Source organism: Exiguobacterium sp. s95, from assembly GCF_018618655.1.
Lineage (GTDB): Bacteria > Bacillota > Bacilli > Exiguobacteriales > Exiguobacteriaceae > Exiguobacterium_A > Exiguobacterium_A oxidotolerans.
In genome coordinates this window covers 1-56,352 of record NZ_JACSMM010000005.1, presented here as the reverse complement: position 1 = coordinate 56,352, position 56,352 = coordinate 1, and the positions used below count along the sequence as shown (strand labels likewise).

The window sequence follows — 56,352 nt, the reverse complement described above, 5'->3', positions numbered from 1 at the left end:
ACTGATTGCGCTCGTTGAAGATGAACAATTAAAACAGGTCGCAAAAGAAGTCGAAGATCAATTGCTTCACGTCATCGACGCAAGCAAGTAAGCAAAAAAACGAGCCGGTTTCGTCTTTTGACGATACCGACTCGTTTTTTGTCTGTTTATAAAATATCAAGCCAAATCTTGATTGCTGTCGCGAGAATCAAGACAGCAAGGGTCACTTGTAGGATTTTAGTATTCATCTTTTTCCCGGCGATTGCTCCGAGTGGCGCCGCAATCAGACTGGCAACAACCATGATCGCTGCAGGACCCCAATCGACTTGCCCCGTCGTGATTTTACCGACGGTCGCGCCAATCGAAGAAATGAACGTAATCGCGAGGGACGAAGCGATCGTCATCCGTGTTGGAATTTTTAAGATGACAAGCATGATTGGAACAAGTAAGAAAGCTCCGGCAGCACCGACGATTCCAGCACCAATCCCGACGATGAAGGCAGCACTTGCTGCGATACCTTTATTGAACTTCACTTGATCGAGCGGAATGTCATCGAGCCCTTTTTTCGGAACGAACATCATGACAGCAGCTGTTAACGCTAATATGCCGTAGACGAGGTTGATTGTATCTTCCGCTAAGACGTTCGAGCCATATGCGCCGATGAAGCTCCCAATCAAAATCGCTCCACCCATGTTGATGATCAACGATTTGTTCAGGTAACCACCTTTACGATACGCCCAGACGCCGCCAATCGTCGCAAAAAATACTTGAATGGCACTGATTCCTGCGACCTCATGAGCAGAGAACGCCGCAAATCCGAGCAACGGTGGAATATAAAGTAACATCGGATACTTGATGATCGATCCGCCAATTCCTAACATCCCGGAGATGTACGAACCGACGAAACCGATTAAGAAGATGGTAATAATAAAACCGATTTCCATGTGGATCACTCCTTTAAAAAAAGGGGACTGTCAGCAGCCCCCTTCAACTTGAATTACCCTTTTTGAATCCAGAATTTCAATACACTTGCTTCTTCTTCGTGTTTAACGAGCTCATGACCGCCTGAGTTTGCCCAAGCTTGTAAATCATTTTTAGCACCTTTATCCGTTGCATGTACTTCTAAAATTTGTCCTGATTCAAGTCCTGCGATTGCTTTTTTTGTTTTGACGATCGGCATTGGACATGCAAGTCCTTTTGCGTCGAGTACGAGTTCTGATTTCATTGATGAATTCCTCCTAATGGTTGCTTGCTTTAGTTTAGTTTTCGAGCTGCTTAACGAACGGCACACCGGTTCGGACCGACTTCCATCTCACGTTGTGTTTCGAGATCTGGTGTCTTCTTACCCATGTTCGTTTCGCGGATTTCTTGATACGCATTCGGTTGCGGCGGCAAGTTCTCTGTCACCATCTTACGGAAGACACTTTCGTCTTCGATGTTCAAACCGTGATTGTTCGCAAGGAGAACATTCAGTTTCTCCGCGACACTGCCATCTGCGTTCAACTCTTCAATCAACATGAAGTGTGCCGGAAGCACGATCAAGTCGTTCGAAAGTTCACGGTACGTCGTGTAGAGGGAGTTTCGTAAGTCACCGACCCAGTCGTCCGCAAGACCTGCGAGGTCAGGGCGACCAATCGAATCGATGAACAGGATATCACCCGTTAAGAGATACCGGTTATCGACGACGAATGATGTCGAACCAATCGTATGTCCCGGGGAATAAAGGGCAAGGACGTCGATTTGTGTATCCCCGACTTGCACATGGCTGCCATCTTCAAGTGCCGCATATTCGAATGTCACATCTGTCGCATCTTTTGGTGGTAACCAATAGGTCGCACCCGTTTTTTCAGCAATTTCACGACCACCTGAAATATGATCGGCATGTAAGTGTGTATCAAACACATGTGTGATTTTGACATTACGTGCTGCTGCATAATCAAGATAGACATCTGTCATCCGTGTTGCATCTACGAGGACCGCTTCGCCCTCCGAGATGATCATGTAAGACAAACATCCTTTTCCGATTCGGACGAACTGAACGACTTCACCACGATCTTGACCCGTCTCATTCAATGTTCCGAGTGAAATCGGTTCGAGGTGCTCGCTCCACGCCTTCATGCCACCTGCTAAATAAGAAACAGTCCGTCCTGCTTCCTCTAACAAATCAGCGACGAAGATGGAAGAACCTTCTTTTGCACAGACGACGAGAACGTCTTGATCCGTCGGCAGTTGATCGAGAATGTCTTCGACACCATCGAGTAAATCAAAGTATGGAACGTTCAAATAATTGAAGTTTTCACCTTCAATTTTCCAGTCCGCGAATGCATCTTCGTTGCGGACGTCTAAGATAAAGAATGGTTGACGGTTAATAACTTTTTGTGTGACTTCTTGAGTCGTCATTGCATGTGCCATCTGTTGTTGTTCCTCCTAAGCGGTTTAGTAATTAAACAGTCGTTGCCGTATCAAACGTCCACTGGCTCATGCCCGGTACGACATTTTGAACCGTGAATCCTTTTGCATCCAGTTGTTGTGATGCGAGATCACTCCGGCTGCCTGTCCGGCAAACGACGTAAATCGTTTTGGTTTTATCGAGTTCATCACTGCGTGTGTCGAGCTCACCGAGCGGAATGTTGATCGCGTTCGGGATATGTGAAAAGGCATATTCTGCTGTTTCACGTACATCGAGAACGAGCACGTCGTCGTTTGAGCGCACTGCTTCAAGTGTCTCGTTATTCACTACTTGTGTGAAAGCAGGAGCTTCCTGATCGTTTCCGGAAGACTTCCGGACGTAATGACGTAACACGTCCCCTTCTTCAATCGTTCCAAGGTACTGATTGCCGGTACTGTTCGCCCAAGCACGTAAATCAGCGGTTGACCCTTTATCGGTTGCCTGCACTTCGATGACTTGACCCGGTTCGAGTGTCTTGATTGATTTTTTCGTACGGACGATCGGCATCGGACAAGCGAGTCCACGTGCGTCAAGTACAACGTCTGTTTTAATTGTCTGCAAAAGTATTCGCTCCTTTTACCTCTAGGGGTATATTTAAGATTAAAATTTTTACTCTGTTTTTCCTTCGTAGGACATCATGCCGCCATCCATGTTGATGACATTGTAGCCTTGTCCTTCGAGATATGTTGTCGCGCGACCGCTGCGTGCACCAGAGCGACAAACCATGACGTACTCTTTTTTCTTATCGAGTTCATTCATTTTAAATTCAACGAGACCAAGCGGAATATGATTCGCTCCAGGAATCTTGCCTTCTTTCACTTCGTCGACTTCACGTACGTCGATGATGTTTAAGTGTTCCCCGTTTTCAAGCTTTTCCTGTACTTCTTTAGCGGTTAGTCGTTTCATTTACTTCATCCTCCTTTAGTTTACGTTCAGCGCCACGCATTCATGCCGCCTGATACTTCCGTTACGTTCGGATAACCTGCTTTTTTGAGTTGCTTGACAGCCTGTTTACTTCGCATCCCGCTTTGACAGATCACGATAACTTCCTTGTCTTTCGGAATTTTGTCGAGTTGTGCCGGTAACGTTTGGAGCGGAATGTTTTTGAACCCTTTAATGTGGTTTCCTTTAAATTCGCCCGGTGTCCGGACGTCCAAGTAAAACCGATTACGCTCATTTAATTTACTTTTTAGTTCAGTTGTTGAGATTTTCGCGACACCTTTCGTCGGTGCAAACATGCGGTAAGCAAGAAACGCGACGATCAGTAGAAAAACAACGGTTAAGATATCCACTTTGTGATGCCTCCATTCTCTAAGTTAGATGAAGAGATTGACGTTTCCGTTTTCTGCGTCTGCGAGGTATGCTGCAACACCTGCGTATTCAATCCCATCATGCAATTCTTCTTGTTTCAGACCAAGCAAGTCCATTGTCATCGTACAAGCGACAAGCTTCACGTCTTGTTCTTTTGCAAGTTCAATCAAATCCGGAAGTGGCATTGCGTTGTGTTTTTTCATGACGTTTTTGATCATTTTTTGACCGGCACCACCGAAGTTCATTTTCGAAAGTGGCATTTTATCTGCACCGCGTGGCATGAATTTACCAAACATTTTTTCGAGGAACGTTTTATCCGGTTGAATCGGTTCATCTTTACGCATCGCGTTTAATCCCCAGAACGTATGGAAAATCGTGACTTCGTGATCATACGCTGCTGCTCCATTTGCGATGATATATGCCGCCATCACCTTATCGTAATCTCCACTGAACAATACAATCGTTGTTTTTTTAACATCTGACATTTAACTAATTCCTCCGTCTGCTTTTACCCATAGGGGTATAAATTATTCTAAAAAATTTTACCGGCTTTTTAAAAGCAATTGAACGGCTTCTGCAACAGCCTGTTCATGATTTTCTTCTGTCTCATCATTTTTGACACAACCGATGAGGTTTTCACTCACAACCAGTCCGATGACACGATCAATCGCGCTACGTGTCGCACTGAGCTGTGTGACGACATCCTTACAAGAAGCATCCTCTTTCATCATACGGACGATGCCATGTAGTTGTCCCTCAATCCGGTTCATTCGATGAATGATTCGATCTTCATATAATTTTTCCATTTGAAGACCACTCTCCTTTTTCGTGTGACGTTCGTCATACCTCGTTGGTACATTTCATACTTTAATACCTATGGGGGTATAAGTCAACGGAAAAGTTTTCTTTTTTTAATTCTGTTTGAATTCTTCCACTACCATCGCCATCCACTTCTCGGAAAGCCGCGTCGGTTGTCCCTTTAACGTCACGAATTGAAAAGTCCGATTGTGAACCGGATCTTCGTTGTGAAGCCGGTAGTTTGCTGAATCGAGCATCTCTCCCGCCAACCGCTCGGAAATCATCGAAATACCCGTTCCATTTTCAATCAACTGTTTGACGAGACGATTCGAATGGACCGTAATGATACGTTGCGGAACGATATCATTCGTTGCTAACCAGGATTCGAGTGCTGCTCGCCCGGCGGACCCCTCCTCACGGTAAATGAATGTCGCCTCACTGAGGTCGAGTTCTCGTCGACCAATCACCCGGAGGCGATCGAATGTAAACGGCGTTACCTCAATTTGTGGTGCTTCGACAACTCCTTCGACTAGACCTAAATCAATTTCGTAATGAAGCACAGCTTGTTCGACTTGTTCCTGATTCATCAATTTCGCATCAATCACGACTTCCGGATACAGATTTACAAAACGATGGATCATTTTTTCGAGCATCGTTTCATAAATCGTATGTGTCGCAGCAATCTTCAAATGACCGCGGACAAGCCCCTCGAGTTCATCCATCTCTTGATCGAGTCGCTCCACTTGATGCAGGATTTCTTTCGCATGGCGATAAACCAATTGTCCGGCTTCTGATATTTCAATCGTCTTATTAAAGGAATGCCGGTGAATCAACGCTTGTCCAAAATGCGTTTCTAACCGTTTTAAATGCAGACTGACCGTTGGTTGTGAAATATAGAGTTGTTCTGCTGTCTTCGTAAAGTGTTTCGTTTCAACTAATGAAATAAACGTTCTTAGTTCGTGGAGACGCATTCTTTTCCCTCCTCATTAACCTTTATAATCATTTACATCAGTATAATCTATTTTCGTAATGAATTAACACGCTGTACAGTAAAGATAGATTAAGTACAAAAGAAAGAAGGGTTTACTGCATGGAATTCATCCTGTTTATACTTTTAGGGTCAACAATTGGTATCTTATCCGGTTTTTTCGGAATCGGCGGAGGGATTATTTTAACTCCTCTCTTATTAATCCTCGGTTATCCACCCAGTACCGCGATCGTCCTCAGTCTGTTATTGACACTCGGTTCGACCGTGACCGGGACGGTATCCCATATGCGTCTGAAAAATTTTCATGTCCGTGATGCGTTAGCCGTCGGATTATCCGGGATCGTCGGTTCTGCCGTCATCACGCCGGTCGTCTTTTGGCTCGAACAACGGACTGGAGCCGATGCCATGATTTCTGCCCTCTACATCGTCTTGTTGACGTGGTTTGCGATTCAGTTCTTAAAACCATCGAAACGAAAACCAGTCGAAGGACATATCACACAAGCGAATCTTTATAAATTGATCGTCATCGGATTTGCTGCCGGGATTCTCTCCTCCCTCATGGGGGTCAGTGGTGGCTTCCTGCTTACGCCACTCTTGATGGGATGGGTCCGTTTCCCACTCAAACAAGCCATCGGCACGAGCATCGCCTCGGCGACACTGATCGTCCTCGGCGGTGTCACCAGTTATCTTGCTTCCGGTACCGAAGCTCCGCTTTATCTCGGCATTGCTTTAATCGTCGGTGCGTTTATCGGCTCTCCGATTGGTGCTTCTTTACTCCATCTGTTCGAAGATCGTTTCGTCCGAAAGAGTCTTGGCATCTTTTACGCCGTCGTCGCCGTCAGTGTCGTCTTGAAAGTCTTAGAGCAGGAAACAGGATCGCTCATCTTGCTCGGCATCTTTACGATTGGGCTATTGCTTCTATTTTTCTATCAAAAAGTAAGAAGTAGACATTCCTAGGACATAAGTCTTTTTGAATCGCGTCCACAGCGAAAACAATCTTCATAACCCTTTACGTGCAAACTAAAGAAACTGCCCTCAGCGGACAGTTTCTTTTTTGATTTTTTCAGGCTTCATGATCTTCGCCTCTTTTTTCTGCCGCATCCGTTCTGCGTTCATCAATCCACCGAGCATCAAAACAACGGAGGATAAATAAAACCAGGTCATCAAGACGATAATTCCTGCGAGCTGACCGTAGAGACGATTGTAACTCCCAAACTCCGCATAGTATGAGAAGACTTCCGATACGACCTGCCAGGCAATCGTCGTAAATAATGCCCCCGGGAGTACTTGACGAATCGTCAAACGGACACTCGGTAAAATGCGATACAACAATACAAAGAACACAAATAGAAACAAGGAACCGAGCCCCCAGCGGAATACAAACCAAATGGACGAATAGTCCGCTGCAACATCCGCGATGAGTGCAAAATGATTGATGAAGCGTCGGGCCAATTTCTCGGCGACCGGAACAAGCAGCGAAAACGGCAAGATGAACATCATCCCAATCGTAAATCCGAAGTCTTGTAATAAGCCCCGCCAAAACGGCACTTTCCTTGTCACCTCGAGGGCATCATTGAGGGACCGGACGAGCGACTGGACAGACATCGAGGCGAGCCAAAAGGCTGCGACGAAGCTAATCGAAGCAAGTTTTAATCCCCCTTCGTCAAAAATCCCTACGACATTTCGGCGAATTAAATCATAGGTTTCTGCTGGTGCGAAAGGACGAATCAAATCAAGGACTTCACCGGAAGTGAATGGTAAAAAAGATACTAATCCGACAACGAATAATAAGAATGGAAATAAGGACAACATCAAATAATAGGCCAGCTGTGCCGACTTATCGAAAAAAGCTTCGCCAAAAAAGCGAATAAAAACCGGTTTGACTAAAGACATGCCAAGTTCCTCACTTTCGATTGATTCTCTTATCTATCCCCCTTCCCTCTCCCACTTAATCTGTGAACGTCTTTTGAACGTATCAAAAAACGGGCAATTGCTATGAGTTGGCGCTTCCTCCATTCACCTTGTACACTAGAATAAGAAACTCTGTCGCTTTGGATGAAGAAAGGACTCAAACGCCGTGCAACATTTACTAGACGAAGCAGAACGCTTCTTGACGACTTATATAGAAGAGACACCACACACAAAAAATCGTTTGAACGACGTGCGCGATGAAATTTTACGAACGGGAAGCTATACACAAACAACGGACGAAGTGACGTTCGGAGCGAAACTTGCTTGGCGTAACAGCAACCGGTGCATCGGACGGCTCTTTTGGGATCAACTGCACGTCATCGATGCCCGTGCGGCGACAACGATCGAAGCGATTCGAGACGCGTTGTTCCACCACATTCGCCACGCCACCAATGAGGGACGGATCCGCTCGACAATCACGATTTTCCATCCGCAACGTGTCCGCGTCCTCAATCATCAACTGATTCGTTACGCCGGCTACGAAACGGCCGACGGCGTACTTGGTGATCCCGCATCCACCGCTTTCACGAAACAATGTCAGGCACTTGGGTGGACGGGACACGGGACCGCCTTTGATATTTTACCGCTGTTGGTTGAACTCGATGGTCAAGTAACACTCCATGAGATTCCACAAGAACTGATTCTTGAAGTTACAATCATCCATCCCGACTATGATTTGTTCGCAGGACGCGACATCAAGTGGTACGCCGTCCCGATGATTTCCGATATGCGTCTTGAAATCGGCGGCATTTCGTACCCGTGTGCTCCGTTCAATGGCTGGTATATGGGAACTGAAATTGGAGCCCGTAACCTTGCTGACGCGGACCGTTATAATCTCTTACCGCTTGTCGCTGAACAACTTGGTCTGAACACGTCCCGTGAGCGCGCCTTATGGAAAGACCGGGCCCTCGTCGAACTCAATGTCGCCGTCCTCGAATCCTTCGAGCGGTCCGGAGTGACGATCGTCGATCATCATACGGCGGCCAAACAATTCGCCCGGTTCGAAAAAAATGAAGCCACTTGCGGTCGCGACGTCACTGGGGAATGGTCGTGGCTCGTTCCGCCGATGAGCGGAGCAGCGACACATGTCTTCCATAAAAATTATGACAATGCGTTACAGCGACCGAACTTTTTCCCGAAACAGACGCAAGCCACGGGATGCCCGTTCCACCAGGAGGTGCCGTGGTGAATTACGTCAAATCCATCCGTGATTTAGTCGGACCCACTCCACTGATTTTAGTCGGTGCCGTCGTCCTCGTCATTAAGGAAGGTCAGATTTTACTCGAACAACGAAATGAAGAACAAGCACGTTTCGGTCTTCCGGGTGGTCTCATGGAATGGGAAGAATCGACGGAAGAGACGGCCCGACGCGAATTATTCGAAGAAACCGGACTCGTCGCAAAGACGCTCAAGCTGCTCGGTGTCTACTCCGGTAAAAATTACGTCACGACACTCGCGAACGGGGATGTCTTTCAAAGTGTCACCCTCGCATACGTTGCGTCCGATACTTCCGGCACACTCCGTGTCAGTGATGAAAGTGTTGCATTGACGTATGTGTCCCTGACGGACTTACCGGATAACATCGTCGGTTCGCATCTTCTGATGATTCAAGATTATATAGCAAGTATTTCTTCATAAATTCATTCTTAGAGACGAGGCATTTTCCAATGATGAACAAAATTATGCTTATCATGCTGGGTGGCACTGGAATCTTATTCGTAATTTTCGCCATCCTCGTCATGATCAGCTTATGGACATGACAAATAGCCATTCGTTCTAAAGTAGTGCTTGCTACTTCCGAACGATGGCTATTTTTTTCGTTAACGAATGGCTTTACTCATGACGAATTGTTTTAAATCACGTTGCGCCCATCCTTCTGCACGCAATGTTTCCCAGACGAGTGGATTCGTCGACTGCAATTGATACGTCATTCCACTCAAACGTCGGGTCGCTTCCGTTGCGATGCGCGCGACCTCCGATTCTTCCGTCACAATGGCAAAAATCGAGTCGTTTGAAGCAGCGATGAATGCTCCATCCAGTTCATAATAGGTGGCCTTTCTATATTTCATCACGCCCGGATCTTGTTGCCAAATGTATTCGCCTTGTTGGGCGTATCTCCGTTCAAATGCCACTTCATCAATCTCAACGAGTGGATTCACCTGGTTCGGTTCATCGCGCTGAAAATAACCGAGTTCATGGTCTTGGCGGTAGCCAAGCTGGTGATACAAATCAATTGCAGGTGTATTACCTTGGATGACTTCAAGCATTAATCGATCGACTTCCAGCTCTTTCGCATAACTTAGTTGAGCCTCGTATAATGCTTTTGCGATGCCGAGACGGCGATATTGCGGATCTACTCCAAGCCCGCCACACCGCATGACTTGCTCTTTTTTAATTTTCTTGAGGCCGTTCAGCCATAATCCGACAGGTCGTTCTCCATGAAAGGCGACAAACGAGTGTTCCAATTGATTGGCATCTCGCGTCAAAATCCGTTCCTGAAACACTTCAAATGACAAACCGAGCGGAATCATGTAATCACTGAACCCTTCTTGCATCGCGTTGTAGGCAGATTCTAAATCAGGATTTCTTTTAATATGAATCATATGTAGTCCCTCCTCTTCTCTCTTCAATCGTTCGACTTTTTACAAGATGTTTCCTGCACTTGTTTCCAACAAAAAAATCACCCCCGATGAAATCGAGAGTGATCATGTACTTAATTTAATTTCGAACGGCTTCTTCCGTAACCGAAGTAGACAAGCAAACCAATCGCTGTCCAGATGAAGAACGCAATCCACGTAAAGGTTTGGAGATTCAACATTAACATGATACACGCGAGGACCGATAAAATCGGGAGAACCGGGACGAACGGGACTTTGAACGCCCGTTTTAAGTCCGGACGCGTCCGACGCAAGATGATGACGGCGATTAACGCGAACGCAGCGAGTGTCCCGATGTTAATCAATTCCGCCAACGTACCGAGCGGGACGAATCCAGCAATCAAACCAGAAGCGGTACCGAGAATCCAAGTCGCCTTGACCGGTGTATGCGATTTTTCATTGACGTCCGAGAAAACTTTCGGTAATAATCCATCACGACTCATCGCAAACAACAGACGGACGAGACCAAATGTCATGACAAGAATAACTGTCGTCATCCCGACGATGGCTCCAATCCGGCAACCCAGTTTTGACCTGCGACTTTTAACGCAAGCGAAACCGGACTATCGACACCTTCAAATTGTTTGAACGGGACGATTCCGACCATAATTGCAGAGACGACGATGAACAAGATGACGACGGCGACTTTAACGAGTACCATCACGTTATTGACACGTTTTGTTTCCTTGATTCCAAGTGACAACAAGAACGTAATGACCATCAAAATTAAGAATGCCGGTAAGTTAAAGAACGTTTCACTGCCAGGTACGGCGCCCGGTGCCGCACGGAGCGCCGTCGGAAGTTCAATGCCGAATTCCGATAACAACGACTGGAAGTAACCTGACCACCCTGTCGCGACGGCACTCGAAGCCAGACCGTATTCTAAAATTAAACACCACCTGATGATCCAGGCAACGAGTTCGCCAATCGTAGCGTAGGTGTATGTATATACACTACCCGAGACAGGAATCATCGAGGAAAATTCGGCATAACAGAGGGCGGCTAACGCACAAACGATGGCTGAAATAATGAATGAGACCGGTAATGCTGGACCTGCGTATAAGGCGCCTGTTCCTATTAAAACGAAAATACCTGTACCAATGATGGCACCGATTCCGAGTAAAAAACTCCTTCGCATACTAGCGAAGGAGTTACACGTTACTTACGGACGATCGTTTGGATGATCAAGATTTGGTCCACGATTTCCATCTGGGTCAATCGGATAATCATCCTGTTGTGCCAAATCATTTTCAGGAAGCGCACCTTTTGGCTTACCGTGCGTCGGTTTCTCATCAGTCGATTCCGTCGAACGGGAAGCACGTGGGGCACGGTCTGGCGTGACATCATCTGCTGCTTTCGAAGCTGCACCTTTAGCCGCTTCTTTCAGGCTTGGCTTAGGAGCTGATGGAGTTCGGTCCGAAGCAAGACTCGACGTATCAAGCTCTGTCTCTTCTGCTTTCTTCTCGAGACGATCAAGGTAGCGCGAAGCATTATCGCGACCACCTAAACCAAAGGCGAGGCCGAAGGCAAGGGCGGCTGCTCCGAGAATCAAGATGAAGGCCGAGTTGACGATCGTCGCTGCGACCCCAAGTTGATCGAGTGCCATGAAGATCGCGAGGGCTAAAATCGCATAACGTGCAACATTCGATAGGACTTTAAGATCAGAACTGCCGAACAAACTATCCATCGCGCGTTTGACCAAGTTACTGACGATAATCCCGATTGCGAGAATGACAATCGCCGTCAAGACACTCGGAAGGAAGGCAAGGACAGCTCGTCCAAGATCGACCATGAAGTTCAGACCAATCAGGTTAAAGGCTTCGACGACGAACAGGACGACGATGATAATCTCAACGAGAGCACCGACGAGTGAAGAAGGTGACATCGACGTATTGTTAGCATCCCAGTTTCCAATTTTCAAGTGACGTGTCAAATTGTTAAAACCGAGTCGGACGAGAAGGTCGGTGACGAATTTTTTTACAAATCGTCCAACATAGACACCGACGAGAATCAAGACGACGCCGATTACAATGTTCGGAATCATTCCGAGGACATCGTTTAGCATGTTGATTGCTGGTGCACTGATTCCTTCGATGTTCAGTTGATCAAGTGCTGAAATCGTGATCGGAATCAAAATCAAGATGAAGACGACTGTCCCGAGAATTGACGAGACCGATTTTGAATCTTTTTGATTGTCTGTCCCGATGTTAAAACGGGAAGCAAATTTATCCGTCCCAATCGCATGAAGGAAGTTCGTCACGATATCGCGGACAATTTTTGCGACCAGGAACCCAACTAGCAAAATAGCTGCTGCTGCGATTAGTCGTGGGATGAAGCTTAAGAACGAGGATAACAGTTGACTGAACGGTTCCGAAACACTGTCAATGTTGAGGGCATCAAGTACACCTGGTAGGAAAATCAATAAAACCAAGTAGAAGACGATATCCCCGGCAATTTTCGGATAGTTCGATAGATCGGCTTGTCCTTGTAACATCTTGTTTGAACGAACCTTTTCGTTCGCCATCAACTTTGTTCCACCTTTGACGATGACCATCCGTAAGACGACGGCAATAATATAGGCGAACAGTAGAACGAGTGCAGCTTTTAAGATGTTCGGAATTGCCGCAAGCAGCGTGCTCATTGTGTCTGCGAGTGGTGCTGCAATGATGCCAAGATTAAGAATGTTGAACACTAAAATTAGTACAAAAACCATTAAGACCCAAAAAATAACTGTTCCAACGACTTTTTCTGGTGTCCATTTCTTTTTCTTCGTTGTCGCTTCAGCTGACTTTTCTGGCATCAACTTCTTGACGACACCTGACTTTTCTAGTGCCTTTTGAATGCCGTTCGCAATTAATTTTGCGATCAGCCAACCAATTAGGAACACAAGTAGTGCACCTAATATGTTACCAAGAACACCGAACATTCCGTTCAGGTTTAGCGAAGTATCGTTCCACATATTGTTCATCCTGTCACACTCCTTTTTTAAAAAATGAATTATCGGCATACCTTTACATCTATCATTTCCCCCTGTTGTGAATGAAGTAAACACGCTTTCAGTCAAATTGACAGACAATTCAAGAAACACTAAAAAACGGATGACCCTCGCGAGAATCATCCGTTTCGACATTGTTTATTTGATTAACGTGACGTTGCCTTTCCGGCGACGGTCTGATCGTGTAAGACGTCTTCAATCGCTGCATACCCGCCATCGATGTTAATGACATTCTTCACACCGAGTGATTGCAGGACGCTGACTGCCATCCGTGACCGGACACCTGATGCACAGTGGACGGCGATCGGTTGGTAACTCGGAAGCTCTTCATGACGTGACGCAAGTTTTCCGAGTAAAATCCGGTGAGCCTGTTCATAATGGCTCTCCTCCCACTCTGTTTTATTTCGGACGTCAAGGACGTAGACGTCACCGGCTTCAGCTGCCGCGATGGCTTTGTCTGCTGTCCAGTCCGGATAACTTTCTGTTAACTGACTCGCTGTCAGTTCTTCGACATCAATCAATGTCACGAAACGATCCAGTCCGATCGATTGTAAATCCGTTTGAATCGTTTCCAGTTGATCCGTTGCTGCGAGAATGGCGATATCCTGATTGAAATCGACTAACCAGCCTGCCCAGGCGACGAATTTCGAATTGTAGGGAATGTTGATTGTCCCCGGTACATGTCCGACACCAAATGTTTTTCCGTCTCGTGTATCGACGACTTGCATCGTCTTGACGAGTTCTTCCACCGTGTTCGCTTCAGCAAGGCGTGGACGATCAACTTCTGTCGTCACGACAATGCCTTCTTTGTTGACTTTTTTCATCATCGCAAAGTAGTTCGGTGGTTCTGGTTGATCCGTTGTTAATTCTTTAACAAATGCCGCTTCATCCTCCATCCGGAGTGCCCAGTTCGTCACTTTTTCGTAGCCGACCGTCGATGTCGGAACAGCACCGAGGGCTTTCCCGCACGCGCTTCCTGCACCGTGTCCCGGCCAGACTTGTGTGAAGTCAGGCAGTTGTTTGAAGCGTTTCAAGGACTGGAACATTTGCTTCGCACCGAGGGCTGTCGTTCCTTGAATACCGGCTGCTTCTTCCAGTAAATCCGGACGTCCGATATCGCCGACGAAAACGAAGTCACCTGTGAAAATCCCCATCGGAACTGTCTGATCACGATCGTATAAGACAAACGAGATGTGTTCCGGCGTATGACCTGGTGTATGCATGACTTCAAACGTCACATTCCCGACTTTGAACGTCTCCCCGTCTTTGACGAGACGGGCATCAATCTCTGAAGCAAAACCATACTTCCAAGAAGCATCGCCTTCGTTTGATAGATAAGCTGTCGTTCCGAGACGCTTCGCGAATTCGCGTGTCCCAGAGACGAAATCGGCATGAATGTGTGTTTCCGCCGTCGCCGAAATTCGAAGCCCTTCTTTTTCCGCTTCTTTGAGATACGGTTCGATGTTTCGTGCCGGATCGATGACGATCGCTTCCCCCGTCTTCTGGCACCCTACCATATATGAAGCTTGTGCTAATTTTTCATCATAGAAATAGCGTAATAACATAACGATTCCTCCTTTAGTTGAATGGTCGTACCCGATTGATCGTTGCTTAGCGTGTGACGTTTCCTTCCCAGCTCATCATTCCGCCGTCGACGTTCGTGACGTCGAAGCCTGCTTGTTCCAAATACATCGAAGCATTCATACTCCGTCCACCCGATAAGCAAATGACGTGGAGCGGTTGAGAGGCATCCAGTTCAGCCGTGCGTTCCGTCAATTCAGATAATGGAACATTTTTAGCCTGTTCGATATGACCGCCTGCGTATTCATCCGTTTCGCGGACATCAATCAACTGGATTGATGCATCCGTTTGAAGTGTTTGTTCAAGTTCAGTCGTCGACATGTTTTTCATGAAGTTTCTCTCCTTTTGTTGCCCGTTCGGCAAAATGATTTCTGCTCATAATATACCCCCTGCGGTATTAAAAATCAAGGGAAAGGATTATTCCGACAAAAAAAGCAGCCCCTCTCCTCGAGGAACTGCTTCATTTCTTACGATCCTGTCATACGACTTCTTTTTCGGAAAACTGGCTGTTGTAGAGGTCCGCATAGAAACCATCTGCTTTTAGCAACGCTTCATGCGTTCCTTGTTCAATGACACGCCCTTGATCCATGACGAGGATTAAGTCCGCATCTTTAATCGTCGACAGGCGGTGGGCGATGACGAAACTCGTCCGTCCGTCCATCAAGCGTTGCATCGCCTGCTGGATGAAGATTTCCGTCCGCGTATCGACGCTCGACGTCGCTTCATCCAAAATCATGATCGGTGGATCGGCGAGAACCGCACGGGCAATCGTCAACAATTGTTTTTGCCCTTGTGAGATGTTCGAGGCCTCTTCGTTCAAGACCGTCTCATACCCGTCCGGTAACGTCCGGATGAAGTGATCGGCATGGGCTGCTTTCGCCGCATCGATGATGTCTTCTTCCGATGCTCCGACTTTCCCGTACGCGAGATTATCGCGGATCGTCCCGTTAAAGAGCCACGTATCCTGTAAGACCATCCCGAAGGTCGTCCGTAGGTCTTCCCGGGAGATGTCACGGGTATCGATTCCGTCAATCCGGATCGCACCACCGTTTAATTCATAGAAACGCATCAACAGGTTGATTAAGGTCGTTTTCCCAGCACCGGTCGGACCGACGATCGCGACGGTTTGTCCCGGCCGGACATCGATGTTCATGTCTTCAATCAAGAGGTCTTTTCCGTAACCGAAGTCAACGTGTTCAAACGCGACGGCACCTTTCGCACGCGCGAGATGATGCGTTGTCACTTCTTTGATTTCCTCTTCTTCATCTAACAATTCAAAAACACGTTCTGCTGCTGCGACCGTCGACTGGACGATATTTGCGATGTTCGCCGTCTGCGTGATCGGTTGTGTGAATTGTCGGGTATACGTGATGAAGGCTTGAATGTCCCCAATCGAGATACTGCGTTGCGTCACTAAAATCCCGCCGACGACACTGATCAAGACATAACTGATGTTCCCGATGAACATCATCATCGGCATGATGATGCCGGAAATGAACTGCGCTTTTCGTCCGGCATCATAAAGCTGTTCATTGACGTCGTCAAACTCTGCGACGGCTTTCCGTTCGTGACCGAACGCCTTGACGACCGGATGTCCCGTATACATCTCTTCGACGTGGCCATTCAGCTGACCAAGCGTCCGTTGTTGATCAGCAAAATACTTTTGCGACCGTTTTAAAATCGGACGGATCGCAAAAATCGATAACGGTAACGTCACGAGTGAAATCAGCGTCAAGAGCGGACTGATCGTCAGCATCATGATTAAGATCCCGACGATCGTGACGATTGACGTAATGAATGACGTGACACTTTGTTGGAGCGTACTCCCAATCGTATCGATATCGTTCGTCACCCGGCTGAGCGTTTCCCCGTTCGGTCGTCCGTCATAATACTTCAGCGGTAATCGCTCAAGTTTCTGATTGACGTCCTCTCGTAAGTCATACACCGTTTTTTGGGCGACGCTCGACATGATGTATTGCTGAATGTAACTAAATATACTACTGATGACGTAAAGTCCTGCGAGCAGTAACAAAATCTGACCAATCTTCGTAAAGTCGATTTCAGCGCCCGGCACCCCTTGGAACTTCGCATACGCCCCTTCGAACAGTTCTGTAATCGCTGTCCCCATGATTTTTGGTCCTGCGATCATAAAGACCGTACTGAGAATCGCGGCGACAAACACAGCAATCAGTGCCGTCCGCCGTGGTTTTAAATAGGCGAGTAACCGACGGAACGTCGCTTTGAAGTCTTTCGGTTTCTCCCCCATCATCATCATGTTTCCACCGCCGGGACCGCCACCCGGTCCACCCGGAGGTCCGCCGGCAGGTCGTTTCGTTGTCTGACTCATGCGATTTCCTCCTCTGACAGTTGGGATTTGACGATTTCTTGATAGACATCGTTTGTTGCGTACAGTTCGTCGTGCGTGCCGATTCCTGCGACGCGCCCTTCTTCAAGAACGATGATTTGATCCGCATCCATGACCGTACTGACACGTTGGGCGACAATCAGAACGGTCGCTTGACGCGTTTCTTCTTTTAATGCTTTTCGGAGTGTTGCGTCCGTCTTGAAGTCGAGGGCGGAGAAGCTGTCATCGAACACATAAAGGTCGGGTTTCCGGACGAGCGCCCGGGCAATCGAAAGCCGTTGTTTTTGGCCACCGGAAACGTTTGATCCGCCTTGTTCAATCACGGAATCGTACCGGTCCGGCATCCGTTCGATGAAGTCGGTCGCTTGGGCGACACGCGCTGCATGTTCGATTTCTTCTAATGATGCATCCTGTTTCCCGAAACGGATGTTGTCCGCAATCGATCCCGTGAACAATAGGGCTTTTTGTGGCACGAAGCCGATTTTCGAACGTAATTCCTCTTGCGGGACGTCACGACTGTCGACGCCGTTGACTTGGATGCTGCCACTCGTTACGTCGTAAAAACGGGGAATCAAATTGACGAGCGTCGATTTCCCGGCACCGGTCCCGCCGATGACAGCGGTGATTTCACCAGGACGTGCTTTGAAGCTGATATCCGACAGCACCGGCGCTTCTGCTCCCGGATAGCTGAACGTCACGTGATCGAAGACGAGCGTGCCCGGCTCACGGTCTGCTGAAGCGCTTCCTTCATCGACCATCGTCGGTGTCATCTCGAGGACTTCATTAATCCGTTTCGCCGAGACCGCAGCACGGGGAATCATGACGAACATGACGGATGCCATGACGAGGGCGAACATGATTTGCATGACGTATTGGATGAACGCCATCAGGTCACCGATTTGCATGCCGCCGTTATTAATCCGGATTCCACCGAACCAAATGACGCCGACGACCGTCAAGTTCATCACGAGCATCATTGTCGGCATCAAAAATGCCATGATCTTATTGACCTTAATCGAGACGTCCGTCAGATCCGCATTGGCTTGCGTCAAACGGACTTTTTCTTCTTTCTCCCGGTTGAAGGCACGAATGACACGGATGCCTGTCAAATTCTCACGTAAGACGAGATTTAACCGGTCGAGTCGTTTTTGGACCTGTCCGAACAGCGGCACCCCTTTCCATAAAATCAACAAAATCGAGACAACGAGGACGGGCATCGCGGCAACGATGACGAGTGATAGTTTGGCATCCTTCGAGACCGCCATGATCAGACCACCAATGAACATGATCGGTGCACTGACGACCATCCGCAACATCATGATGACGACTTGTTGGACTTGTGTGATGTCGTTCGTCGTCCGTGTGATCAGCGACGCTGTTCCGACTTGGTCGAACTCTTGCAGTGAAAAACGTTCGACGTGGTTAAAGACTTTCCGGCGAATGTCGCGCCCAAGCCCCATCGCCGCTTTTGATGAATAATAACTTGCGGCAATTGCAGCTGTCGCACCGAGTGCCGTGATGCCCAGCATGACCGCACCAATTTTCCAAATGTAGCCTGTATCCCCGACGACAACGCCTTTATCGATGATGTCTGCCATCAAAGTCGGTAAATACAAATCGGACATCGACTGGGCGAAGACGAGGACCAATACGGCGAGGACCGCCCATTTATAGACTTTTAGGTTTTTGAGTAACTTAATCACGTGTACAACCTCCGTTTCCTGGCGGGAGAATCTCTTTCATGCCACGGGCAATGATGTCATGAGTCGCAAGCATCTGCTCGAAGGCTTCCGGATCAATCGTTTCCAAAATTTTCTCGAGGCGTTGTTGCATCCCGGTTTCTTGTTGTTTCATCTCTTGAACGAAACGTTCTCCTTGTTCACTGAGCGACAAAATCACTTCGCGCCGATTTTGTTCGTTCGTCTCGCGGACAATCCAGCCGGACTGCACCAGTCCTTCGATCGATTGACTGAGCGTACTTTTCGGTAAGTGGGTCTGTGCTGCCAAATCTTTTTGGGTAATCGGTCCGCGCGGTGCAATCGTCATTAAACTATGAAATTGCGGCATACTGAGTCCATTTTCCTGTGCCGTCTGATGGGCAAAACGCATCAAGTGGCGCTGGATGTTCCAAAACGATTTCATCATCGTTGCCGATCGTAAATTTTCCTGCTGTTCTGTTTCCATGGATTCAACTCCTTTGTTCAATTTCGAATCGTTCCATTTGGAATGATTATCTATGTAAACTAAACTACGCCGATTCATTCGTAAAGTCAACTAAATAACAATGTGAAAATGCACATAATATTTTTAGCAAATTCAAAGAGTGACCACAGATTATGAATACACAAAAAAACGACCATTTCCCTACCTAGAAATGGTCGTTCTCTATAGTTCACTCCGGCTCCACATGGACATGAATGTCGTAGACGCCATATTCGTCCGTCAACGTATCTTCGACTCGTGTTGCGATATCATGGGCTTGGTGGATGTTGAGTGTCGAGTTGACGAGAATTACGACATCGACGACTTCATTATTGCCATAGTTCCGTCCTTTGATTGACTTGATTCCTTTGACACCTTCGAGGTCAAAAATCACATCCTCATACATCTTCAGCTTTTGTTCATCAAAGCCGTCCGTCAGTTCGTGGGAAGCTTCCGAGAAAATGTCCCATGCCGTTTTACAGATTAAGAAACCGACGATGATCGCCGTCACGATATCAAGCCACGGCATCCCGAACTGGGAACCGATGATTCCGATTGACGCTCCGATACTGACCCAGGCATCCGACCGATTGTCTTTCGCCGCTGCCATGACAGCCTTGCTGTCAATTTCTTCAGACAGTTTGCGGTTATACCGATAGACAAAATACATGACGACTGCCGAACCGATTCCGACATAGGCAGCTACGATATCTGGAGATTCTTGTTTTCCTTCAAATAAGCTTGAAATCGTATCAATCAACACTTGGAGACCGACTGCCATCATAATGAAAGAAGCGACCATCGACGCAATCGTCTCACTTTTCCAGTGACCGTATTTATGATTGTCATCTGCCGGACGACGGGAAATTCGTAATCCGATTAACACAGCAATCGATGCGATGATATCCGTCGTATTGTTCAAACCATCTGCCCGTAAAGCGGCAGAATCCGCTGAATAGCCGACAAGCAATTTAATTACGGATAATAGGATATAGGCTGCAATGCTAATCATCGCACCGCGTTCGCCCCGTTTTAGATTATCGAATTTTTGTTCGTCCATCATTCCGCCCGCCCCCACTTACTCGCTTAATTCCGAAAACTTATCGTAGCAGTTCAATACAAGTGGGTCTAGAGAAATCATTTTGTTTATAACTAGATAATTAATAAATGACCAACTTTGTTTTCTATAGGCAAAATAGATCAAGCCCTAGTAATCCAACATTCTTGAACAGAAAAACCGCTTACATCTCTTGAACAACCAACTTTTTTGCGGAAATTTATTGAACAAAAAAAGCATAATCCGTGCATCTTCTTACCAGAGTCAGTAGACTAAAGACAAACAATCATACTATAGGGGGATTTACACATGAGTAACTACATCAAGAGTGAAGACACGTTTAAAGAACTAATCGCAAGCGAAACACCGGTCATCATCAAGTTCGAAGCCGACTGGTGCCCGGACTGCAAACGGATGGACTACTTCATGCCGGACGTCGAGTCACAATTTAAAGAACTTCCAATCTATACGATCGATAAAGATGAGTTCCCGGAAATCGCATCCGATAATGTCGTCATGGGAATTCCAAGTTTACTCGTTTTCCAAAACAGCGAGAAGCTTGGTCACTTGCATAGCGCCAACGCAAAAACACCAGGAGAAGTGACAGACTTCCTCAAAAAGAACTTCAACTAAACGCATGAAGCCCCACTTTCCATTTAGGAGAGCGGGGCTTTTTTTAGCGTTCGCAGGCGATGCCGTCTTTGTCACGGTCTTTTGACTTATTGAGATTATACGTCGCTAAGCTTACATGTTGGGCGTACTTTGTTTTCTTATAAATGGCTTTCCCATTTTTATCGTAACCCGTTCGGTTTTTCAAACCCTTTTTCTTCGAGACGCCACCTTTATACGTTTTTTGCATCTCCGTACAGTTTTTAAATGCCTTCGCCTTAGTCGCTGCGTCACTTTGACCAGATGTAGCGCTAAGTAATGAAATACTAAGTACACCTGTCATGACAATCTTTAATGCTTTTTTCATCAGGTTACCTCCGTTTCTAAAAAACCAAATCTTAGTGATAATTTGATTATAATAGATTTCTTTAGAAATAGTTTCCTATTTTTAAAATTTAGAGATATGACTTATCTGACAGTTTAAAAGACAAAAAAAGACCCGCTTCATTATGAAGCGGGCCCTAGCGTGTAGACAAACGCTTATTAAGTGTGAACATGCCGATTTGAGACAGATTGCGCTCAACTGTCTGCATGCCCGGCTTTCCGTCACGGTATTACCTAAAAAGCGTCACGTCTCGTTGACTCCTACGGGAAAAAGTGCGTTTTTAACGCGACTTGCCAGAGGCAGGCAAGACCCTGCTCGTTGTCCGTGAGGATCAAGGAGCAACGGCTTGCGCCTCGCCCGAGGAAAGCAACGAAAAAAGAGACGCTTTCTCTCCCGATAGCACATCGTACGTTGTCTACAGTCTGAGACCCGTTTCATAATGAAGCAGGCCCTACTTGTAATTACCATTCAGTAACGCAACCGTTCAATCTTGATTTTCTTATACCGTAGGCTTAGACCAAAGGCGATCAAAAGATAGAGGAAACCAATTAAAAATGAAAAATCACCATACGGAATTGCAGCAAAGGCATTCCAACCAAACATCGGCACGACAAACAGAACATACAGTGGATATTGGATTCCTGACATCATGTCAAACCACGTCTGATCCCAAAGGTGATTCTCAAACAATGTAATCAAATAGACGACCATCCCGCCGATGAAACCAAAACGAAGGTAGTTAAACAGAAAACGGATGAGTGATGTGTTTTTAAGGATGAGGATTGATCCCATTAAGAAAGCAAACCAGCCAATCGACGTAAGAATTTGTACTATACCAATCGAGCCATCCGGATAAATTCCAGCTGGCCAGCCGTTCAACGCAATCGAAACGAGTAATAGCGTACAAAAAAGTACGAGATAAGACTTTGTTCCCTTCGGCATTTTCAAATTCCTCCATTACTTTTGATATGAACTAGTATTCGCTATTCCCACCGCTAAACCTTCCATAAAAAGTAAAAATATTTAATTTCACAACAAACGAGCCCTAACAGGTCAGGGCTCGTCCGGTTTATTTTACTTCCAGCTTCACATCATCAATCGTCACATCATGCGCCGCAAACGGAGAGCCTGCCGCTTTTCCCATCAAGAACTTCAGACCAGCTGTATCGTCTTGTCCGAGCGTAAAGTCAAACTGATACGTTTTTGCTTCCGTCCCGAGTTCGACGACCTGACTGAAGTAACGCGTATACGCCGCATTTTCGACCGTCACTTCGAGCGGCCGTGCAACCGTCGACGATGCCTTAAACGTCAACTGGTACGTCTGTCCTTTGACGAGCGCTAAGTTCCCTTGCTCGAGCAGGACGCTCCATGGCTCCTGTCCTTCTGAAGCAATCGCGATTTTTGCAGCTTCATTTACCGTCGAGACGACCGCTTGTGCATCATAATGAACGTATGAACTCCAGAAGTTCAGCCCTTCCGTGAACGAGCCGTTTTTTAACGGCGACTTGTCGATCTCGATCGGCGTCGTGTCAAAGAGTTCAACATCATCGATGGTCACTTCCCCTTTCTCTGATCCAAGAATGAACTGGAGACGACTTTTTAGATCCGTCGCTTCTGTCATCGTAAACGGTACTTCAAACGTCTCCATCTTACCGCTCAGCGCAATCCGTTGTTCCGGCAGGTAAGCCGTCGTTCCTGTCACATCCGTCAACTGAACGTCCATCTTGTTCACCCGTTTTGCTGCTGCTTTGAAACGCAGCACATATTGATGGTCTTTTACGAGTTGTACGCCTTGTTGGGCTAACGTCGCCGGTTGACCTTTTGACGGATTTGTCTTAAACGTGAAGTCACGTGTTACCGGGTCGACCGATCCCGTCCCCTTCGTTTTCCCGGCATCAAACTGCCAATACGTCAAACGATCCATCGCCCCTTGGTCAAACGTCCCGTTGTAGATTTGATTGCCGTCCGGTAAAGCCGGTTTTGTTGCCGCTTCATCGATTTCACCGCGTGGAATCTGTTCGACACGGACGTTGCCGATTTTGACGCCCGCTTGCGCGAGACCTAAATTGAATTCAAGTCGTGCCGCAAGATCCGTTTCACCCGTCATGTCGAACGTAAACGTGTAAGGCTTGATGGTCGTCGTTAAATCGATTGATTCTTCATTCGAGTATTTCGTATAACCGCGTTCAGCACCACCACCGACTTTGACCACCATCTTCCGCGCCTGGTCGCTACTCGCGTCGAAGCTGACTTGATAACGGCCACCTTGTGCGAGCGAAACGTTTTGAATCAATTGGTGCGAGTACGTCTGTGCCCCAGGCTTTGTGATCATCACGTCAGCGAAACGAGTCCCGTCCTGCTCCGTCACTTGAACGGATCCTTCCCCACCAAAGTCAGGCAACGTCACATAGTTCCAGTAGGTCGGATCAAGTGTCTGCGCGCCGTCCGTAATCGCCTTAATCGCTTTTTCGTACGCTTGGTCATAGACGAGGTTGCCGTCTTCAAGCGGTTGCTTCGCCTCGTCCGGCAACGTCACGTCTTCATAGACCGGTTCGACCGGTTCGCGGTAGTCACGGTTCTTCAGGTCATAGACCCGGACATAATCGACTTCCATCTCAGCCGGGAACTTCGTCGTCGCGTCGACTTCCCCGTCGAACCAGCCGCCGACAGCGAGGTTCATCACGAGATAGAAATTTTGGTCGAACGGTGCCGGATAACTGTAGTTCGTCGCCGTATTTTTTCCTTTGCTGTACCAATCGTTTTGTGTCTGATAGAGGTTTCCGTCGACGTACCAACGGAGTTCACCCGGCTCCCACTCAACGGCATATGTATGCCACTGGTCAATCCGCTCACCGTCCGGGAAATGATAATCTTTTCCGGTATATTTATTGTTCGGCCAGTTTTCGCCGTAATGAATTGTCCCCGCGACCTTTTCAGGCTGACTGCCCCAGGATTCCATCACATCGATTTCACCGGACGATGCCCAGGCACCATACTTGTCCTGCTCCGGCAACATCCAAAACGCTGGCCACAGTCCTTTACCGGTCGGCAGTTTCGCTTTGATTTCATAACGGCCGTACGTCTTGCTGAACAGTCCTTTTGTCTTCAATTTTGCCGAAGTGTAGTCATAACTTCCGAAGGCGTCCGTCGTCTTTTCCTGTTTTGCGCGGATGACGAGTTTTCCGTCACGGATGAAGGCATTGTCTTTTTTGTCGGTATAATATTGTTTTTCGTTATTTCCCCACCCGGATGAAACGCCGTTGCCGTCCGCATCGACGATCCAGTTTCCCGTGTCGTAGTTCCATTTCGTCCGGTCAAGTTGTTGTTTCGTAAACTCGTCCGACCAGACCATTTTCCATTTCGTTTTGTCCTGTTTGTCTGCTTTTTCAGCATGCCCTGTCCCGGCATAAGTTAAGACTAAGCCTGTCCCAAGGGCGACTGCGAGCCATTTCTTCATCTGTAATCCTCCTTTGACAAAAAACAGGCAAGACCGATGTAATTCGACCTTGCCTGCGACTGAGTTACGCTTCCTGTGAGAGTGTTGCTTTATGTGTCTGGATGACATCGGCATACCAATGCGCGCTGTCCTTCCATGTCCGTTCCTGTGTTTCGAAATCGACATAGATGATGCCGAATCGTTTGTCGTATCCGAAGCTCCACTCGAAGTTATCGAGCAGCGACCAAAGGTAGTAGCCTTCGATGTTCATTCCCTCGTCGTTCAAGTCGGAGACCGCTTGCAAGTGTTGCGCAACATAGTCAATCCGGTTTTGGTCATGGACACGACCATCGACGAGTTGATCGTCGAACGCTGCCCCGTTCTCCGTGATGAAGATCGGGAGTGACGTATATTCCGCGCGAAGGCGACGAATCAAGTCCTTGAACTCGTTTGGTGCGATGTCCCAGCCCATGCCCGTCTTATCGTAGTCCGAGTACGCATCTTTGTGCAAGAAGTCATTCGCGGCACTGAATTCAACTAAGTTGCGGCTGTAGAAGTTGATCCCGAAGAAGTCACAGCCGACCGAAATCGTTGCCATGTCGCCTTCTTGGATGAAGTCGTACGTATGGACGTATTTCGAGAACAGGTTCATCATGTCGACCGGATACTGTCCCTTGAAGATTGGGTCGAGGAACCAGCGATTCGCGTACCCGTCGGCGTTGTTCATCGCCAACTGATCATTGACGGAATCCGTCTTCGCGTACTTCGGTGCGAGATTCAATGTGATGCCGATCGGTGTCGCCGAGTTGAACTCCCCTTTGAGCAGTTCGACCGCTTTTCCGTGTGACAACAGCATGTGGTGAACGGCACGGACGGCTTCGTTCATGTCCGTGTGACCGGGTGCATGGTGTCCGAGGTGGTAGCTGAGGAAACCGGCACACCACGGTTCATTGTGCGTGATCCACGAATCGACGATGTCGTCGAGTTCTTCGAAGCAGACACGGGCGAAGTCGAGGAACCAGTCGACCGAGTCACGGTTGACCCAGCCCCCTTCGTCGTATGCCCACATCGGTAAATCCCAGTGGTAGAGCGTGACGGCCGGTTTGATCCCTTCTTCGCGTAAGCGTGTCGCGAGTGTCCGATAAAACGCCATGCCTTCCGGGTTGTAGTGACCTTTCGCCGGGAAGATCCGTGGCCAGGCAATCGAGAAGCGGTACGTATCGACGCCTAACTGTTTGATGTGCTGGATGTCTTCTTCAAACCGGTGGTAATGGTCGCAGGCGACATCGCCATTGTGTTTTTCAAAAACTTTTCCGTCCGTATCGCAGAACGTATCCCAAATTGATGGTGTCCGTCCCCCCTCGTCGTGTGCGCCCTCGATTTGATACGAAGACGTAGCCGTTCCGAAGACGAAGTTTGATGCAAATTTCATACGCGTACTCCCCTTTAACTAACAGATTATTCTTTGACGGCACCAGCTGAGATGCTGCTGACGATGTATTTTGATAGGAACAAGAAAGCGATCATGATTGGGACGACAGAAATCGCGATCCCGAGATAAAGTGCCCCTAAGTTTTCTGCGACTTGTGAACCTTTCAAGAAGCCCATCAAGACCGGTAACGTGTATTTTTCTGGTGAGAACAATAGGACGAGCGGCATGATGTAGTTGTTCCACGAACCGATGAACGTAAAGATCGACATCGTCGCGATCGCCGGCATCATCATTGGCAAGGCGATCGTATGGAAGATACGCCATTCGCTTGCACCATCCATTCGCGCCGCCTCAATCAAACTTGGGTGCATGACGGTCTGTAAATACTGACGGACGAAGAAGACCGTGAATGGACTGGCAATCGCCGGAACGATCAGCGGGATGAAGCTGTCGAGAATACCTAAATTCTTACTGAGTTCGTAGAACCCGATCAATCCGAGTTGTCCCGGAATCATCATCATGACGAGCATGAAGACGAACAGGACGTTTTTTCCTTTGAACTGATAAAAAGCAAATCCGAACGCTGTCATCGCTGAGAAGTAACCCGACAAGACAGTGACGAGGATGGCGATGATCAGACTGTTCTTGAAGCCGGACCAGATGTTGACGTAGGAGCTTAACGCCGCATAGTTCTCAGCGAGCGAGTTCCCGGGAATCAAGGAGAAACCGGACAGGACTTCTTCGTTCGACCGGGTCGCGTTGATGATCATCATTAAAAATGGAATGATACAGGCGATGGTCAAGGCAATCAGGCTGACATAGATCAGGCTCTTGCCGAACCAGGCTTTTTTCTGTTTCGGTGGTGCCAACTTCAGCGGACGTTCTGAACGCTCCGGTTGTTCCTCCGTTTGCGGGACGATCCGCCGTGCTTCTGCATTTCGTTCCATCGGTCAGGCTCCTTTCGGTGAACGTTCTTTTCGGAACATCCCTTTGAAGACGATGATTGAAAAGACGAGCGTGATAGCAAACAATCCATAGGCGACGGCAGCAGCGTAGCCATAGTTGTTGTACTTAAAGGCTTGATTGTAGAGATAGAGGACCATCGTGTTCAAGGCACCATCCGGCGCACCGACACCGTCCGTAATCAACATCGGGAGATCAAACAGTTGCAGTCCACCGATCAGTGACGTGATCATGATGTAAAGCAGGATCGGTTTTAACAGCGGCAACGTGATTCGCGAGAAGATTTGCCAGCGTGTCGCACCATCAATCAAGGCCGCTTCGAAATAATCTTTCGAGATGCCGGATACACCGGCCATGACGACGATGAACGAGTGACCAAGCCACATCCAGGTCAGGATGAGTGAAACGGAAATCTGGGCTGTGACCGGTTGTGTCAACCAGTTGATCGGGTCGGAAATGATTCCGACTTTCATCAACATCATGTTGAGTGATCCGTGTTGCCAGTCGAGTAAAATCCCGAACAACAAGGCAACCGAGCTAATCGTGATTAAGTTCGGTAAGTAGAACGTCGCCCGGAAGAAAGCAAGTCCTTTTAACTTGAGTTGTAAGTCTGAGAACAGTAAGGCGAGCATCAACGCTCCACCAATTTGCAGGATGAAGTTCAGTCCCCAAATCTTGATCGTATTGAAGAACGCTTCAATGAAGTACGTATCTCCGAGCAAACGCGTATAGTTCGCGAGTCCGACGAGTTGTTCGCCTTCTGCGCCTGTGTAGTTCGTGAAACTGTAATAGAACGTCAACGCGACCGGATAGATGCTGAAGATTAAGAAGACGATCCAAAACGGTGCGATGAACAGATAACCATGGCGATCGAGTTTTTTCACAGGTCAAACCCCTTTCTTAAACAAGAAGAGGTAGGGCGAGGTCCGCCCCACCCAGTCTCCTTATTCCGGTACTTTGACGTCCGGATACGCATTTTTGACTTTTTTGTAGAATTCAGCAAGTGCTTCGTCTTTTGATTTTTTGCCTTGGACATACTCCATGACAGACGCACCGTACAATGTATCGAGCTGTTGGTCGTACTTCGTCACGATACCCGGTGTGATTTGATCCGCTTGATCAAGGAAGAACTCATAGTTGTTCTGTCCGCCGAGGAACTCATCTTTGAAGTCGGTTTTGATTTTATCGGTAACTGGTGTATACGCAAGGACGTCACCTGTTTCTTTCGCCCAATCTGTCAAGAACTCTTCGTCCTGCGTCATCATCTTGACGAAATCATACGCAAGTTTTTGTTTCTTCGAATCTTTATAGACACCTAACCATGTACCGCCCCAGAAGTATGGGCTCGGTCCGCTTGTGACGGCCCAGTCACCGGCTGATTTCTTCGCATTTTCTTTTAAGACACTGTGTAAGCCCCATGTTGGAAGGACATACGAGAAGATTTCTGTTTCGGTTTCTTTACCGTTTTCTTTGACTTTGACCGGCTTATCCATCCCTGCGAACCATGATGGTGACCACTCCGGTGCAAGTGCTGTGTATTGTTTCGTCCGGAGCTCTTTCGCGTAATCCATGTAGTTCTTCTTGTCTTCTGTCAAGACGAGCTCTTGCTTATCGTTGACCCAGGCCTGCGGATCATTACCTTGTGCGAACCAACGGATTGAACCTTCATCCGGGAACATTTTGTAGCCTTTGCCTTTCATCTTCTCAGCGACATCGAAGACGCCGTCCATCGAGTTCATCATCGCGCCGATTTCTTTTGGATCATCTGTGCCGAGGACTTTTTTGGCGATGCTGCGTTTGTAATAGATACCACCCGGTGTTGTTTGCCATGACAGCGCACGAACGTTACCGTCTTTGTCTTTCCCCATGTCATAGACGTACGGGATGTAGTCATCTTTGACTTCGTCTGCGTTAAACGGTTTTTCAGATAGGTTCGCCCAGTAACCGGCGTCGACCCATTGTTTCAAGAAGGCGATCTCACCTGTGAAGATATCCGGTGCACCGACGCCGCTCTCAAGTGCCGGTTTTAATTTCGTTGGGTAATCCGCGATCGGAACGATCGTCAATTCGACTTTGACATCATTGTTCTCTTCGAACTTTTTGATTGGTTCTTTTAACTCATCCGTGAATGACCAGATTTTCAAGACTTGTTTCCCATCACTTGTCGTTGCTTCTTTACTATCTGAACATCCTGCTAAAACGCTTGCTGTTAACGCGCCGACTGTCAAAACACTGACTAACTTCTTACGCATGTCATCCCATCCTTTTTCTGATGTACTCGCTCACTAATTTAGTAAGCGGTTTCATTTCTTATCCAAAAATATCGAAAGCGCTTTCGAAAACTCCTAGAAAAAAGTTCCGAAAGCCCTTTCGGAAAGCTTTAAAAAAATATACTGTTTCGAAACCGCTCTCGCTTGTCCTCGCCTTCCACCTGCGAGAGCGATTTCGAAATCGATTGTTAGTCGTTGACGGGTCCCGTTGAATGGCGGACGATCAACTCGACGGGAATGATGTCCGTCGTCTTGAGACGTTGCTTGTTGACGATCTGTTCGATCAATAAATCCGCTGCGTGTTGTCCGATCCGTTCCGTATCTTGCCGGACGGTCGTCAACTTCGGTGTGACGTATTTCGACATTTCGATATCATCGTAGCCGACGATTGAAATATCTGCTGGTACGTGTAACCCGGCTTCATGGATTGCTTCCATCGCACCGATCGCCATTTGGTCACCGGCAACGAATACTGCCGTTGGACGTTGTGGTAAGGCAAGTAACGTCTGCATCGCTTGTTTACCTTCTTCGACCGAGAAAAAACCACCGTTGATTAAGTAACCTTCTAAAATCGGTAGTGCGAGTTCAGCCATTGCCCGTTCGTACCCAGCAATCCGTGCACTTCCTGCGTCAATCGTCGTATCTCCCGCGATATGGGCGATTCGGCGATGACCGAGTTCATGCAAGTGATTGATAGCGAGTGCTCCGCCTGTCAGATTGTCTGAGAAGACGACGCTACAATCCGCGCTGTCCATATCGACGACGACGATTGGAATCGTGCTCTGAATTAACTCTTGGACGTGCTGGTCCATTTGATCGGAACAGATGACGACGATACCGTCGACCGCCCGGTGCTGAAAATGCTCGAGGTAACTCATGTCGCGGTTGCGGAGATTACGTGAAGCAAAGATTAAGTCGTATCCTTGTTGCTCCGTCGCTTGACGGAAACTTTCGATGATCGCGTTGAAGAACGGATGCATCATCCCGACTTCGTTCGCTTCCGAGAACATGACCCCGATCGTCCAGGACCGTTTCGTCGAAAGGGACTGAGCATGCGCATTGGGTAAGTACCCCATATCCGCTGCCGCCTGAATGATTTTTGCTTTCGTTTTCTCACTGACATCGGAATAGTTGTTTAATGCCTTTGAGACTGTCGTAATCGAAAAACCTGTTAATTTTGCTAAATCATAAATTGTGCCCATCGTTAAAACCTCATTTCACCGAAAGCGCTTTCGATAAACTTAGTATAGACGGGAATTTGGAAAGACACAACCATTTTTTTCGAATTTATTTGGAATTTAAAAAATAAATGATATCGCTTTCATTTTTAATCAGAAAAACATACAAACAAGAACAAATGTTTGGTATACTATAAGCATCAGTCAGTCGTGCTCAAATGGAGAGGAGCATTACCATGCCGATTACCCCCTACCTTGTCTTCAATGGCAACACCCGTGAGGCGATCCATTACTACGCCAACATCTTCGGCCAGGACATCCCTGAGATCATGGAGTTTGGTCCCGGTAACGGTCCGGACGGTCAACCGTTTGCAAAAGACGTCCAGTCGCTTGTCCTGCATTCGCAATTAATTGTTCACGGAACACGAATCATGTTTTCTGACGCGATGCCGCACGATCCCGTGACGATTGGACAAAACGTCACACTGGCTCTGCATTTGCCGGACATCCAGGTCATTCATGAGACATTCGACAAGCTCGCGAAAGACGGTACCGTCATCATGCCAATTCAAAAAACGTTTTGGAGTGAAGCTTACGGCATCGTCGAAGATCCGTTTGGTGTGCAGTGGCAACTCAATCATGAAGTGAGTGAAGTGACGGCTTAAATCACAACCTCCCCTACTCAAATGAGCAGAGGAGGTTTTTTGATATAAGATGAAATTAATTTGTTTTTAAGAATAAAAATACGTCATTAATTTGCTAATCGCAAATTAATGACGTATTTTTATTTTTTTTTGCTATCCTATAAACACTTTCAAATAATACATTTTAATAGGGGGTTGAATTACTTGGTTGCTGATTCATATAAAATGTTCCCCAATCAATTACAAAACGTTCGCGAAATCCGAAAACTATCATCTAAAGAGGCTGCTCACATGTGTCATGTCCATCCTTCTACCTGGTCCTTATACGAATCTGGTAGACGTAGCCCTTCACTAGATGTCTTTATTCGGATTTGTAAAACCCTAGAAGTATCGGCTGATACGTTACTATCTTTGAATATAAAAGGAGAGAATTCATCAAATGACAACTCAAAATCAAATTAACGAGTATACGAATTTATTAAGCGCATCTGGAAAGCTTTCGAAGCTATTTTCGGACAATAACATTCCATTCTTAGTGCCACGAAGTGTAGAAAACATTTACTGTCTAGCTTTTGGAGCTGAAAATTTAGGACGCGCAGATTGCTCTGCAGATGCAGCGTTAAGTGGCGTAGGTGTCGGAATCAAGACATTCATTCATGGAAACGGGCGTACTCTGCAGAAGATTGCTGAATTTAATAAAGATGCACTTCTTTATCGCAATTTACAACCACGTGAACTTATCTTAAAAATTTCTGAATTACGTAACGAGCGAATCAACTTAACTAAACGGATGTATGGATTTTCAGATATGATTTATCATTGCGTTACACGTGCACTTGGAGGATTTCAAGTTCATGAACTTGAAATGGACTTAGTGGACATCCCCAATATTCGACACGTTAGCATGAAAAATAAAAACACAATCACTTTTGAGGATGGAATCAATTCCTATAGTTTTAACTTAACGAAAAGTACACTTTACAAACGTTTCTTGTTGGATACGCCACTATACAGCATCCCAGTAGACATCTTGGAAGATCCATATTCACTTATCAAAAACATGGATTCACAGGGTAGTCTACTCATGTCTGAAACAACAGCCATTAGCGAACCACAAACCTCACCTACGACTGAACAAGCGAATCCGTACGTGATCTTGCCATTATTCTCAGATCACGGAAGACAACGCCATGTTCCAGAACGTAGTGGATTAAATCAATGGAATGCAAACGGTCGTCCTCGTCATCATGATGAAGTATATGTACCGATTCCAAAGAAAATTCATACTGCATTTCCGGATTTTTTCCCCCCCCGTGATCAACCATTCACACTCGCTTTGCCTGATCATAACCGTTTAAACGCTAAAGTTTGTCAGGATAACTCAAAAGCACTTATGACAAATCCAAATAGGGAATTAGGCGAATGGCTACTGCGCACTGTCTTTGAACTTCAACCTGAACAACTTCTTACCTATGAATATCTCGAAATCATCGGAATTGATTCAGTCCGGGTAGAGCGCCACGATGAAAACACCTACTCCATCGATTTTTGTGAATTGGGAACTTATGATGACTTTCAAACTGAATATTTATAAACAAAGATTAAAAAGGGATTGGGATATAACTAACGGACTTTTAAAGAAAATAAGGAATTGCCATCGTTATAGATGAGCAATTCCTTATTTTTTCTTTATACATTACTAGATTATCCTTCAGACAATGTTCTGCGGAAGGCACTTTTAAGATTTACCGCTACGAGGATGAAACCTGGTTATATCTCAACCTCTTTTCACATTCAACGATTAAATTGATAGACTTTCTTGATGAGAAATCGTTTTATTTTTCTCGAGTGTTGCGTAAAGATTTTCAGCGATACGACGAATTACTGGAACTACTACAGAATTCCCCGCTTGCTTGTAAAGGTGAGACTGAGCAATCCCAATTGGCAACTGAAAATCTTTTGGAAACCCTTGAATGTTAAAACATTCTTTTGGAGACAATTTACGAATGCCGTGTTTCGTCAATACTAACGGTACATTATGTCCACCAGTTCCCATGTTTGCGGTAAGGGTTGGACATACATTCGACTTGTTTTCACGTACATATTGTCGACGCCATTGATAAACAGTTTCATGACTAAGAATATTTGCTTCTAGTTGATCATAAAATCGATACTTTTCTGCTGTATAGTATAATTTTTCATCTAATTTAGACTCGAAATCAATAGCGTCACTTAGTTGCGTTGTCAACGGAATCGGATCTGGGAAATCAAAATTTAAATAATCTTCTTCATGCTTAAAACCTACAATATATATCCGTTCTCGATTTTGAGGAACGTTTCCATACTCCATTCCATTCATTACTTTATGTTTGATGCGATAACCATGTGCTTCTAACGCCTCTTTAATTACTGTAAAGGTATTACCTTTATCATGGCTAACTAAATTTTTAACATTTTCAAGTAATACAACGCGCGGTTGTTTCTTCTCGATTAAGCGTATAACTTCAAAAAAAACATTCCCACGCTCATCTTCGAATCCTTTACGATACCCAGCAATAGAGAATGCTTGGCAAGGAAAGCCACCCACTAGTAGATCATGATCAGGTACTTCTTTTACTTCAACATCATTGATACTTTTTACTTCTAAATGATGTGAGTGATTAAGTTGATAAGTAATTGCAGCCTTCTCATCAATTTCATTTGCCCAAATAGATTCAAATCCGGCTTGTTCAAAGCCTAGTTCAATACCACCAACGCCTCCAAAAAGACCAACTACTTTATATGTCATAATATACATCACCTTTTTTGCGGCGCGCCGCTTTTTTATAATTTAGCATATATTTAGATTCAACCCTATCATTTTTTATTCATAAATGAGAATTCGACTAAAATAAAAAAATAAAGTATGATTTTAGTGTAAAAAAATACTATAAAAGGTTGTGTTTGTTATAAATAAATTAGATGTGGCTTTTACAGGTAATTACAAGTTAAATCCAAATCACAAAGTTACATTTTCTAAGACAGGTGCACTTTCAAAAGAAAGTATTAAATTAGCATTCGACTTTTCATATGATATGACTTTCGGTTCTGGATATCTTCGAGAGAACGCCCACGGAGGGAATGAAAAACGTAAGTTGGGCGCTACATTTGCAAATTGTTTTCAGGGGAAACTAGCAGAATTTGCTTTCTATGAATTTTCAACATTAAAAGGTATTGATATTTCGTATCCAGATCTTACTGTTAATGCTAAAGGTATTTGGGATTCTGCTGATTTTATTGCGGGCAAAAAAAAAATTACGATCAAAAGTACAAAAAGTTACGGAAATCTTTTAATGCTTGAAAAAAGTATGTGGTCAGCTGATGGGATCTTTGTAGATGAAGATAGTCCATATGATTTGTTCTTATTAATTAGACTCCATGTTGATATTGAAAAAGTTATGTGTATTAAAAATGAGAAATCATTAGATTTAGAGAGGATAGATAAAGATGAGTTGTGGAACTATTTCTCTGAACTCCCCAAAGATTCTTATACAAAAAAATCTTATAGATGGGACTATGATATTCCTGGTTACGGAACCTTAGAACTTATTCAAAATGCAGTAATAAATAAAAATATTTTAAGAGCTGGAGATTTATTCAATTTCACAAAAATAAAAGTAGATAATTACTATCTGCTAGCATGTGATTTTTTAACTCTGGATTCTTTTGAACAAGAATTTAAAAAATAAAAAATATATTATTCTAAACGACAAAATGGGCTAATCTAAATTTATGAGACAATATAAAACACCTTCGGAGTGGTACACTATTAAAAAGTACTAACATCGGACGTGTTTTATATGTGTCTCGTATCGCTAGATCAGTATAAAACTACACGTATTTTTTTCTATCCTAGTGTATTTGTGTAGTTTTGTAGTTTTATTTTTTTAATACATACGTATTATGATATATTATAAATTCTTCCATAGTTGCATTAACATCTATTTTTGAATTTAGATCAATCTTAAACTTTTCAAATTCGTTTCTATTCATTTTATTCGATAAAATCAGTTCACCTTGTTTATTGAAAGAAATCCATCCTTTGTCAAATAGGTAATCGTGGTTTGGGCATAATAGTAAGCCATTATTTACATTCAATCGTTCATAATTTGTGCATATAGACCAAGGTTTAATGTGACTAGCAATAGTGTACTTTGATGAAATATCACAAATTGCGCAAGTTGAATACTTAGTTAAAAGATCTTGTTTAAATTTTGATTGTCCTTTTCGTTGTTTAATTTCCCTAGCTACTTCCGTAGTAAGATTTTGCTGTGTTTCCATATTAAAAGCCGTCTCTAAAGCATTCAAATCTTCTCCTTTTGGTTTCTCAAAACAATAGGGAAGAACAATAAATTTTCCGTTTGTATCTTCTCTAATAATTATCCCTAGACCCAAAATAACATTTACGCCTTTTTTTACTTTGTGCAGTATCCCAATTGGGATTTGATTTTTTAAATTATATCTTGCAGCTGCAATATCACTTGCTTTTCTGTTGTCTTTTACACCGGAAGGAGGGATCATTTCAATCGTCTCAAACTCTAAAAGAGATTTGTCTTTCCAAATGATCTGTCTACCGTAATTCTCTTCGGATTCGGTTGCTTGATAAGAGAGTAAAAATGGAGCTCCTTTGGGTTTATAGAACCCTCTTATTAAATCGTGCAATATATGTTCCGCTGATACATACTCATCAGCTGGAACACGTTTATCTTTTCCTTTTCCTTTTATACACTCTCTCCCTATTAATACTGAGCCTTTTAAGTGATCGAATTTTCTTAGAATTTCTGTATGCAAGAAGACGTCTATCATCTTTTTTCCATCCCCAATCAAAGTCAATATAGTACCTTTCTAATGTCAGATTACATAAAAGAAACATCTAAATTCACTTATCCTATAGTTTTTCAGAATACTTGTATATAATATGGTTTTGAACATAACGCCATGCTTTGTCATATGCTTCGTTTTCACTCAATGTATCCCATACAGTAACACCTCCAACCAAATTAATATATTTGGCTAGCCCTCTAAAAAAAAGGCGCTTTTGTTTTAAAGGTTCAATAGTTTGATTATCTTCTAATTTTCTTACATACTCTGTGATTCTCAAAAATGTTTTTAAAACGGTTTTATTTCGTGAAATATTCGGAGAATCAATGATTAGATTAGCTAGATCCTGACTTTGCAAAATGATACGTGTGTATTCATAAGTATCTTCGTTTGTGATGTCATGTGTTAAATAGGTAAACCACCATAATCTTGAAAGGCCATTCCGATAAAATGTTTTACTTCTCGTATTAAAAAAATAACGTGTTTTTACAAACTCAATCGGATCATTTTCTGCGGCATCGATCGGCCATCTTTTACACATATAATTCCAAAATGATGTATGGGTTAACTGTGTCCAAAACCTTTCGTCAGAAGCTAACGTTAGCGGTAAATCTCTGTAATATTCGAATAGTTTTATAGCGTTCTCTAAATCATTTTTACTTTTATTCATTGGATCTACTTCCAGTAAGGTATCTATTACTTGATTATCTATTTGTAATACGTTTAAAAATTCTTGATTGCTGTATTGTTGATAACTATATAGATTATCAGCAATACCATCTTTTAACTCTTGTAAAACAGCATCTTTCATAATCACATACTTCATAAGTTCTCATCCTCTTCATAGTCAACAATATTCTCTAACGCTATCAATGAAGCATCTGGTTCTAAGTTAATTAAATCATAAGAAATTTGAGTGATTTTTTCGGGACTTAAGTTAGTGATGACATATCCCTTTTTTTGTAGTTGTTTTTCCAAAGTACGATACCAATCTCGTGTGGAGATATTCTCTAATTCGTATTCGTCATTTAAAGCTATCGATTGAATGTTAAACAATACATCTATCAAGGCCGGTAAATATAACATTGATATCAATACTTTATTACAATCATCACCGTACTGCTGAAGCTTTGCTATTTTTTCGTATACCAATTCTGGAATGATAATTTCAATCTGATTTTCAAGAAAATCAACTTCTACAGATGGAGCATCTGCTTTAGAAGTTTTACTTATTTTAAAGATACTACTTGTATCAGATAAAGGTTCTTTTTCGATTTGAATTGTTTGAGATACACCAAAGGCCAAAATATCACCTTTTTGAATTTTAAAAGCTAAACTGTCGTAATCGATATGAGCGTCTTTGTTGGTATACTCATGAATGTCTTCTGCTGCTAGAATAAAAAAATTTACGTCTATTTTTTTATTCAATAACTCTTTATCAATAAAAACAACAAATTCAAGCACTGAACTACTAAATGAAAAACGTTGCATGGTAGAGATACATTCAAAATGAACACTGAATTTTGCTTCTTTTGATTGAATAAGCTGATTTAAGTCTTCATTATTCAAATCTAAACTTATTTTAAAATGTAACTGTTCTTCCTCCTCAGAGATTTCTGAAACAATCCCTTTAAAATATCCATCTTGAAAATCATCACTGACAGGGTTTAATACTGGGTGCGGGAAATTACGCGCTTTCATTCTCATTTTTGTAGAACCTCCAAAGAGTAACGCGTTAGATGATCTAATGTAACCGTAATGATTTTGTTAGATCCTTTAACAAGGTTTAATGGTCCTAGTACGTTATCTTGAATTTGAATAGTTTCACCTGTTTGATTTTCAATTGCATTGTGAATTTGTGCTTGCTCTGAAATACTTTCTCCCACTAGTTTAACTTCAATGTAAGCTTCTCCAGACGTAGTAGGGTTTACAACTAATCTATAGTTTCCACTATTCTCATCTACACAAAAAATCCTCATTCGATTAATCTGTGATTTAGTGTTTTGATCTTTCAATTTCTTAGAAGGACCTCCTTGTGAAGTTTTTTTTGTTCCAGGTTTCGACTTTGGGCGTTTTCTTGGTTTAGGTGCATTCATAGAATTATTTACAATGGTTATCGATTTAATTTTTTCTCTATTCGATTGTAAATTCACTTCTTGAACTGGACTCTCTTCTTGACTCAAACTAGGAAGAATGTTTTCTAATCCAAGGAGCTCAATAGAATCTTTTTCATATTTAGGTGTTATTGCTCTAACTTCATCATTGAGCCATTTGTATAAATCTTTCTTGAGACGTTCTGCATATTTTTTGTTTTCTTTATACAGTCCAGGTTTCCAATCATCGTGTGTAGGTGGCTCCATTTTCCTTACAACATGATTGAGTTTTTTACCCTCTACAATAAGTGTCCCTGCAAAATTTTCTGGTGTTCTGAAATGCCCTTTCTCATAGATTTTCATTCCGGTGCCTCTTATTAACGACACTCTTTTACTAAACTCAGATCCTTTTAACAAAAATAGTTTCATAGTTTCTTTAGACCCATCTTCTGTTTCAAACTCTTTTGTTTTAACAATCGACTCAGAAGCGGTTAAAGATTTATAAAACTCCAGACACGTACTCTCTGGATTGAATTCAGAAATTTGCTTTACTACAATATCGAGAGTATCTTTATTGATTACAGTATCTTCAACATGTATTTCTAATGAACCGCAGATAATAGCCCACATATAGTTTGCTACTGATTCTTCTATCACGATTTTTTCCCAGTTTTTATTTACTTCAAAACCGAGAATGAATTTATCAGTTCCATAATCACCGTCTTCTCTTCGGAAAAATGAATCCAGATTGGTTAAATCAGTTATCGGAAGAAAACCTTTTTTATGACCATAAAAACCCGTTCCTTGTGTAGGGAATTCTTCTCCCCTATCATAACTAGCAATTTTAATTACTCCTTGAAACCCCCTGCTCATATCACTATCTATGTTTAGCGTCCCATACAACATAGCTCTAAATAATGAAGAGGCAAAAGGAGCATGTTTACCTATACCAAATGACCCATTTGAATTTCCAGTCTTTTCGGTTTCGCCTGTCGTTTTAGTCAAGCGATGAAAATGACTTTTCTTCGCTTGACCTACCTTTGTCAAACCAGTCGTATTTCTGTCCCGAATCGCCAACACCGATACTGTACTTTGTTGTAAAGCATCGTAACCCTTTTTAAAGAATTTATATGTTTCATTGGGATTATCCGAATAAAAATCAGTTGCAGATTTAAAAATATTATTCAAATCTTTAATTCCAGGAATTAAAGATTTATTTAATTTTTTTTGTTCGAAAACAACAATAGCAGGTAGCTCATTAGAGTGCCTAGCATCTAAAGAGTCTTGGATAACTTCTCTCGTCAATGATTTGACTGGATCTGCTTGAAAATAAGAAATTCCTGAGTCATTTAATCCATCTTCTCGTCCACCATTAGTTAATGGAAAATCCCATCCTATTTCATTCATAGTAAATCCTCCAATTTTTAAATATGTCCTATTTATAAAAAATATTTAGGTTGAATTTATTAAACTAATTCCATTTTTATCATTTCAAAAAAATAAATTGTAACATTAACGTTAATACTTAACTAATATATTCTTATCGAGAAAATACCGCTAGTACACGCGACCATAATCCGATAAATAAGCTTTTATAACATCCAAGCTGATTCACTTATTCTCTCGGCTTCACATAAAACACCAAAACATTATAATCAAAAAATTTTATACAAGTTTTTTTATGAATAGGTATTTTAATTAATATTATATATACTGAAAAATGTTAATTAATCATTATCATAATGATTAATGATTTCTTTATTTATGCCAAAAATATAGATTAACCCTTAATAATGTAAGCTCGTATATCATTTTGTATAAATAATTTGAATATTTTATTACTATATCGATAGTCAAAACATCATTATCAAAGACAAATGGTTTCCCCATCTTTGGAAACGGCATCTTCTTCAATAACTTTTCTACTTTTGTTGAATTAAACGGTCCTTTTAACTCCGACGTTTGTACATCCTTCAACTCTCGATACTTTTCCGCATGCAAATTCTCATAAAAAAAACGGTGCGACTTCTTCAGCCGTAATCGGCTCCATCCATCGTTCTTCTCCTCGTTCGAGCATCGCCAGCAACACAACCATCTTGTAACTTCGATTCATCACTGTCTTTTCGACCTGTTCAATCAGTTCACGGTTAGCATCGTAAGTCTCGATTTCTTCATCCGTCAATTCACCTTGTTCCTTCAGGAAACCGACGTACGAGCCCCACTCTTGTTTATAGCCAGTCGGCACGGCTGTCAGTTGACCAATCTCAACGTAGGTTGGACGACGCCCGAGATCGAGCTTCAATTGTTCATAGCTCTCGATCAAACGTAATTTACGCTGATTCGGTTGACGCATCCGATGAATGATATTCAGCGCTTGTGTATCGAACTCGATGATGCATCCTTTTGGTGGTGTAATCGGCGCCGTGTCCCCACGCTTGTGCTTGTTTTTTACTGTTCCAAGCAACATCAGCTTCGTTTCGACGTTTTTATAGTTCCCAATCAAATCGATGATGACACAATGTGATTTCTTTTTTGCCAAACGTAAGCCCCGTCCAATTTGTTGCGTGTAGATTGCAATCGATTCCGTCGGTCGACAGAACAGTAACGTATCAACTTTTGGAATGTCGACTCCTTCATTAAACAAATCGACCGTAAAGACGATTTCTAACGTTCCCTGTTCAAACTCCTGAATCCGTTCCCGTCGATTGACGGTCTGTCCGGTTAAGGCAATCGCTTGGTGTCCCACTTCCCGGAATGTCTGCGCTAAGTATTCCGCTTGGCGGATCGACGAACAAAAACCAATCGTCTTCGTCTGCCGGTGCTTCGACCAGGCGGCATAGATGTTTTCTGAGACTGCCCGATCAATCTGCGCCTGTTCCAATTCCATCGCATCATATTTCCGTCCCATTCTCCGCAGTTGCGAATAATCGATGACATCATGAATCCCGTAATAATGGAACGGTGTCAGGAATCTTTCATTGATCGCTGACGTGAAGTGCATTTGAAAGGCAACGTTATTGTCACACAGTGCATAGACGTCCGCTCCGTCCATCCGGTCCGGCGTCGCTGTCAGTCCCATCAAAAACCGGGGGTCGAAATGTGCCCAAACTTTTTGATAACTTTTAGCTGCTGCGTGGTGAAACTCATCAATGATGATCAAATCAAAATGGTCTTTTGCAAACCGTTCGAGATGCAGGTTTTGGGATAACGTCTGGACTGAGCCAAACAGCACGTCCGTCTGTTCATCGTTCGTGCGGTCTGATCCGATATAAAAGGCTGTCTGCCAATTGGATTCGACCTTCTTAAACGAACGTTCCGCTTGTTCCAGCAACTCGCGTTGATGTGCGAGGAACAGCACCCGTTTAAAATCACGTGCAAAGAACGCACTGAGGTACGTTTTCCCAAGACCCGTCGCAAGTACGGTCAAGGCACGGTTCCGTCCTTCTTCCATCGTTTCCCGTAGTGCACGTAACGCTTCTTCCTGCACCCGGTGCGGCAGAACCTCATCGGACGTGACGATCTGTTGCTCCGCATAGTCAACTTCCGGTTCTGCGACATATTGCCGTGCGTCAATTTAGCTACTGGAATCAATCTTCGACCTCAATCAGGTACAACTTATCAGCAAATCCGCCCCGCTTATCGTGTTTCGTAAGCCGGAGTTCTTCCAGTTGCTCCGGTGTCGTTCCGTGCGTCCGGGCCAGCGCGTGAATCAGCTCCAGCAAGTCGGCCAATTCTTCAACTGCTTCCTCGGTCGTCGTTGCTTCTTTGTATTCAGTAACTTCTTCATGCAATTTAAGTTTCGCTTCGACGAGGAATTCTTCCTCGTTAAGTGTCCGGAACGTTGCATTTTTTCCGTTTCGAGCAATGATAGTTGGAATCTGATCTCGGACTAATTTATGATAAAGAGGCATTGGATTCACTCCTTGTAAGTATGGTGATGGTATTGTAAAAATTATCCTATAGTTCAAGGCAGATAGCACGTTCTACATACGATTTATTTTATGTTAGAGGAGGAGTTTTCATGAGTTCATTCCAGAAAATCAAAACAACTAACGCCCCGGCTGCCATCGGTCCCTATTCCCAAGGCTTCATCGCCAACGGTACATTCTATGCTTCCGGTCAAATCCCGATCAATCCTGCGACCGGTGAACTCGTTGCCGGTGGGATTACGGAACAGACGGAACAGGTCATGAAAAATGTCGATGCCATCTTAAAAGAAGCCGGTCTGACACCGGACCGCGTCGTCAAGACGACGTGTTACTTAACGAGCATGGATCATTTCGCTGCCTTTAATGATATCTACTCGGATTACTTTGCTCCGCACAACCATTTCCCGGCCCGTTCTTGTATTGCCGTTAAAGAGTTACCAAAAGGTGCTTTGGTCGAGGTCGAGATTTTAGGGTTAGTCTAATATTTTGGAACACGTCATTTTCGGTGGCGTGTTTTTTTACCTCCGTAATCCCCAACGTCCTGTCCCTTTGCCTGTCTCACTGTAGAACAAATCCTTCGTTCCTTTATATAACTCACACTCACTCGCATGAAGATATATTAATTTTCGGATGCGGGCATCGAGTCCGGCTTCCGTCGAAAAACGTGACAAATCTAAATCGTTCCGCTCTCGTACACGCTGGTAAAGCTCTGTCAACTCCATTTGGCGTCCCGTCTCCAGGATTTCGATGATGGTTTCTAATAATGCTTCACTGCTTTCAGTCATCGGGGTCTCCTCCACTCATTCAGTTATCTGCTTTTTCATCCGTCGTTTTGCTCCTCGTGACATCGCGACGACCACCGCAATCAACTGCGGAATGAGCATCAACAGACTGACAAACAGAATCAGTTGTTCTGCTGTCAGCGGTTTAAAATACCCGTCCCAGCCGAAGTCGTTCCTCTGTCCCGCAAAATAAACCGAGACGAAATAAGACACGAGATTGCCGAAAACTACAAACAACAGATGACTAAAACGTTGTCCGACAAAGGCGAGTGCCGTAAACATGACCAGTAACAGCAAATAACCAAGTAACGTTCCCGTTTTGAAATCTTCCAATAATGCAAAATAAACGAACGGAACCGTGTACCCGATTAGGACGATCAGTCCGACCAGCCCTTTTTTCATCTCGTTTCCTCCCCGCTTTCTGTACATTGTCCATAGAGCCAGTCCCGCAGCACTTCCCACTCTTCTGGAAAGGCATTACTGCCGCGAGATGCCCCGTCTCCACCTGGACCACTCCAACTGATTTCCCAGTCCGTCCCGTCGAGAATCAGCCACTCCGTCTCATAAATCGGTTTCCAGTCGGCTACCTTTGCTTGCGTCAACCGTTGTTCAAGCACCGCTTGTTGCTTTAACGAGAGCCGCTTGATTTTAGGTTCTTCCCGCTCGTCCTCTTCGTATCGCAATTCCCCGGTCGCCCTAGTCCAGAAGAACGTTTGCCCTTGCCCCATCCCGGACTCCCGGTAGCGAAATCGATTTATCTGCTTTTGGTTCATATCCAGCTCTCCTCGCTGTACTTTCCCTGGTATTCCCATTGTAATTCATTTTCCGTTTTCTACCTATCACAAAAAATAAACAGGTACCCTTTGTCGTATATTTCTAATACGATAAAAGAATACTTTTTTTGAAGGAGGTCTTTCCCATGACCAATCAACATCTCTTCTTATTCGGCGGTGGTCCACCGTTTACGGAAGGACTCGCCCGTCGTTTCGCGAGCGTTTGCGCATCGGCCGGTCCCATCGCTTTACTGTACGTCCCGCGCGAAGGTACGTCATGGATGTCCTACGCCCCCGTCTTGACCGGTCCGCTCGAAGCGCACGGGAAGACGGACTTTTTCCACTTCCCGCTCTCCGGGCATCCGACCTTGTCTCAGCTTGCGACGCTGAAACAAAGCGCCGGGATCATCATCGCCGGTGGTGAAACGGAGCGGTATCAACAGTTCATCGTTCACACACCAATCGGCGCCATCATCCAAGAACGGTACCGGTCTAGTGTCCCGGTCGCCGGTTTTTCTGCCGGAGTCTTACTCGCGCCGGGCCAGTGCCGGATTCCGGCGATTGATCAGCGGGACGGCCGGGACTTAGTCCTTGAAGGGCTCGGCCTCTTACCGGACGCCGTCCTCTCCGTCCATTACGATACTTGGGATGAAGCCGCGAATTTACAACAGGCATTTATTACGACCGGAAGCCTGTCCGGCTACGGTTTACCGGAACGGACAGGGATTTACCTCAAAAACAATCAACTCGTACGACAGGAAGGACCAATGCCTGTCGTGCTCAAGCGAACGGAGGAACACACATGCCAACCATCGTCACCGCCGTCAAAGGCATCATTCGGCAAGATCACCGAATCCTGATCGTCCAGCGTGCCGCTGCCGACTCGGGTGGCGGGACCTGGGAATGTCCGGGCGGGAAGATTGATTTCGGGGAGCAACCGGAAGCGAGTCTGATCCGTGAAGTTCGGGAGGAAACGGGACTCTCAGTCACGGTCGACCGGATTGCGTATACCTCCAGTTTCCTGACCCATCCAGGCCGTCAAGTCATCTTACTCGTCTATTTCTGTACGGCGGAAACCGATGCTGTCAGCTTATCGGACGAACACGACGCCTATCTTTGGGCTGACGAAGCAATGATTCGAAAACAGATTGCACCGAACATCTTAACGGACTTTGAGCGGTATCAGATATTTCCTCAGCTCGTCTCGACTTGAAAACACGTCACGTGAAGTGGCGTGTTTTTTTGTTGTCCTGCCCACCAGGACAGATCGTCTTTTTCCTGAAATGCAACTTCCTTGATGCATCTCGTCACGAGGTTGACGTCGTCATTCCTTAAGTAAATTTACATATTTGTTTAATTGCTCCCAAATATATATTAAGATTGTTATATATTGAAAATCAGCTTAGCGCCAGCTTCAGGGATGTTGAGAAAACAGACGGGTGTGCTTAAGTGAAAGGAGTGCGGCATGAAAAAACGAATGTACCTTGCATTACCGCTAGCGGCCCTGTTACTGACGGGATGTGCGAGCGACGAGGAGACAGTTTCTTCGACAGACACGAAGACGGAGGAACGTGCTCCAAAAGAAGAGACGCCGCAGACGAGCGACGTCAAAGAACCGACAGCGGACATCGTTAAAGAAGACGCGAAACAGGAGACGCCTCCTGCAGAGCCGGTTGCGAAAGAGACGACCGAAAAAAAATCAGACACGACAACGGATCAAAAAGAAACAGAAGACAAGCCCTCGGTCACGGCGTCCAGCAATGATCCGTTTGCCGGATACAAACAGATTCAAGTCGATGGCGGCGACCAGTCCGGCTCGCGTCAGGCGAACGTCGTCGTCGATATCGGGTTCGGGGACCGCGAGTACTGGGCATTTACGAACAAGCATGGACAACTCGTCAAAGTCATCGCCAAAAAGATCACCTTACAAAATGATAAAACGGAAGACGTGACGTCAGCCGGTCGCTACTATCATGATGAAGCGAAGGTCCCGGGTGTCGAACACCGTGATCTTGATGAAGGACATGTCATCGCCGATTCGCTTGGCGGTGTCTCGAACGCCTACAACATCACACCACAAGACAGTACGCTCAATCGCCACGGCGATCAAGCGTACATGGAAGATACTATCCGTAAAGCCGGTGGTGCGACGAATTTCGAAGCGATCATCCGTTATGAAACGACGAAAACGCAAATTCCTTCGAGTTATCAGTACACGTACACAATCAAAGGCAACGTCATCGTCGACAAGTTCGATAACGTCAACCCGGATGGTGTCAACGCGTCGCTCGGTCTGACCGAGAGTCCGGAAAGTAAACCGAAGGCTGAACCAAAGGCAGCGCCAAAAGCAACACCAAAAGCTGAACCGAAGGCGAAAACGCCTGCCGCTTCGACACCAAGCACGACGCCGGAAACGGGCGGTGACGTCTCAAGCGTCGATGCGAACGGAAACGGACAAGTCACGATCCAGGAAGCGAAGGATGCCGGTTTCAGCATGCCGATCCGGAGTGACCACTGGCTCTATCCGTACATGCGGGACAACGATCACGACGGCATGGTCGGTGAATGACAACACGAAAAAAAGGCAGGCTCCGCGGAGCCGCCTTTTTTTTAATTATGTGTCATATCATAACCGACGACTTTGTTGCGCCCCGTCTGCTTTGCCTGATACAGCGCCTGATCGGCTTTTTGGACGACTTCAAACGCCGTCTTGGCTTGGTCGGACGATGCGACCCCCATTGAAAGCGTGACATGGAAAGCCGGATACGGTTTGAAGATGAAGTGTTGATCGGCGCACGCCGTCCGAATCCGTTCCCCGAGTCGCTCCGCTTCACGGTGCGAGATATCCGGCAGGACGACGACGAATTCCTCGCCGCCATACCGGGTGACGAGTCCCGTTCCCGGACAAAACGTCGTCAACAGATGACTGAGTTGCCGTAAGACGACATCCCCGCCATCATGTCCGTATTCGTCATTGACCGACTTGAAGAAGTCGATATCGACGATCAGGACCGAGAAGGCATACCCGTGTTTGTCATAGTCGGCCAATGTCTCATCGAGTTTCCGCCGATTGGCGAGATTCGTCAGACTGTCCGTCAAGGCAAGCTCCTGCTGGGCTTGGACGAACTGGAAATGTTTCCGTAACTCCTGCAGGAAACGAAACGTCACGTACCCTCCGAGAAGATTGAAGATGATGTAGACGAATGACATCTCGAAAAACCGAATGAACGTATCCGTCAATAAGTACAGGGCCGGCAAGCTGTAGCCGATCCCGATGCTCAGTAGGACAAGGTAGTCTTTGAACGTCTGGGCAGCAAAGCGACGGTAAATACTTGCCGTGACGAGTAAAGCAAGACAAATCAGCGTCGCGAGAATCAAACCTTGGTAGACACCGGGTGGCGTGACGAGAAAACGGGCCCCGATGACGGCGACCGTCGTCAATGCGCCACTGATCCAGCCGCCGTAATAATACGCCGTGACGAGCGCGACGAGTCGTAAATCAATCTTCGCTCCATCGTAGGAGATACTGTTTAGGACGAGCAGTGCCCCGATCACGCTTGCAATCAATCCGACGGCAAGTCGGATCCGGATTGAGGAGTGCGGTGAAATGCGTTTGATGTTGCGCATCGGTAAGAAGGCGAACAGCAGGGACGTAATCAAAAGGGAAAAGTTTAATAGAAACTGGTTGAACTGACTCAACACGACGATCGACATCCCTTCAAAAAATAGCTTTTTCTGTCTATATCTTCTTTATCGTCTTACCGGCACCCTTTTTCTAGCCGTTTTGCAGGTTTTCCATTTTCTTAAAGGGGAATCATTATGACAGATGCATCTGTTAATTCGTAAAAGGGGGAACTACCTGTGGACATGAACGAAGAAAAACGAAAAAGTAAAATGCCTTTCTTCATCGGGCTCGTCATCGTCATCTTTTTAATCGTCGCCGCTGCGTTAATCATCTACGTCACGTCTGAACCGAAAGAGGAAACGCAACAGCTCCTCCAACTGACGGTGAGCCAAATCACGCCGTACTTACCACTTGCCGGCTAACGACACCTTACTTTTTTTCAACCAAAAGGGCAGACCGATTTTCTTCGGACTGCCCTTTCCTTCTGCCTACATGACATACCGTGCCTCTTTCTTATCGATGATATTGCGGACCCGGTTTTCAGTCACCCCGTACACGAGCGCAAGCTTTCGAATCGACGCTTCGCCCGTCCGGTAGCGCCGCCGGATCTCCCGAATCTGCCACGCCGACAATTCGACATGGTCCGTCAACAGCAGATCGAATTCAGCGAGCAAGGAAGCATAGGCTTGACTCGGCGAAGGCTTGACCGACAGATTATCGATGTGGTCGTTCAACCGGTCATGATCCGCCCGGACGAGACGCTCCTGGCAGGCAGTCGGGTCAAGAAACGCCCGGGCGACGAGTTCGCCGACGTAAAACCGTTCACCGCGTCCGTGCTGATACAACGTCACTTTCCGGTAACCTTCCTGATTGATGCGCGGACGCAGGAGGACACCTGTGCGCCGCTGTTTGACGCCACGGCTCGTCTCGACAATCCGGTCGAGCGAACGAACATTTCCCGACGTCGACACTTGATAACTCCCTTCATATCCTTGTACCATCTTCCAATGTTCCATCTGCCCGAACACCCTCCATTCGTTGTGACACGCCATCCGTTGTTATCTCCATTATATCATTTTACGAACAAACGTTCTAACTCCAACGTGCTGAACCGGTATGGTAATCTAACAAAAAAAGGAAACGGGGTCTTTTGATGAAATTTGTTTTATTGCTCGGTCCGCAGGCGGTCGGAAAAATGACGATCGGTCAGGAACTCGAACGGTTGACCGGGATGAAGTTGTTTCATAACCACCAGACGATCGATTTGCTGTTGCCCTATTTTGACTTTTCAAAGCCCGCCCATCACAGGCTGAAGGACTTGATCCGCCGGGAGATGTTCAAGGAGATGGCGATCAGTGATCTCGAAGGTGTCCTCTTCACGTTCCTCTGCCTGTTCGGGGTCGAAGGCGGAGGGATTGAGTTCATTGAGGAAACGGTCGCATTGTTTGAAGAGGCGGGTGCCGACGTCTATATCGTCGAACTCGAAGCATCCGTCGCGACACGTCTCGCGCGAAACAAGACGGAAAACCGGCTTGCCCATAAGTTTACGAAACGGGATCTCGCCGCTTCCGAAAACGACTTGCTCGAGACGGCAGACGGCTACCGGACGTCCTCCCTGCCAGGAGAACTGCCGTACCCGAACTACTTCCGCCTGGATACGGAAGGACGCTCTGCCGCTGCAAGTGCCGAAGCAATCTGTGCCCGCTTCGGTTGGTCTTACACACCCGTCAGGTAACGTCATGAAAGGGGAATGCCGCTTGAAGTCGCACCGGAACGAATACCACTCTCTGATCCTGACTTTCATCCTCTTGATTGTCAGCATCCTACTGTTCTTCGGGCTGAACGGACGGACGTTCCCGAATATGAGCCTTTGGGTCCCGATCAGTCTGTATTCGCTCGTCGGCGTCGGCTATGTGATGTCACTCCTGATTGCGCTCCGGTTGAAAAACACTGTCATCAAGACCTTCAGCCTGCTTGCCACTCTGATGCTGTTGCTCCCGCTCGTGATTTGGGTTTATCTCCTGCTGCTCGCGAACGGCATCTCGGAACCTTAAAAAAAGAGGACAAGCCGTTCGCAGTCTGCGACGCGGATTGTCCTCTTTTTCGTTTAGTGCGTCAAGGCTAACGAAAATCCGTCATCCGTTCTCTCAAATCCACTCTTCTCCCAAACGACGGCTTCCCCGCCTCTGCCCGTCACGGACGGTAACAATAATGTCCGTGCTAAATAGGCCGTGATGACTGTCAACGCTTCGTTGAGATAACCGTCCATGTCAAAGACATCGTCTGCCCGATAGGTCAGTTCCCGCTCCCGAAAGTGAATCGTCGCGACAGTTCGTCTACTGCGTCGTTCCCGTAACACCCAGTCACATCCATCTTGCATATCTGTCGCCTGTATCAATAGACGGGACGTCGTAAAGTCAGGATGGCGTCCGTTCATCTTCATTCCTCCCCTGTCACGTCAAACGTTGCCGTCGCGTAAGCTTGCCCATTAATTAAGATGGTCACACGATGCGTCCCCGGATAGTGGACGCGTGTCGTCAAGTTCCGAAACGATTGCCGTTTTGTAAACGTCTCCCGTCAAGCCACCTGTCGTTCACTAATCCGAAAGACCTTTTGACTCATTCCCCGCTTTTTGACATAATCAATCGCATATTCAATCCGCAGGACTTGCGGTTCCGTCGTCGCGAGGCTAAATGTAAACGACATCTCGCCTCCGATCGGCAGCGACGGTGTCACCGTCAAATCATCGACCGTCACCGCGCCGCGTGTCACGAGACCAAATGCCTTCAGGACGTCCGGGTGTCCTTGTTTGAGCAACGTCCGTGAAGCGTGACGCAACACCCAGTCCACACGGGGATCGGTCCCGAGCTGATCGAGTCGTTCAATCACAAGTTCCGGGTGCGTCTTCGTGATGTCGTTCAAGTGATTGGCGACACTCTTGCGGACGTAAAGTGAGTCGTCGGTCAGCAACCGGTCGAGCAGCGGCAGAACGGGACGCGGATCGGCAATCAACGCCGGGATGGCCTGTCCCCATGGCAGGCGTGGTCGTGTCCCTTCCGATGCCAGGCGCCGGACATGTTCATCGTCCGACGTGCTCCAGAGCAGTGCCTGTTGCAAGTACCGGTCTTGATCGCTCAGTAAAAACCGCCGGACAGCGAACTCCGCCGTCGAATACGGCGTCAGTCGTTCGAGTGCCAGCAACGACCGGTCCCAGTCGTCGCCGTAGAGCTCGATATAGTCGGGAAACACGATCCCGGCGAGTCCCGTGAACTCCGGGGCAATCCGTTCGAGTTCTGTCGCCGCCACATCAAATTCACGTGGCACATACGATCCAAGCGACGTCGAAATCCGGCGGACCCGTTGTTTGAAGGCGAGTTCCTCCCAGTCGGCTTGTTTGATGTCCTGCTGCAGCCGCGGCGCATCCAGCGCCCGACTCAGGCGGTCGAGCCAGTCGTCTGAAAAAACATCTTTAATCAGTGCCATGCAGCATCCAGTCCTTTCGTCGTTCGGTTTCGAGTAACGTCGCTTTCCGGGCGAGCCCGCCGGCATATCCGCCTAAGTCGCCATTCGCCCGAATGACGCGGTGACACGGGATGACGAGTGCCAGTTGATTGGCACCGTTCGCCCGGGCGACGGCCCGGACAGCAAGCGGATTGCCAATCCGGATGGCAAGTTCTTGATAGGAAATCGTCTCCCCGGATGGAATTTGCTCCAACTCGGCCCAGACGAGACGCTGGAATGGTGTCCCGTACAGTTTGCGCGGCGTCGCGAACTTGTTCAGCGTCCCGTCGAAATAGTCGGTCAGCTCCTGTCCGATTTGCTCAAAGATGATTGATTCCCCCGGGACGATGACGGCCCGTGCCGCGAGACGAAGCCGTTCGATCTCCCGTTCCAGTCCTCGGCGATCGACGAATTCAAGCAAATGAAGGGCTGCGTCGTCCGCAATCGCGAGCATCGGACCGAGTGGCGTATCGAGCCATTTCGCCTGCAAGTAAGTCCCGTCCCAGCGTTTTGGTGTCGCACCCATGATTTTTGCGAAAGCATCCCGAAAGCCGCTGCTCGATTCGTAGCCACCCGCGAGCTGGGCCTCGATGACCGGTTTCCCGGTCCGGATTTCTTTCATCGCCAGTCCCATCCGACGTGAGCGGGCATACTCGACGAACGTCATCCCGAAGCGTTTTTTGAATTGGCGGCGCGCCGTTGATGCATCGAGTCCAAGTTCCCGGAAATCGGCCTCCTTAAAACGTTTTTCCGGTGTCGCTTCGACAGCGGCAACAAGACGGCTGATGATGTCACTCGCACCGGGGTGCGACAACGGTTTACAGCGGAGACACGGGCGATACGAAGCGAGTAAGGCTTCTTTCGCCGTCTTGTAAAATTCACAGTTCTCGCGTTTCGGTTTCCGGGCAGGACAGGACGGCCGGCAAAAGATGCCTGTCGTCTTGACGCCGACGAAGAACCGCCCTTCATAGGTCGCATCCCGGCGGACGAGTGCCGCATAATACTCTTCTGTTTGATGGTCCTCCATGCGATCGCCTCCTTTTCTACAGTATACCGAGTTCTTTCGTCGCGATGTCGCCGAAAATCAGGCATCGATGTTTTTGTTTTTGCGGCGTGTCTGATCCGGACGCGTGTCCACTTCAAAAAAATCCGCCTCTTCAGCCGCAGGTGGCTGAGAAACGGATTGTGCTTTCATTTAACGCTTTGGTTTACGTCGCAGGAGGAGGAACGTCACCAAGGCACTGAGCAATAGACTACTGACAATCCACGGTAAGATACGCGGGACGATACCTGGCTCGACTGCACGATCTTCGACCGGGATGATCTCGCTCGATGTCAATGGATCCTGCAACAGATGTTCAACTGCCACTGCATGCAGTTCTGGTGTCATGAGAGCTATGAAGACGACGAAGACGAGTACTACTACCACGCCGCTGGTTCGTTTCATTGTTCCTCCTCCTTTCCTGACTTCTATTCTAGTGACCGTCCTCTAACAGAGATTCGTTTCCCGAAGAATGCGGGAGTAGGAACGAATCTTGAACCCTTCAAAATCATTGAGGCTGCAATCTAATGCAACTGACTTAAACGTCAGTCTTTACAGAGGCAAGGGTGGCCGATGTTACATCCGCCACCCTCCTCTCGTCTAAAAGAACGCACGCGCTTCAGGCGACTTTTTTGAGTCATCTCCGTCAGACGGCTTATTGTTGTTCACGACGACCGCGGAGTGCAAAAAATCCTAGGAGTGAAGCGGCTGCAATTCCGAACAGTGACCATAAGATACCGGCTGACGATTGAGTTTCAGCGGCTCCACCAAGACCTGTGTTCGGCATGCTTGCTGGCGTCCCTTGGAATTTATCAGGGAATTGATCGACGATTGCTGTCGCTGTTCCTTCACCGACTCCGTACATATGACCGTAAGCTTCACGGATTGCCGGGTACGTTTTATCGTAGTCTTTTTCATTGTAGCTGTTGAAGGCGAGTAACAATTGATCAACGTGCATCTTCAAGCCTTCTTCCAGGTCTTTTGACTTCAGGCGACCTTCCGTTGCTGCATCAAGGAAGGCAGCTTGTTCGACACGGTATTCGTCGAGCTCTTTGACGGCCATGTCACGTGCGTCTTCATCTTCCGCCCCCGTTGCTTTGACATAGTCGACGAAGTAGCCGATGTGGCTCGACCAGATTTTTTTGAATTCTTTCGCTGCATCACTACCGTAGACCGAGCCGATTGATGCTGTCAGGTCGTCCGTGTTTTCACTGAGTGCACCGGCTGCGGCATCAAAGTCTTTTGCTCCTTCAATCCCTTTTTGCATCGCAAGTATTGCGAGTGCCGCGTGTTCCGAGAAGTTGTGGTTCAGACCGGCACGTAAATCGGCTGCGGGTGTATCGACTTTCGTATTTTCAAATTTATCCGGGTATTGATCGACGATTGCACCGGATAAGCCTTCCCCGACCATGTACATATGCTCGATTGCTTTTCGCAAATTGCTGTACGTGGCGTCATAATCACCTGCAACGTAACTGTCGAACGACGTCAAGAGTTGGGTGACGTGGACTTTTAAGCCACCTTCGAGATCAGCTGCTTTCAATCGCCCTTCCGTTGCTTTATCCAAAAAGGCTGCCTGTTCGACGCGGTACGAATCGAGGTCATCGAGCGCTTTTTGTTTTGCTTCCTCATCTTCTGCCCCTGTTGCTTTCACGTAATCGACGAAGTAACCGATGTGACTTTTCCAAATTTCTTTAAAGGCTTCTCCGCCTTCATCCCCGTAAACTGATCCGACGGCTGCTGAGAGATCATCGGCATTTTGATTCAGTGCACCTGCTGCTTGATCAAAATCATCCGCCCCATCAATCCCTTTTTGCATTGCAACGACTGCGAGGTAGGCATGTTCCGATAAAAGCTGATCGAGTGTCGCCCGGAGGTCGGACGCTGGTGAGGAGACATCGAGAGACATGTTTCCGGAGCTGGCCATCTTGCTGTGATCTTCATGACCATGGGCACTGACGCCGGTTGCCGGAATCAACAATGCGGCACTGAGTGGAACTGCGAGAAACGACTTTTTCATTTTCATCTTGTAAACACCCCTTTATTTTTTTGGACTACACATAGATAACGTAAGAAGTTCACAAATAGTTTTGATTTTTAATATTTTTCCCAAAAAAATAAAGACTTCGGCAGCGAAGTCCTTATTTCCCATTAATGATGTCCATGATGATCCGTCTGTTCCCCTGCCGGTACGGCCTGTTTCAATAAGCTCTGTGCCGCCTCGAGCTCTTTTTCTGACACATCCCCCACTTGAACGAGTGCTTTTGGTGTGTAGACATGCGAACCGACATGGACCATACCATTGACGAGATAGACACCGGCTTTTTTAAAAGGAATACTGCTGACATAATGTCCCTGTTTCTGTTCTGCCATATACGTTTCTGTCTCGTCACTTCCTACTGGCGTAACTTGAACATGCACCTGATCGATGGCTTGCGGGTTCTCAATTTCAAGCGCGACCGTCGTGTTCGTGTCTGCTGCGATTTTCTCCGGTGCGTAAAGTCCGACTTTCATCGCAGGCGCAGCCGCTTTTGTCTCGAACTGACAGCCGGCCAGTAACACCATACTACTGGCGAATAAACCTGTTAATACGATCCGCTTCATGCTGCCGCCTCCTTATTTCCTTTACGTCGACGCGTGAAAATCAAGAAATCGAGTACGAGGATCGTCATGACCGACAGTGCCGCGAGTGGCATCGTCAAACTGATCACTACAATCAAACCGGCAACGATTTTTTGCACGCGTTGATCACTCGCCCGTTTTGGTGGCGCTAGTTTTCCCGCGCCATTTCGGCGTTTCCACCATAGAACAAATGAGCTGACGACGATGAAGATTAATCCTAGACACAGTGCTAATCCGACGAGTTGATTCAAGAAACCAAACAACCGTCCTTCATGAAACCCAATCCCAAGCGTAATGCCCTTCGCGAGGAGTCCGTAGTCTGCATAAGAGACATTGGATAAGACCGTTCCCGAATATTGATCGAGATTAATCGTCGCTTCTTTGGTCGGCGCACTTTGAAGAGAGGATAACGTATAGACCCCTGTCTCCCCTTGTGGAAGTGTAATTTGATACGGGCGTCCCATCCCTAACTGTTTCGCTTCAGCCGCGACTTCCGTCACAGACAGTGTCAACGGTCGGGCTGGTCCCGAACTCGGAACGACGTCGTTTTGTGTCGCCCAAGGAATATCCGTCGCAATGTCCTTCGTGACGATTTTTGACGCCATACTTTCATCCGGTCCGTACGCAAACTGTGGATAATTCGAATTGGCTTTCGTCGCAATCGTATTGATCCACTGACCTGCGACACCCGACCATGCGAGTCCGGAACCGATGATCACGAGTAATCCAATCGTTGACCAGACGGCAACTGAACCATGAAGCCCCTTCCAAAAATTACGTGCTCCGTTTTTCTGTCTGAAGGACGGGAAAAATACACGCTTGAAGCTCCCCGTTTTCCCTCGTGGCCAAAAGAGATACGTTCCTGTCACCAATAAAATGATTGCCCAGCTCGCTGCAAGTTCGACGAGAAGATTTCCGGCTTTCCCAGCAAACAATTCCCCATGAATTGTTTTAATAAAGCCGAGTGGTCCTGCCCCGAGTCGTTTCCCCGTCACTTCACCCGTGTATGGATCAACATAGACATATCCCGACTCCTCTTTGAACGTCACGCCAATCCGTGTCGTCCGGTCTTGTTGCTCAAACTGACCAAGCGAAGAAATACCCGCCTCTGGATATTTGTCCGCGACAGCTTTCATCTGATCTTCGAGCGGCAGACGTTGCCCTGTCTCTTCCGTGAAGATCATGTCACGGTACAACATATCCTCCAGTTGCGGTTTAAATAAGTAAATCGATCCTGTGACGGCAAGTATGATAAAAATCGGTGCAAAAATAATGCCTGCATAAAAATGCCACCGCCACATCGATTGGTACCAGCTCTGCTGCACGCGCGAAGCTTGATTCCGTTCTTTCATGATCATATCCCCCGTTCTTTCCTATATATGTCCCACATGTGAACACGTCTTTAATTATAAGCGGTTACATCAAGCCAACTTTTAACACACTATGGCGAATTCTTGCCAATCCAGTGTTGTTTCTGCGTAGTCCCTATGAAGAAAATGCACACATACTGGAGTCTTTTTTCATAGATTCCACAAATGACTTAAAAAAGATTTCACTTTTTTTTGTTTTTTTAAATCCAAACGAAATCCGGGTGCGTATGCTGTTCAGAACGATGAGGAAACGAATTACCAGATTGGTTAAAATAAAACCCAAATTTGAAAGGATGATTACAAATGAAACACACTAAAAAATTCGCAGCATCAGCAATGGCAGCAGCACTCGTATTACCAGGAACGGCGGCGTTTGCATCAGGCGGTTCAGACGACATGATGCATGAGGACAAAGCAAAAAACGTCACGGTCAAAACGAAAGCAGCAGATCTTCGTGCGACACTCGACCAATTGCTTTCTGAGCA

The 56,352-nt window shown here is 46.2% G+C and carries 61 protein-coding genes and 2 pseudogenes (1 of these 63 only partly in view); 17 read left to right on the top strand and 46 right to left on the bottom strand.

The window, feature by feature from the left end; translation table 11 throughout:
- On the top strand, positions 1-91 hold the 3' end of the coding sequence (locus tag KNP99_RS10120; RefSeq protein ID WP_088836183.1) for a DUF302 domain-containing protein. Its footprint begins 293 nt before the window's first position; 91 of the gene's 384 nt are visible here — the last part of the coding sequence; its start codon lies beyond the left edge, outside the window; it ends in the stop codon at positions 89-91.
- Between the two features lie 55 nt (positions 92-146).
- Here KNP99_RS10120 and KNP99_RS10115 read toward each other — a convergent pair whose 3' ends face one another.
- The 9 genes from KNP99_RS10115 to KNP99_RS10075 form a co-directional block, all read right to left on the bottom strand.
- Positions 147-923 (bottom strand): sulfite exporter TauE/SafE family protein, encoded by a 777-nt coding sequence (locus KNP99_RS10115; protein ID WP_029332504.1) that lies wholly within the window; start codon positions 921-923, stop codon positions 147-149.
- A 53-nt stretch (positions 924-976) separates the two neighbouring features.
- Entirely contained in the window at positions 977-1,204 is a 228-nt protein-coding gene (locus tag KNP99_RS10110) for a sulfurtransferase TusA family protein (RefSeq protein WP_029332503.1), read from the bottom strand.
- A 50-nt stretch (positions 1,205-1,254) separates the two neighbouring features.
- On the bottom strand, positions 1,255-2,391 hold the full coding sequence (locus tag KNP99_RS10105; protein ID WP_214805545.1) for an MBL fold metallo-hydrolase: 1,137 nt from the start codon (positions 2,389-2,391) through the stop codon (positions 1,255-1,257).
- Positions 2,392-2,422: 31 nt separating this feature from the next.
- The gene (locus KNP99_RS10100) at positions 2,423-2,989 is read right to left on the bottom strand and encodes a sulfurtransferase TusA family protein (protein ID WP_088836181.1); all 567 of its coding nucleotides are present in this window, start codon (positions 2,987-2,989) and stop codon (positions 2,423-2,425) included.
- 48 nt (positions 2,990-3,037) lie between these two features.
- Positions 3,038-3,334: a rhodanese-like domain-containing protein gene (locus tag KNP99_RS10095; RefSeq protein ID WP_088836180.1), complete on the bottom strand. Its 297-nt coding sequence runs from the start codon at positions 3,332-3,334 to the stop codon at positions 3,038-3,040.
- A 26-nt stretch (positions 3,335-3,360) separates the two neighbouring features.
- Positions 3,361-3,666, bottom strand: coding sequence for a rhodanese-like domain-containing protein (locus KNP99_RS10090; RefSeq protein ID WP_088838404.1), 306 nt, complete (start codon positions 3,664-3,666; stop codon positions 3,361-3,363).
- Positions 3,667-3,744: 78 nt separating this feature from the next.
- Complete coding sequence (locus KNP99_RS10085; protein WP_088836179.1) at positions 3,745-4,224, bottom strand: DsrE/DsrF/DrsH-like family protein; 480 nt, start codon at positions 4,222-4,224, stop codon at positions 3,745-3,747.
- Between the two features lie 57 nt (positions 4,225-4,281).
- The gene (locus tag KNP99_RS10080) at positions 4,282-4,545 is read right to left on the bottom strand and encodes a metal-sensitive transcriptional regulator (protein ID WP_029332497.1); all 264 of its coding nucleotides are present in this window, start codon (positions 4,543-4,545) and stop codon (positions 4,282-4,284) included.
- Between the two features lie 105 nt (positions 4,546-4,650).
- Complete coding sequence (locus tag KNP99_RS10075; protein WP_215193214.1) at positions 4,651-5,508, bottom strand: LysR family transcriptional regulator; 858 nt, start codon at positions 5,506-5,508, stop codon at positions 4,651-4,653.
- Between the two features lie 119 nt (positions 5,509-5,627).
- Here KNP99_RS10075 and KNP99_RS10070 point away from each other — a divergent pair, with 119 nt between their 5' ends.
- A complete protein-coding gene (locus tag KNP99_RS10070) occupies positions 5,628-6,482 on the top strand; it encodes a sulfite exporter TauE/SafE family protein (RefSeq protein WP_088836177.1) in 855 nt (284 codons plus the stop codon).
- Positions 6,483-6,560: 78 nt separating this feature from the next.
- On the opposite strand, the gene KNP99_RS10065 is transcribed toward KNP99_RS10070, so the two are convergent.
- Positions 6,561-7,418 carry a YihY/virulence factor BrkB family protein gene (locus tag KNP99_RS10065; RefSeq protein WP_088836176.1) on the bottom strand — a complete coding sequence of 286 codons (858 nt, stop codon included), beginning with the start codon at positions 7,416-7,418 and terminating at the stop codon, positions 6,561-6,563.
- A 184-nt stretch (positions 7,419-7,602) separates the two neighbouring features.
- Here KNP99_RS10065 and KNP99_RS10060 point away from each other — a divergent pair, with 184 nt between their 5' ends.
- Both KNP99_RS10060 and KNP99_RS10055 read left to right on the top strand, forming a co-directional pair.
- Positions 7,603-8,685: a nitric oxide synthase oxygenase gene (locus tag KNP99_RS10060; protein WP_215193213.1), complete on the top strand. Its 1,083-nt coding sequence runs from the start codon at positions 7,603-7,605 to the stop codon at positions 8,683-8,685.
- Positions 8,682-9,134 (top strand): NUDIX hydrolase, encoded by a 453-nt coding sequence (locus tag KNP99_RS10055; RefSeq protein WP_353048589.1) that lies wholly within the window; start codon positions 8,682-8,684, stop codon positions 9,132-9,134. Before KNP99_RS10060 ends, KNP99_RS10055 begins: the two co-directional genes overlap by 4 nt.
- A 182-nt stretch (positions 9,135-9,316) precedes the next feature.
- Here KNP99_RS10055 and KNP99_RS10050 read toward each other — a convergent pair whose 3' ends face one another.
- From KNP99_RS10050 to KNP99_RS10010, 9 genes and pseudogenes are all read right to left on the bottom strand, one after another.
- Positions 9,317-10,099 (bottom strand): GNAT family N-acetyltransferase, encoded by a 783-nt coding sequence (locus tag KNP99_RS10050; protein WP_214767269.1) that lies wholly within the window; start codon positions 10,097-10,099, stop codon positions 9,317-9,319.
- Between the two features lie 110 nt (positions 10,100-10,209).
- Positions 10,210-11,276, bottom strand: a pseudogene (locus tag KNP99_RS10045) (amino acid permease); the annotation flags it as partial.
- Between the two features lie 39 nt (positions 11,277-11,315).
- Positions 11,316-13,121 carry a mechanosensitive ion channel gene (locus KNP99_RS10040; protein ID WP_214767271.1) on the bottom strand — a complete coding sequence of 602 codons (1,806 nt, stop codon included), beginning with the start codon at positions 13,119-13,121 and terminating at the stop codon, positions 11,316-11,318.
- 173 nt (positions 13,122-13,294) lie between these two features.
- Entirely contained in the window at positions 13,295-14,713 is a 1,419-nt protein-coding gene (locus KNP99_RS10035; RefSeq protein WP_215193211.1) for an MBL fold metallo-hydrolase, read from the bottom strand.
- A 46-nt stretch (positions 14,714-14,759) separates the two neighbouring features.
- Positions 14,760-15,059 (bottom strand): rhodanese-like domain-containing protein, encoded by a 300-nt coding sequence (locus KNP99_RS10030; protein WP_088836170.1) that lies wholly within the window; start codon positions 15,057-15,059, stop codon positions 14,760-14,762.
- Positions 15,060-15,207: 148 nt separating this feature from the next.
- Positions 15,208-17,076, bottom strand: a complete 1,869-nt coding sequence (locus KNP99_RS10025) for an ABC transporter ATP-binding protein (RefSeq protein ID WP_088836169.1) — start codon at positions 17,074-17,076, stop codon at positions 15,208-15,210.
- Positions 17,073-18,797 (bottom strand): ABC transporter ATP-binding protein, encoded by a 1,725-nt coding sequence (locus KNP99_RS10020; protein ID WP_088836168.1) that lies wholly within the window; start codon positions 18,795-18,797, stop codon positions 17,073-17,075. Before KNP99_RS10020 ends, KNP99_RS10025 begins: the two co-directional genes overlap by 4 nt.
- Positions 18,790-19,278, bottom strand: a complete 489-nt coding sequence (locus tag KNP99_RS10015; RefSeq protein WP_088836167.1) for a MarR family winged helix-turn-helix transcriptional regulator — start codon at positions 19,276-19,278, stop codon at positions 18,790-18,792. Before KNP99_RS10015 ends, KNP99_RS10020 begins: the two co-directional genes overlap by 8 nt.
- 208 nt (positions 19,279-19,486) lie before the next feature.
- Positions 19,487-20,356, bottom strand: a complete 870-nt coding sequence (locus KNP99_RS10010; RefSeq protein ID WP_088838402.1) for a cation diffusion facilitator family transporter — start codon at positions 20,354-20,356, stop codon at positions 19,487-19,489.
- Between the two features lie 306 nt (positions 20,357-20,662).
- Between KNP99_RS10010 and KNP99_RS10005 the strand changes: the two genes are divergently transcribed.
- Positions 20,663-20,986 carry a thioredoxin family protein gene (locus KNP99_RS10005; protein ID WP_088836166.1) on the top strand — a complete coding sequence of 108 codons (324 nt, stop codon included), beginning with the start codon at positions 20,663-20,665 and terminating at the stop codon, positions 20,984-20,986.
- A gap of 43 nt (positions 20,987-21,029) precedes the next feature.
- Here KNP99_RS10005 and KNP99_RS10000 read toward each other — a convergent pair whose 3' ends face one another.
- From KNP99_RS10000 to KNP99_RS09965, 8 genes are all read right to left on the bottom strand, one after another.
- The gene (locus KNP99_RS10000) at positions 21,030-21,329 is read right to left on the bottom strand and encodes an excalibur calcium-binding domain-containing protein (protein WP_088836165.1); all 300 of its coding nucleotides are present in this window, start codon (positions 21,327-21,329) and stop codon (positions 21,030-21,032) included.
- 486 nt (positions 21,330-21,815) lie between these two features.
- Positions 21,816-22,289: a hypothetical protein gene (locus KNP99_RS09995; RefSeq protein WP_214767275.1), complete on the bottom strand. Its 474-nt coding sequence runs from the start codon at positions 22,287-22,289 to the stop codon at positions 21,816-21,818.
- A gap of 127 nt (positions 22,290-22,416) precedes the next feature.
- The gene (locus KNP99_RS09990) at positions 22,417-24,804 is read right to left on the bottom strand and encodes a carbohydrate binding domain-containing protein (RefSeq protein ID WP_215193210.1); all 2,388 of its coding nucleotides are present in this window, start codon (positions 24,802-24,804) and stop codon (positions 22,417-22,419) included.
- A 64-nt stretch (positions 24,805-24,868) separates the two neighbouring features.
- Positions 24,869-26,215: a GH1 family beta-glucosidase gene (locus KNP99_RS09985; protein WP_088836162.1), complete on the bottom strand. Its 1,347-nt coding sequence runs from the start codon at positions 26,213-26,215 to the stop codon at positions 24,869-24,871.
- Between the two features lie 26 nt (positions 26,216-26,241).
- Positions 26,242-27,162 carry a carbohydrate ABC transporter permease gene (locus KNP99_RS09980; protein WP_088836161.1) on the bottom strand — a complete coding sequence of 307 codons (921 nt, stop codon included), beginning with the start codon at positions 27,160-27,162 and terminating at the stop codon, positions 26,242-26,244.
- Between the two features lie 3 nt (positions 27,163-27,165).
- The gene (locus KNP99_RS09975; RefSeq protein ID WP_088836160.1) at positions 27,166-28,062 is read right to left on the bottom strand and encodes a carbohydrate ABC transporter permease; all 897 of its coding nucleotides are present in this window, start codon (positions 28,060-28,062) and stop codon (positions 27,166-27,168) included.
- 60 nt (positions 28,063-28,122) lie between these two features.
- On the bottom strand, positions 28,123-29,430 hold the full coding sequence (locus tag KNP99_RS09970; RefSeq protein ID WP_214767279.1) for an ABC transporter substrate-binding protein: 1,308 nt from the start codon (positions 29,428-29,430) through the stop codon (positions 28,123-28,125).
- A 206-nt stretch (positions 29,431-29,636) separates the two neighbouring features.
- On the bottom strand, positions 29,637-30,650 hold the full coding sequence (locus tag KNP99_RS09965; protein ID WP_215193209.1) for a LacI family DNA-binding transcriptional regulator: 1,014 nt from the start codon (positions 30,648-30,650) through the stop codon (positions 29,637-29,639).
- A 212-nt stretch (positions 30,651-30,862) separates the two neighbouring features.
- Here KNP99_RS09965 and KNP99_RS09960 point away from each other — a divergent pair, with 212 nt between their 5' ends.
- From KNP99_RS09960 to KNP99_RS09950, 3 genes are all read left to right on the top strand, one after another.
- Positions 30,863-31,291: a VOC family protein gene (locus KNP99_RS09960; RefSeq protein WP_215193208.1), complete on the top strand. Its 429-nt coding sequence runs from the start codon at positions 30,863-30,865 to the stop codon at positions 31,289-31,291.
- Positions 31,292-31,399: 108 nt separating this feature from the next.
- The gene (locus KNP99_RS09955) at positions 31,400-31,732 is read left to right on the top strand and encodes a helix-turn-helix domain-containing protein (RefSeq protein ID WP_353049632.1); all 333 of its coding nucleotides are present in this window, start codon (positions 31,400-31,402) and stop codon (positions 31,730-31,732) included.
- Positions 31,710-32,864: an NgoFVII family restriction endonuclease gene (locus KNP99_RS09950; RefSeq protein ID WP_215193207.1), complete on the top strand. Its 1,155-nt coding sequence runs from the start codon at positions 31,710-31,712 to the stop codon at positions 32,862-32,864. The genes KNP99_RS09955 and KNP99_RS09950 overlap by 23 nt, the downstream gene beginning before the upstream one ends.
- A 207-nt stretch (positions 32,865-33,071) precedes the next feature.
- On the opposite strand, the gene KNP99_RS09945 is transcribed toward KNP99_RS09950, so the two are convergent.
- Entirely contained in the window at positions 33,072-34,058 is a 987-nt protein-coding gene (locus KNP99_RS09945; protein ID WP_215193206.1) for a DNA cytosine methyltransferase, read from the bottom strand.
- A gap of 175 nt (positions 34,059-34,233) precedes the next feature.
- On the opposite strand from KNP99_RS09945, the gene KNP99_RS09940 reads away from it, so the two are divergent.
- The gene (locus KNP99_RS09940) at positions 34,234-34,998 is read left to right on the top strand and encodes a hypothetical protein (protein ID WP_215193205.1); all 765 of its coding nucleotides are present in this window, start codon (positions 34,234-34,236) and stop codon (positions 34,996-34,998) included.
- A gap of 190 nt (positions 34,999-35,188) precedes the next feature.
- On the opposite strand, the gene KNP99_RS09935 is transcribed toward KNP99_RS09940, so the two are convergent.
- From KNP99_RS09935 to KNP99_RS09910, 6 genes are all read right to left on the bottom strand, one after another.
- The gene (locus KNP99_RS09935; RefSeq protein ID WP_215193204.1) at positions 35,189-36,115 is read right to left on the bottom strand and encodes an HNH endonuclease; all 927 of its coding nucleotides are present in this window, start codon (positions 36,113-36,115) and stop codon (positions 35,189-35,191) included.
- Between the two features lie 82 nt (positions 36,116-36,197).
- Complete coding sequence (locus KNP99_RS09930; RefSeq protein WP_215193203.1) at positions 36,198-36,956, bottom strand: DUF6339 family protein; 759 nt, start codon at positions 36,954-36,956, stop codon at positions 36,198-36,200.
- Positions 36,953-37,837, bottom strand: a complete 885-nt coding sequence (locus KNP99_RS09925) for a hypothetical protein (RefSeq protein ID WP_215193202.1) — start codon at positions 37,835-37,837, stop codon at positions 36,953-36,955. Before KNP99_RS09925 ends, KNP99_RS09930 begins: the two co-directional genes overlap by 4 nt.
- Complete coding sequence (locus KNP99_RS09920; RefSeq protein WP_215193201.1) at positions 37,834-39,630, bottom strand: hypothetical protein; 1,797 nt, start codon at positions 39,628-39,630, stop codon at positions 37,834-37,836. Before KNP99_RS09920 ends, KNP99_RS09925 begins: the two co-directional genes overlap by 4 nt.
- Before the next feature lie 598 nt (positions 39,631-40,228).
- Positions 40,229-41,710: a DEAD/DEAH box helicase gene (locus KNP99_RS09915; protein ID WP_353049631.1), complete on the bottom strand. Its 1,482-nt coding sequence runs from the start codon at positions 41,708-41,710 to the stop codon at positions 40,229-40,231.
- Positions 41,711-41,810: 100 nt separating this feature from the next.
- Positions 41,811-42,134, bottom strand: coding sequence for a nucleoside triphosphate pyrophosphohydrolase (locus KNP99_RS09910; protein WP_215193200.1), 324 nt, complete (start codon positions 42,132-42,134; stop codon positions 41,811-41,813).
- A 110-nt stretch (positions 42,135-42,244) separates the two neighbouring features.
- Here KNP99_RS09910 and KNP99_RS09905 point away from each other — a divergent pair, with 110 nt between their 5' ends.
- Positions 42,245-42,634, top strand: a complete 390-nt coding sequence (locus tag KNP99_RS09905) for a RidA family protein (protein WP_215193199.1) — start codon at positions 42,245-42,247, stop codon at positions 42,632-42,634.
- Positions 42,635-42,670: 36 nt separating this feature from the next.
- On the opposite strand, the gene KNP99_RS09900 is transcribed toward KNP99_RS09905, so the two are convergent.
- Genes KNP99_RS09900 through KNP99_RS09890 form a run of 3 tightly spaced genes read right to left on the bottom strand, consistent with a single transcriptional unit; the run spans position 42,671 to position 43,707 of the window.
- Positions 42,671-42,937: a hypothetical protein gene (locus tag KNP99_RS09900; RefSeq protein WP_214805589.1), complete on the bottom strand. Its 267-nt coding sequence runs from the start codon at positions 42,935-42,937 to the stop codon at positions 42,671-42,673.
- 15 nt (positions 42,938-42,952) lie between these two features.
- On the bottom strand, positions 42,953-43,336 hold the full coding sequence (locus tag KNP99_RS09895; protein ID WP_214805591.1) for a hypothetical protein: 384 nt from the start codon (positions 43,334-43,336) through the stop codon (positions 42,953-42,955).
- Positions 43,333-43,707 carry a hypothetical protein gene (locus KNP99_RS09890; protein WP_214805593.1) on the bottom strand — a complete coding sequence of 125 codons (375 nt, stop codon included), beginning with the start codon at positions 43,705-43,707 and terminating at the stop codon, positions 43,333-43,335. The genes KNP99_RS09895 and KNP99_RS09890 overlap by 4 nt, the downstream gene beginning before the upstream one ends.
- Before the next feature lie 146 nt (positions 43,708-43,853).
- Between KNP99_RS09890 and KNP99_RS09885 the strand changes: the two genes are divergently transcribed.
- The 3 genes from KNP99_RS09885 (at position 43,854) to KNP99_RS09875 (ending at position 46,276) form a co-directional block, all read left to right on the top strand.
- Positions 43,854-44,567 (top strand): Type 1 glutamine amidotransferase-like domain-containing protein, encoded by a 714-nt coding sequence (locus tag KNP99_RS09885; protein WP_214805600.1) that lies wholly within the window; start codon positions 43,854-43,856, stop codon positions 44,565-44,567.
- Complete coding sequence (locus tag KNP99_RS09880; RefSeq protein WP_214805602.1) at positions 44,510-44,920, top strand: NUDIX hydrolase; 411 nt, start codon at positions 44,510-44,512, stop codon at positions 44,918-44,920. Before KNP99_RS09885 ends, KNP99_RS09880 begins: the two co-directional genes overlap by 58 nt.
- A gap of 252 nt (positions 44,921-45,172) precedes the next feature.
- The gene (locus KNP99_RS09875; RefSeq protein ID WP_214805604.1) at positions 45,173-46,276 is read left to right on the top strand and encodes a DNA/RNA non-specific endonuclease; all 1,104 of its coding nucleotides are present in this window, start codon (positions 45,173-45,175) and stop codon (positions 46,274-46,276) included.
- Between the two features lie 41 nt (positions 46,277-46,317).
- Here the strand turns inward: KNP99_RS09875 and KNP99_RS09870 are convergent, their stop codons facing one another.
- A complete protein-coding gene (locus KNP99_RS09870) occupies positions 46,318-47,409 on the bottom strand; it encodes a GGDEF domain-containing protein (RefSeq protein WP_214805606.1) in 1,092 nt (363 codons plus the stop codon).
- A gap of 165 nt (positions 47,410-47,574) precedes the next feature.
- Between KNP99_RS09870 and KNP99_RS09865 the strand changes: the two genes are divergently transcribed.
- Positions 47,575-47,754 carry a hypothetical protein gene (locus KNP99_RS09865; protein ID WP_239456898.1) on the top strand — a complete coding sequence of 60 codons (180 nt, stop codon included), beginning with the start codon at positions 47,575-47,577 and terminating at the stop codon, positions 47,752-47,754.
- Between the two features lie 66 nt (positions 47,755-47,820).
- On the opposite strand, the gene KNP99_RS09860 is transcribed toward KNP99_RS09865, so the two are convergent.
- The gene (locus KNP99_RS09860) at positions 47,821-48,348 is read right to left on the bottom strand and encodes an NUMOD4 domain-containing protein (protein WP_214805608.1); all 528 of its coding nucleotides are present in this window, start codon (positions 48,346-48,348) and stop codon (positions 47,821-47,823) included.
- Between the two features lie 137 nt (positions 48,349-48,485).
- Between KNP99_RS09860 and KNP99_RS09855 the strand changes: the two genes are divergently transcribed.
- A complete protein-coding gene (locus KNP99_RS09855; protein ID WP_214805610.1) occupies positions 48,486-49,067 on the top strand; it encodes a DEAD/DEAH box helicase family protein in 582 nt (193 codons plus the stop codon).
- Between the two features lie 22 nt (positions 49,068-49,089).
- Positions 49,090-49,386 (top strand): hypothetical protein, encoded by a 297-nt coding sequence (locus KNP99_RS09850; protein WP_251132069.1) that lies wholly within the window; start codon positions 49,090-49,092, stop codon positions 49,384-49,386.
- 53 nt (positions 49,387-49,439) lie between these two features.
- On the opposite strand, the gene KNP99_RS09845 is transcribed toward KNP99_RS09850, so the two are convergent.
- From KNP99_RS09845 to KNP99_RS09815, 7 genes are all read right to left on the bottom strand, one after another.
- Positions 49,440-49,769, bottom strand: a complete 330-nt coding sequence (locus KNP99_RS09845; RefSeq protein WP_214805612.1) for a hypothetical protein — start codon at positions 49,767-49,769, stop codon at positions 49,440-49,442.
- 140 nt (positions 49,770-49,909) lie between these two features.
- Complete coding sequence (locus tag KNP99_RS09840; RefSeq protein ID WP_251132509.1) at positions 49,910-50,815, bottom strand: DNA alkylation repair protein; 906 nt, start codon at positions 50,813-50,815, stop codon at positions 49,910-49,912.
- Complete coding sequence (locus tag KNP99_RS09835; RefSeq protein WP_215193198.1) at positions 50,802-51,860, bottom strand: bifunctional transcriptional activator/DNA repair enzyme AdaA; 1,059 nt, start codon at positions 51,858-51,860, stop codon at positions 50,802-50,804. The genes KNP99_RS09840 and KNP99_RS09835 overlap by 14 nt, the downstream gene beginning before the upstream one ends.
- Before the next feature lie 168 nt (positions 51,861-52,028).
- A complete protein-coding gene (locus KNP99_RS09830; protein ID WP_214805616.1) occupies positions 52,029-52,280 on the bottom strand; it encodes a hypothetical protein in 252 nt (83 codons plus the stop codon).
- 250 nt (positions 52,281-52,530) lie between these two features.
- On the bottom strand, positions 52,531-53,901 hold the full coding sequence (locus KNP99_RS09825) for a copper amine oxidase (protein ID WP_214805618.1): 1,371 nt from the start codon (positions 53,899-53,901) through the stop codon (positions 52,531-52,533).
- Between the two features lie 125 nt (positions 53,902-54,026).
- Complete coding sequence (locus KNP99_RS09820) at positions 54,027-54,479, bottom strand: hypothetical protein (protein WP_214805621.1); 453 nt, start codon at positions 54,477-54,479, stop codon at positions 54,027-54,029.
- Positions 54,476-55,849, bottom strand: a complete 1,374-nt coding sequence (locus KNP99_RS09815) for a PepSY-associated TM helix domain-containing protein (RefSeq protein ID WP_251132508.1) — start codon at positions 55,847-55,849, stop codon at positions 54,476-54,478. Before KNP99_RS09815 ends, KNP99_RS09820 begins: the two co-directional genes overlap by 4 nt.
- A 321-nt stretch (positions 55,850-56,170) precedes the next feature.
- Between KNP99_RS09815 and KNP99_RS09810 the strand changes: the two are divergent.
- Positions 56,171-56,352: pseudogene (locus tag KNP99_RS09810) on the top strand (copper amine oxidase); the annotation flags it as partial.

Bases quoted from the DNA above. Each gene is read 5' to 3' on its own strand.
- KNP99_RS10030 (WP_088836170.1), bottom strand. From the start codon at position 15,059: ATGAAAAACATGTCGACGACTGAACTTGAACAAACACTTCAAACGGAT.
- KNP99_RS09855 (WP_214805610.1), top strand. From the start codon at position 48,486: ATGAAATTTGTTTTATTGCTCGGTCCGCAGGCGGTCGGAAAAATGACG.
- KNP99_RS10065 (WP_088836176.1), bottom strand. From the start codon at position 7,418: ATGTCTTTAGTCAAACCGGTTTTTATTCGCTTTTTTGGCGAAGCTTTT.
- KNP99_RS09835 (WP_215193198.1), bottom strand. From the start codon at position 51,860: ATGGAGGACCATCAAACAGAAGAGTATTATGCGGCACTCGTCCGCCGG.
- KNP99_RS10085 (WP_088836179.1), bottom strand. From the start codon at position 4,224: ATGTCAGATGTTAAAAAAACAACGATTGTATTGTTCAGTGGAGATTAC.
- KNP99_RS09935 (WP_215193204.1), bottom strand. From the start codon at position 36,115: ATGATAGACGTCTTCTTGCATACAGAAATTCTAAGAAAATTCGATCAC.
- KNP99_RS09885 (WP_214805600.1), top strand. From the start codon at position 43,854: ATGACCAATCAACATCTCTTCTTATTCGGCGGTGGTCCACCGTTTACG.
- KNP99_RS09890 (WP_214805593.1), bottom strand. From the start codon at position 43,707: ATGAACCAAAAGCAGATAAATCGATTTCGCTACCGGGAGTCCGGGATG.
- KNP99_RS09840 (WP_251132509.1), bottom strand. From the start codon at position 50,815: ATGGCACTGATTAAAGATGTTTTTTCAGACGACTGGCTCGACCGCCTG.
- KNP99_RS10105 (WP_214805545.1), bottom strand. From the start codon at position 2,391: ATGGCACATGCAATGACGACTCAAGAAGTCACACAAAAAGTTATTAAC.
- KNP99_RS09995 (WP_214767275.1), bottom strand. From the start codon at position 22,289: ATGCCGAAGGGAACAAAGTCTTATCTCGTACTTTTTTGTACGCTATTA.
- KNP99_RS09985 (WP_088836162.1), bottom strand. From the start codon at position 26,215: ATGAAATTTGCATCAAACTTCGTCTTCGGAACGGCTACGTCTTCGTAT.
- KNP99_RS09815 (WP_251132508.1), bottom strand. From the start codon at position 55,849: ATGAAAGAACGGAATCAAGCTTCGCGCGTGCAGCAGAGCTGGTACCAA.
- KNP99_RS09910 (WP_215193200.1), bottom strand. From the start codon at position 42,134: ATGCCTCTTTATCATAAATTAGTCCGAGATCAGATTCCAACTATCATT.
- KNP99_RS09925 (WP_215193202.1), bottom strand. From the start codon at position 37,837: ATGAGAATGAAAGCGCGTAATTTCCCGCACCCAGTATTAAACCCTGTC.
- KNP99_RS09875 (WP_214805604.1), top strand. From the start codon at position 45,173: ATGAAAAAACGAATGTACCTTGCATTACCGCTAGCGGCCCTGTTACTG.
- KNP99_RS09865 (WP_239456898.1), top strand. From the start codon at position 47,575: ATGAACGAAGAAAAACGAAAAAGTAAAATGCCTTTCTTCATCGGGCTC.
- KNP99_RS10080 (WP_029332497.1), bottom strand. From the start codon at position 4,545: ATGGAAAAATTATATGAAGATCGAATCATTCATCGAATGAACCGGATT.
- KNP99_RS10050 (WP_214767269.1), bottom strand. From the start codon at position 10,099: ATGATTCATATTAAAAGAAATCCTGATTTAGAATCTGCCTACAACGCG.
- KNP99_RS10110 (WP_029332503.1), bottom strand. From the start codon at position 1,204: ATGAAATCAGAACTCGTACTCGACGCAAAAGGACTTGCATGTCCAATG.
- KNP99_RS10115 (WP_029332504.1), bottom strand. From the start codon at position 923: ATGGAAATCGGTTTTATTATTACCATCTTCTTAATCGGTTTCGTCGGT.
- KNP99_RS09945 (WP_215193206.1), bottom strand. From the start codon at position 34,058: ATGACATATAAAGTAGTTGGTCTTTTTGGAGGCGTTGGTGGTATTGAA.
- KNP99_RS09930 (WP_215193203.1), bottom strand. From the start codon at position 36,956: ATGAAGTATGTGATTATGAAAGATGCTGTTTTACAAGAGTTAAAAGAT.
- KNP99_RS09990 (WP_215193210.1), bottom strand. From the start codon at position 24,804: ATGAAGAAATGGCTCGCAGTCGCCCTTGGGACAGGCTTAGTCTTAACT.
- KNP99_RS09860 (WP_214805608.1), bottom strand. From the start codon at position 48,348: ATGGAACATTGGAAGATGGTACAAGGATATGAAGGGAGTTATCAAGTG.
- KNP99_RS10000 (WP_088836165.1), bottom strand. From the start codon at position 21,329: ATGAAAAAAGCATTAAAGATTGTCATGACAGGTGTACTTAGTATTTCA.
- KNP99_RS09895 (WP_214805591.1), bottom strand. From the start codon at position 43,336: ATGAAAAAAGGGCTGGTCGGACTGATCGTCCTAATCGGGTACACGGTT.
- KNP99_RS09950 (WP_215193207.1), top strand. From the start codon at position 31,710: ATGACAACTCAAAATCAAATTAACGAGTATACGAATTTATTAAGCGCA.
- KNP99_RS10035 (WP_215193211.1), bottom strand. From the start codon at position 14,713: ATGTTATTACGCTATTTCTATGATGAAAAATTAGCACAAGCTTCATAT.
- KNP99_RS09880 (WP_214805602.1), top strand. From the start codon at position 44,510: ATGCCAACCATCGTCACCGCCGTCAAAGGCATCATTCGGCAAGATCAC.
- KNP99_RS09965 (WP_215193209.1), bottom strand. From the start codon at position 30,650: ATGGGCACAATTTATGATTTAGCAAAATTAACAGGTTTTTCGATTACG.
- KNP99_RS09920 (WP_215193201.1), bottom strand. From the start codon at position 39,630: ATGAATGAAATAGGATGGGATTTTCCATTAACTAATGGTGGACGAGAA.
- KNP99_RS09955 (WP_353049632.1), top strand. From the start codon at position 31,400: ATGACGTATTTTTATTTTTTTTTGCTATCCTATAAACACTTTCAAATA.
- KNP99_RS09960 (WP_215193208.1), top strand. From the start codon at position 30,863: ATGCCGATTACCCCCTACCTTGTCTTCAATGGCAACACCCGTGAGGCG.
- KNP99_RS10025 (WP_088836169.1), bottom strand. From the start codon at position 17,076: ATGAGTCAGACAACGAAACGACCTGCCGGCGGACCTCCGGGTGGACCG.
- KNP99_RS10015 (WP_088836167.1), bottom strand. From the start codon at position 19,278: ATGGAAACAGAACAGCAGGAAAATTTACGATCGGCAACGATGATGAAA.
- KNP99_RS09825 (WP_214805618.1), bottom strand. From the start codon at position 53,901: ATGAAAATGAAAAAGTCGTTTCTCGCAGTTCCACTCAGTGCCGCATTG.
- KNP99_RS09970 (WP_214767279.1), bottom strand. From the start codon at position 29,430: ATGCGTAAGAAGTTAGTCAGTGTTTTGACAGTCGGCGCGTTAACAGCA.
- KNP99_RS10075 (WP_215193214.1), bottom strand. From the start codon at position 5,508: ATGCGTCTCCACGAACTAAGAACGTTTATTTCATTAGTTGAAACGAAA.
- KNP99_RS09905 (WP_215193199.1), top strand. From the start codon at position 42,245: ATGAGTTCATTCCAGAAAATCAAAACAACTAACGCCCCGGCTGCCATC.
- KNP99_RS10010 (WP_088838402.1), bottom strand. From the start codon at position 20,356: ATGGACGAACAAAAATTCGATAATCTAAAACGGGGCGAACGCGGTGCG.
- KNP99_RS10090 (WP_088838404.1), bottom strand. From the start codon at position 3,666: ATGTTTGCACCGACGAAAGGTGTCGCGAAAATCTCAACAACTGAACTA.
- KNP99_RS10040 (WP_214767271.1), bottom strand. From the start codon at position 13,121: ATGAACAATATGTGGAACGATACTTCGCTAAACCTGAACGGAATGTTC.
- KNP99_RS09980 (WP_088836161.1), bottom strand. From the start codon at position 27,162: ATGGAACGAAATGCAGAAGCACGGCGGATCGTCCCGCAAACGGAGGAA.
- KNP99_RS10070 (WP_088836177.1), top strand. From the start codon at position 5,628: ATGGAATTCATCCTGTTTATACTTTTAGGGTCAACAATTGGTATCTTA.
- KNP99_RS09900 (WP_214805589.1), bottom strand. From the start codon at position 42,937: ATGACTGAAAGCAGTGAAGCATTATTAGAAACCATCATCGAAATCCTG.
- KNP99_RS09845 (WP_214805612.1), bottom strand. From the start codon at position 49,769: ATGAACGGACGCCATCCTGACTTTACGACGTCCCGTCTATTGATACAG.
- KNP99_RS10095 (WP_088836180.1), bottom strand. From the start codon at position 3,334: ATGAAACGACTAACCGCTAAAGAAGTACAGGAAAAGCTTGAAAACGGG.
- KNP99_RS09830 (WP_214805616.1), bottom strand. From the start codon at position 52,280: ATGAAACGAACCAGCGGCGTGGTAGTAGTACTCGTCTTCGTCGTCTTC.
- KNP99_RS10005 (WP_088836166.1), top strand. From the start codon at position 20,663: ATGAGTAACTACATCAAGAGTGAAGACACGTTTAAAGAACTAATCGCA.
- KNP99_RS09820 (WP_214805621.1), bottom strand. From the start codon at position 54,479: ATGAAGCGGATCGTATTAACAGGTTTATTCGCCAGTAGTATGGTGTTA.